Raw genomic sequence first — 57,121 nt, forward strand, 5'->3', positions numbered from 1 at the left:
GCACCGGCGCCCACTCACCCCTGCCCAGGGTGGCTTGTTGTCCTGCTGACGGGCGTCAGGGGACGAGGATGAGGCGGATCGGGTCGCCGATCTTGTTCTCCAGTCGGTGGACGGCGTCGGCGGCCTCGATGAGCGGGATGTGGTCGGTGATGGAGGGGGCCAGGTCGAGGCGTCCGGCTGCGGTCAGCTGCACCAGCTCGGAGACGGACTCGGGGAAGCCGCCGTAGTGGCCGCGGACCTGCTTCTGCAGGTAGTTGAAGGTCAGGCCCTCGGTGATGGTCAGTGGCCGGGGTGTGATGCCCACCAGGATGAGGGAGCCGCCGAGGCCGAGCACGGAGGCGGCCTGGTCGCGGACGGCGGGGACGCCGGCGCAGTCGAAGGCGAAGTCGAGGCCGCGTCCGCCGGTGGCTGCGCGGACCTGGTCGGCGAAGTCGGGGGCTGCCGGGTCGAGCGCGAGGTCCGCGCCGAAGGCCAGGGCGCGCTCGCGTGCGCTGGGCAGCGGGTCGACGGCGATGATCGGGGCGGCGCCGACCAGGCGGGCGAGGCGTACGTTGTGCGCGCCGACTCCGCCCACGCCCCAGACGCCGACGGACTGGGCGGGACGGACGCCCGCGGTGGCGACGACGGCGGCGTAGGGGGTGGAGACCGCGTCGGGGATGATCGCGGCCTGGTCGAAGGGGAGGCTGTCGGGGATGGGGATGAGGGTGTCCTCGCGGGCGATCACGTACTCGGCCCAGCCGCCGTCGTAGTCGATGCCGGCGGTGAGCATCTGGGTGCAGGGGCGGCGGCGCACGCAGCCGGCGCACCGGCCGCAGGTCTTGCCGGCCTCCAGGGTGACGCGGGTGCCGGGGGTCAGGCCGCGCTTGAGGTCGGGGCCGAGGGTGTGGATCACACCGGAGACCTCGTGGCCGACGGTGACCGTGTCGGAGGTGGCGAAGAGGGGGACGAGGGAGCCGTCGAGCAGGTGGACGTCGGAGAGGCAGACGCCTGCGGCCTTGACCTCGATGAGGATCTCGCCCGGGCCCGGCACGGGGATCGGGACCTCTTCCACGGCGAACTTCTTGCTGTCCAGGTGGAAGCGTCCGGCGAGCATGGTGTCCATGAAGATCTGCTTTCTGTGAGCGGCACGGTCCGGTGGTTGGGCCATGGGTGCCATGGGGTGTCTGGATGGCTGGTGGGGCCGGGAGGCGTGCGGGGGAGGCAGGACATCCGCACGCCTCCCGGCGGCTGGGGGTCAGCGCGCCTTGACGGCGTGCGACGGTCAGGCGAAGACGTCCTGCTGGTAGCGCTCGTCCGCTTCGAGCTGGGCGAGCCACTGCTGGGCGGTCTCGTCGTCGCTGCCGGTCTTCTGGCGGTGGATGGCGGCGAGTGCCTCGCGGACGGCGGGGGCCATGCGGCGGCCGTCACCGCAGACGTAGATGTACGCGCCGTCCTCGATGGCCTGCCACACCGTGTCGGCGGCATGGGCGATGGCGTTCTGCACGAACCGGGCGGGATGGCCGGTCACCGCGGAATAGGCGGTGTGGATCTGTGCGATCCCGGCCTGCTCCCAGTCCTGCATCTCCTGCTTGTAGAAGTAGTCGTGTTCCGGGTGGCGGCAGCCGACGAAGACCTGCGACGCGCCCACCTGGGTGCCGTTCGCGTGCTGTGTCGCCCGCTCCTCCAGGAAGCCTCGCAGCGGCGCGATGCCGGTGCCGGGGCCGATGAGGATCAGCGGCGTGGCGGGGTCGGCGGGCGGGGCGAACGTCGGGGAGGGCACGCGGACGTAGCCGTAGACGACGTCTCCGGGCTCGAGGCCCGCGATGTAGGCCGAGCAGGTGCCGCGGTACTGGCCGTCGCCGGACAGGGCCGGGCCTTCCAGCAGGCCGACGGTCAGGCGCACGTGGCGCGGGTTGGCGGACGGGGCGGAGGAGATGGAGTAGAAGCGCGGGCGGATGGGGCCCGTCATCTCCAGGAACACGGCCAGCGGCAGCTCGACGGCCGGGAAGCGCTCCAGCAGGCCCAGCACCGAGATGCGCTTGCCGAGGATCTCCTTCTGGTAGCGCTCCTCGGCCTCCTGGGTGTCGGCGGTGTACGCCTGCAGCTGCGGCCGGGTCCACGGGCACTCGGTGTACTCGGCGAGCGTCTGGATTTGGGAGCGGGTGGCCACGTCCTGCAGCTCCAGGAACTCGGTGAGCAGGATGCCGGCCGTGACCGGGGTGCCCACCGGCAGGTGGGTGCGGCCACCGGCCGGCTGGTCGAGCCGGAGCACCTGGTCGTACTCGACGCCGAGCCGCCTCAGCGCGCGCTCCACCAGGGCGAGTTCGTTCTTGGCGAAGACGGCCAGGTGGTTGCCGGTGTCGTAGGTGACGCCCTCGGGCAGCTCGACGGTGATGGACTTCGCGGACGGGCGCGGCGGCTCGATGCTGAAGTCCCACAGGCCGGTCGCGTCGGCCACGAGCTCGTCGTTGGCCACCACCGTGAGCGGGTACGCCTGCTCGGAGACGATGGCGGGACGCACGTCGGACTCGGTGAGCAGCTGGACCTGGTAGCGCGGGCCGCTCGCCTGGGAGGTGTCGGCGGCGTACTCCTCGGCCAGAGTGGCCCACAGGTTGTCCATCCACCGCGTGGCCATGCCGTCGAAGTCCCCGGCGGCGTCCGCGATGCCGCGCTCGACGACCGGGGTGGCGCCGGCGGCCAGCAGACCTTCCTCGATCCGCTTGGGGAACGCCTGGTAGGTGGCCACCCACTGGGTGTTGCCGGCGCCCAGCAGCGCGTACCGCACATTCGCCAGCGAGCCCTCGGGCAGCCCGGCGGCGAGCAGGTCGTCGAAGCGCTGGGCGTTGTCGGGAGCCTTGCCGTTGTAGCTGGCCGCCACCACGGCGAGCAGGCCCTCGGTGGGCAGGTTTTCACCCAGCTCGTCCAGGCTCACCAGCGTGGTGCCGAACCCGGAGCGCTCACCGCGGTCGGCGATCGTGCGCGCAAGGTCCTCGCACGAACCCAGGCTGGAGCCGTAGGCGACGGTCAGGTTCACACCGACGCCGCTGACCGCTGCCTGCGCCTGCGTGTCGCCGGTCTGCAGGTCCGCGGCGCCGAAGACGGTCCGCTCGTGCTCCTGACGGCGACGGACGATGAGTTCGAAGTTGCCGGGCTTGCGCGTCAACGCCTCCCGCACGTCCATCTTGTAGTCGCTGGTGTCCGAGAGCTTGAACTTCTGCAGCACCAGCGCCAGGGCCAGGCGGGCCTCGGTGAGCGCGAACTGCCGGCCGATGCAGGCACGCACACCGTTGCCGAACGGCTTGTAGGCGTGCGGGTGCTGCTGGGCCCGGTTCTCCGGCAGCCACCGGTCGATGTCGAACTCGTCGGGACGGTCCCACGCCTTGGGGTGGGTGTGCAGGGGACCCTCGAGGATGTTGACCCGCGTGCCCTTCTTGAGAAGGTAGCGGCCACCGATGACGGTGTCCTCCAGCGGGGCCTTGCCGAACGCCGGGATCGGAGCCCACAGGCGCAGGGTCTCGTCCAGGATCCGTGGGATGACGTCCAGCTGCATGATCGTGTCGTAGTCCGGGACGGTGTCGCCGGGCATCAAGCGGTCCACCTCGGCATACGCCTGGGCCAGGACGTGCGGGTTGCGCATCAGCGAGTACGTGGCGAACGACAGCAGACCACTGGTGGTCTCGTGACCGGCGATCAGGAACGTCAGCACCTGGTCGCGGACGTTGTCGTCGGCCAGCAGCTTGCCGGTCTCCGGGTCCGTGGCCTCCAGCATCAGACCCAGCAGGTCCTCCTCACCGGTACCCTTCCCATCGCGGCGCTCCTTGATCACGCTCTCGACCAGGTCCTGCATCAACCGGATGTTGTCGCGGTACTTCCGGTCGTCCGCCTTGCGCAGCTTGGTCATCATCGGCAGCTCCTGCGAGCGCCGAAGCGACTCCACCAGGGCGCCCAGCAGCGCGTTGAGGAAGGGGTGCAGCTCCTCCTTGTCGAAGGACTTGAATCGGTAGCCGAACCCCGACAGGGCGATGGTGTCCAGCGTCAGGCGGGTGTAGTCGTCGGTGATGTTGACCGGCTGGCCCTCCCTGCGCTCCCACTTGCCCGCCAGGTTCTGGGCGATCTCCAGCATCTGCCCGTAGTAAGCCTTCATGGCCCGCTGGCTGAACGCCGGCAGCAGGACACGGTGTGCCATGCCCCATTCCTCTTCGTACTGGTGGGCCGTGAACAGGCCCGCGCCGGCGAAGTCCCGGACGTGGTGCAGCGGCGTCTTGTCGATCTGCTTGAAGAACCGCGTCTCGTCGCAGACCTCGGCCACCAGGTCCGGGTCGTAGACGAAGACCTGCTCGATGCCGGCGATGTCCATGCCGTAGATGCCCTCGGGGAACTGCTTGGACAGCTCACCGAAGTACTCCACCGGATTGGTGTCGGGGATCTGCGGTGTATTGCCGAGGAGGGGGATCCCGCGCGGGGACCGGATGGGGCGAAGGTCGTTCGCGGAGTGCGTAGTCATGTCTTGCTCCTCTGCGCGGAGGGGTGGAGGGGGATGGGCAAGGGCGCGCTGCGCAGGTCGATGCCTTGGCGCCGTACGGAAACATACGCCGTATGGAATTGGAACCATACGCGGTACGGAAAGTGGAGTGCAACCCCGGGAGCCCAGGCGGGGCTGTGGTGAAGCTCATTTCCATACCATGTACGGAACTGGTACCGTACGGGGTATGGAAAAGAAGGTGAGACGTCCCCCGCGGGGAACGAGGAAGAGAGACGTGCCTCTGACCGAGGCCGGGATCTATGCCGCCGCCCTGCGGCTCATCGACGAGGACGGGGTCGAGGCGCTCACCATGCGCAAACTCGCCACCACGCTCGACGCGAACCCGATGTCGCTGTACCACCACGTGCCGAACAAGGAAGCCGTGCTGCGCGGCGTGACGAGAATGGTCGGAGCGCAGTTCCGCACCGTGACACTGGAGGACGCGCCCTGGCAGGAGCGGATCCGTCTGCTCGCCACGGACTTCCGGACCCTGGCGCACCGTCACCCCAAGCTGCTGGCGTACTCGTTCAGCCACCAGCCGGACTTCATCCAGCCCGACGACCCGTTCTGGACCGCCCTCACCGCCATCGTGGCGGCTGCCGGTGTGCCGCAGTCAGAGGTCTCGGAGATCGCCGCGCTGATGGTCGCCGTCGTCATCGGTGTCCTCACCGCAGAACTAAACGGCGCTCTCCACCAGTGGTCGACCCTCAAGTCCCACGGCCCTGAAGCCGACGAAGACGGGGCCGCGGACGCAGACCCTGGCTCTACGAGTGCGGCCCCTGAGGGCCCTGACCAGGACCACATGTTCCGTCTCGTGATGGACACGCTGATCACGGGCCTGGAAGGCCGCCTCACCGCCGGTCGTGACGGCCGGCACGCTGGCCATTGAGCCAGTCAGCCTGAGACGCTGCGCCCCAAGCGCTGGCGCCTGGGGCGCGCCCGCAGTCGGGCGATCTCAGGCTGCGACACAGGGGAGCCACCCCCTCACATCGGGTGAGACCGTCCGGCGGGGTGGTTCCACATCCAGCCTCTTCACGGCAGCCGTATGCCGACGCTGAACCGTGAAATGACCATGGTCGTTGGCTTGTTCCTGGTCTCCCTCCTGGAAGGGAGACCGTCGGCCTCGTCGAGCTGAATCAACCGCGTTCACCGAGGCGGCTACGCCGCCGAGTGCTCCCGCCCGTGAGCAGGAAGTGGCGCCCCGTACCGGATGAGACCTACCCGATCTCTTGATCCGTTCTTTTCCCTCTTCCTCCATCCCCCCATCCGCTGTCCGGAGGGCTGCCCCCATGTCCCAGAACGCCACCGTCGCTGCTTGCGGCGCCGAGACCACACCTGAGAATGTGCCCGACCTGTCGCACCGGCGTCGCTGGTGGATTGTGTTGGTCATTTCCCTGTCGATGCTGATGGGTGTCCTCGACGGCACCATCGTGAACATCGCCCTGCCAGCCGCCCAGCACGACCTGGGCTTCTCGGACGCCGGCCGGCAGTGGGTGGTCACCGCCTATGCGCTGACCTTCGGCAGTCTGCTGCTGCTCGGCGGCAGGGTCGCGGACCTGGTCGGGCAGAGGGTGACGTTCCTGGTGGGTCTGGCCGGCTTCGCGGCCGCTTCCATGGTGGCGGGCGCGGCGAACGGTTTCGCCATGCTCGTCATCGCGCGCGCAGTTCAGGGCCTGTTCACCGCCCTGCTGGCCCCGTCGGCCCTGTCGGTCCTGATGACCACCTTCACCGATCCGCGCGAGCGGGCGAAAGCTTTCACTGTCGCGGGATCGGTCGCCGGTGCTGGACTGGCGCTGGACCATGTACGTCAATGTGATCTTCGCGGTGGTGGCGTTCGTCGGTGGGGCAGCCCTGCTGCACCGCGCCCTGCGTGACACGTCCTCCAAGCTCGACGTACCCGGCACCCTGCTGGCCTCCAACGGCCTGTTCTGCCTGGTCTACGGGTTCTCGAACGCCGAAACACACGGCTGGGGTTCGCCGGCGACCCTGGGCATGCTGGCGGCCGGTGCCGTAGTGGTGGCCCTTTTCGTGTGGTGGCAGAGCAGGGCGGCGTATCCGCTGCTGCCCCTGCGGGTCCTGCTGGATCGCAACCGCGGCGCCTCCTTCGCCGCCCTCTTCGTCACCGGCGCGGGCATGTTCGGCGTGTTCCTCTTCCTGACCTACTACCTGCAGCAGAGCCTCGGCTATAGCGCTCTGAACACCGGCTTCGCCTTCCTGCCCCTGATCGTGGCCTCGTCGTCCGCCTCCGCCGTGGCCAACAACGTCCTGGTGGCGCGCATAGGACCAAAGCCAGTGGTCCCGCTGGGCATGGCCATTGCGGCCGCCGGGCTGATCTGGATGACCGGACTGGACCTGAACAGCGGATACGTGACGCAGGTACTGCCCCAGCTGGTACTCGTCGGCATCGGGTTGGGCACGGTCATCGCGCCCGCCATGAGCCTGGCGACCTCCGGGGTGGCGGCCGCCGATGCTGGCGTTGCGTCGGCCGCTGTCAACACGCTTCAGCAGGTGGGCGGCTCCATTGGCATCGCCTTGCTCAGCACGATGGCCTCCGACGCCGCGACCGGCTATCTCTCCGGCCGCAACCCCAAGGACCCCGGCGTGCTGGCTCAGGCCGGCCTCGAGGGCTATTCCACGGCCTACTGGTGGTCGGCGGCCGTCTTCGTCACCGGCCGGGTCGTCACCGCCCTGCTCTACCGCCGGGGTGTGCCCCAGCAGAACGAGAACGCTGCATCCGTCGTGCACATGTAATGGGACAAGCAGTGCTTTGAGGGCCCACCTTCGAGGGGGGCGAACAGGGTCTTTGTGGCTCCCCTCCCCTGCTCGATGGATGCCCCATAGTCGCTGCGGCTCGGGTTCTATCAGCGGAAGGTGTACCAGGTGGAAGATCGAACAGATCCGCGTCTATTGCGCAGTCGTGAGGCCATGGTCGCGGCGGCCACCGCGTTGCTCACGGAAGGTGGGCTGGAGGCCGTGACACATCAAACGGTTGCGACTCGTGCCGGCGTGGGCAGGGCAACCGTCTACCGGCACTGGCCGAGCCTTCTCGACCTCCGCCTGGCCGCGCTGGAGGCCGGCATGCCCCCTCTCCCTCCGGTACCCGAGGAGCTTCGGGCCGCTTCGGGCAACGATCCGCGAGCGGAGCTCATTTACCGTCTGAACGTGCTCGCCGAGCGTTGGGACGACGAGCAATCGGGGGCCGTCCTTGCCGCGGTCCTCGGGGGCTCACGGCACGACGAAGGTATGCGCCGCCTCCGGGAGGCACTGCTGAACCAGATCGCCGACGCCCTGCGTCCCGCGGTCACCACAGCCGTCGAGCGCGGTCAGCTCCGGCCCGACGTCACACCCGAGACATTCGCCATGGCCACCGCCGGGCCGCTGTTCTTCGAGCGTTTCTTCGCCGGGATCCACCTGGGGCGCGACACCGGGAACGCCGTCGTGGACGCCGCTTTGCGAGGTTGGTGTTAGGCGTATCGGCTTGCGGCCGCGAAGCAAGCCAGGCCATCCGTCCTACAAGGTCTCCGGCCTTCAATTATTCGGAGCCGGTAACGCCCTCCTTCCGCAGCGGCTTCGCCGACCACGTTCGCCGACTTCTGGTCTGCGAGGTCACCGACTCCAGCAACACCCAGCCTCACCGCTCGCTGGAGCTGCCGCAACAGCCAGAGCCGCAAGACGATCTGGTTCGAGCAGCCCATCGAACGCCGTTCCTACTGAGCCCCCGAGCTCGTGGTCGACGCATCCGCTCACCGCAGATCTCCGTCCGTCGTCGCACCTACAGGGAATCCCATGCCGGGAATCCAACGGACTCCTTCTCGCTCAGCTCGGCCCAGACCGTCTTGCCTTGTCGGGCGTGCCGCGTTCCCCAGCGCTCGGCGAACTGAGCGACCAGGAACAGGCCCCGTCCCCCCTCGTCGTAGGTGCGGGCCCGACGCAGGTGAGGGGTGGTGCTACTCGTGTCGGATACCTCGCAAACGAGGGCACGGTCGTGGATCAGGCGCAGCCGTATGGGAGGACGACCGTAGCGGATGGCGTTGGTGACCAGTTCGCTGACGATGAGCCCGGTGGAGAACTCGACCTCCTCCAGGCCCCAGTTGCTCAGCTGTTGAGCGACGTTCGACCGGGCACGGGACACGCAGACGGGGTCAGCGTCCAAGTCCCAGCTGACGACTTGGCGAGCGCCCAGGACGAGGGTGCGTGCGAGGAGCAGCGCGACGTCGTCATGTGGTCGATCAGCCGGCAGCAGGGCTTCGAGCACGGTGTCGCACATTGCTTGCAGGGAGGAAGCGGGCTGAGCAAGTGCTTGGTGGAGCAGGGCGATACCCGCTTCGATGTCGTGGTCACGGCCTTCGATCAGGCCATCGGTGTAGAGGGCAAGGACGCTGCCTTCGGGGAGGTTGAACTCCGCCGCTTCGAACGGAAGGCCACCCAGGCCCAGCGGTGGTCCGGGTGGCAGTTCGATGAGGTCGGCGGTTCCGTCAGGGCCCACCACGGCGGGCAGCACATGCCCCGCGCGGGCGAGGACGCACTGGCGGGAGACGGGGTCGTAGACGGCGTACAGGCAGGTGGCGCCGATGTCCCCGGCCTCTTCGATGGTCGGGTCTGTGGAGGATTCGGCGGACAGGCGGATGACGACGTCGTCCAGGTGGGTGAGGAGTTCGTCGGGCGGCAGGTCGATGTCGGCGAGGGTGCGGACGGCGGTCCGCAGCCGCCCCATGGTGGCGGCGGCGTGGATGCCGTGTCCGACCACGTCGCCCACCACCAGGGCGACGCGTGCTCCGGACAGTGGGATGACGTCGTACCAGTCGCCGCCGACGCCGGCCTGGGCCCCTGCGGGCAGGTAGCGGCAAGCGATCTCCACGGCCGACTGCTCTGCGGTGTGCTGCGGGAGCAGGCTGCGCTGCAGGGTGAGGGCAGTCGCGCGCGCATGTGTGTAGCGGCGGGCATTGTCGACGGCCACCGCCGCCCTGGCGGCGATCTCCTGCGCGAGGAGCAGGTCCTCGTCGTCGAAGGGGTCGGGGTTGCGGTGCCGGATGAACTGCGCGACGCCCAGGGCGGAGTCTCGGGCCCGCAGCGGCACCACCAGCGTCGAGTGGGTCTTGTGGTCGTCGGCGCCGTCGGCGTTACGGGGCGCCGGTGGGCCGGTGTGCCGGCAGGGCTGACCGGTGTCGAGAGCGCGAGCCGACGGTGAACCGCGCGGGCTGACGTGAAGCTGCTCCGGTCGGATCGTCAATTCCTGGTCGCCCTCCACCACTGATCGTTGAGCGACCCGCCGGAGCGTCGGAAGGCCGCTCACAGGGCTGTCATTTCCGCGCAGCACGGAGTCGAGCAGGTCGACGGTGACGAGGTCGGCAAAATTCTCGGTGGCGAGGTCCGCCAGCTCTTGGGCGGTGCGGGCGATGTCCAGCGTGGTGCCGATGCGCCTGCCCGCCTCGTTCACAACCGAGAGCCGCCACTGCAGCCGCCGGTCCCGTTCCCGCTGGTAGACCGCCACGCCCTGCTCCGACATGCGATCGACGTACCCGGCCATCGTTGCGATCAGTTTCCGCGTCGCCGCACTGATCAATTCGGCGTCGTCGGTCAGCCGGGGCATCTCTTCGAGCAGCCGGTCGAGCATGACACCTTGCCCCAGCCGGAAGGACCGCAGTATCACGCTGACGGGTGTCCCGTGCCGAGCAAGTCGGCGCGCGCGGTCCGGGTCTGTGGCCGGCGTTTCGATCCGGTCCGGCTCGATGCCGTGTACCAGGCCGGCCAACGCCGCGAGAACATGTTCGGTGACGTTCTCTGCCGTCATGCGGGCGACGTCGGGGTCTGCCCAGACCTCGGGGACTTCACGCTGCAGGCACCGCTCGATGTCATGGATCAGCTGGTCTGCCCGCCGGCTGGCCTCACGCGCGGCGCGGGACACGAGACTGTCCGCAGTGAAGTCCACAAGACGACGTTACGCTGCACCGGCGTGTACAACCCGGCAGGGTTCGGGGAGCGGGGCCCAGCGTGCGCACGGTCGGCGTTGAAGCCGCTCACTCAAGCGAGGGTCGGCCGCGGAGTCGCGGCGAACAATCGCGACCTAGGCCGGCATCGACCCGGCCGCCCTCCTCGCCACGACTGCGGACATTTACTCACCATGGCGGTGAACACGAGGCGCAGACGTCCGTGTGCCTGCCTCAGGTCGCACCCTGACAGGACTCACCTTTCGGCGAGGAAGTGCGCCAGCAAACGGTCGAAGTTGCTGTGGCCGAGCTCGGCCCCCCGGGGCACCACTGCCTCCGTTTCTTGCAGGAACGCCTTGATTTCCTGCGCTGGGGCCTTGAGCAGGGCCGTACCGGATGGCGGGTTGAGAAGGATGTACAAGTCGCGGCAGCCCTCCTCGCCGGTGGGCCATACGCGAACGTCTCCCTCGCCGGCGGGGCCCTCCAGGCCGTCGATCAGCAAATCGCGCCCGATGATCCATTCCACCGACTCGTCGCTGTCGGCATCGGTGGTGAAGGCGGCATGGACCACATAGGGATCACTCGGCTCATACCGCAGATTCATGATCATGGGCAAGGACGTCGCATGCACGCCGACAAGCTTCACAGGTAGCCCCTGGATCACAGTTCTCAATGACTTCATTGGGTCTTACTCCTGGTGCCTCGAGTCATCTGGGGAGGGCCATCGGAAGGGCTGTCGTCGGATTCCCCGACGGGAGCAGGCGAGGCCACCACTGCCGGCCGGGGCCATCACGGAGATGTGGCCGACGGCGGTTGCCGGCAAAGGGCGCCCTTGGTCTCAGCGATCGACGCTGTACCGGTCGTGGTTGTGGTGTACCGACTCGTCACGGTCCCCACCTCGACGTCGGCCGTGGTTGCCGGGGCCCGGCCACGCAGGGCAGAGCCGTGCTTGGACCGGAACGGCACGCGCTCCGAGTCCGAGGAGACGCACATGACACACAGGTGCCCTGCTTATGGGTCGGTATCGATGCCAGCGAGGGCCACCACTGGTGGGTCGCCATCGACGACACCGGAACCACTATCGCAGGGCCGCGGGATACCGGCCCTTCTGGCCGCCTCACTCGTCGCATGCCGACCGTCAGCGCAAGTGTGAGTCCACGGTGGGCGTCAGCGGGATCTCGTCTAGGCCGACGATCTGGCTGATGTCGAAGCCCTCCATGTCCGCGCGGAATTCAGGACTCGACAGGTATGCCTCCAGTCGTTCCCGCACGTCGTCGGTGTCCCTGTAGGAGACGAGGGCGTAGAGCCGGGGGTTCTCGTTTCCGGGCGCCGCGGGCCCCGTCCAGACGCCGTGGGTGGTGATCCTGTGCTTGGCCATACCGGGAATGTGCTTGGCCCAGATCTTCTCGTAGGCGGAGAGCGCGTCGGAGCTGCGCAGGGTGTAGACGCGAAGCTGGTACTGGGACATGACACTGGTTCCTTTGCTTCTGAGCATGGATGGTAGGCGGTCAGCCTTGGGGGAGGAGGTGTGCCAGTTCGGCATCCCAGTCGATGAGTCCGGACTCGGTACCCCGTGGCACCAGAGCCTGGGTGTCCTGAAGGAAGGACGAGATGTCCTGCACGGGGACCTCGAGCAAGGCGGTTCCTGCGGAAGACCCGAGGGCGATGTAGATCGACTCGTCACCCCGCCCTGCGGCCGACCAGATCCGGACGTCCGCGTGGCCTGCGGAGCCCTGCAGGCCGTCTGCCAGAAGATCCCGCCCCAGGACCCATTCGACCGGGTCGTCACAGTCGACGAAGAAGGCGGCACGGACGACATAGGGGTCCGCGGGCGCGTAGCGCAGACGTACGAAGAGGGGCAATGAATAGGCGTGCGAGACGACCAGTTGCACGGCCACCCGTCGTTCTACGGCCTTCAGGGACTTCTTCATCGGCTTCCGCTCCTGGGTAGGGCTCGGCGGTGCCTCCCACCGGCCTGTGGCGAAGAGGCAGGTCGGGCGGAGGCGGTACGGCGGGGCGCGGGCGCCGGACGGCACCGGCGCACCGCATGAGAAGTGGCGCTGCACTCACTCGGCCGGCGGTCGGGGACGCCGCCCCCCGACCGTCGGACGGATCCCCGCCGCCGGCAGGGACAGGGCCGAGGGGAACTGCTTGCGCACATGGCCGATACCCGTCTCACCGGCCGTCGCGGCTCAGGTCATGGTGGTGCCTGCCCCCGCCGTCGTGCTCGCAGCGGTTCCCGTCGTGGCGGTAGGACCTGTCGGACGTCCAGCCGTGGCCCTCGCCGTCCCAGCGGTAGAAGTGACCATCGCGGTAGTAGAGACCGTCGCAGTCGTGTCGGGTCGCATCGGTGCCGTGGCGGTCCTGGTGCCAGCCGCGGGTCTCGTCGCAGGAGTAGCCCCGCTCGAGCAGGTAGCCGACACCGTTGTCCCAGCTGTAGTCAGCGGTCACGGCTCCGTCGGTCGGGTGCTGGGCGTGCGCGGACGCGAGGGGCGCGGCTGAAGCAGTGCCACCGGCACCGAGGACGGCGGCGCCGGCGACCGCGACTGAGGAGACAGTGAGGGCGATGCGCTTCGCGAGGTTGTTCATGATCTTTCCTTCCCGAGGGGGGGGTGATCTGCGCCAACGGCGGTTCTGTCAGGCGATGTATGAGACCCGGTGTGGTCCGAGCGAGCAGTTCCATACGTCGTATGGAAGTGCGCTTCCATTGTTACCATACGTCGTATGGAAATGTCGAAGTGACGAAGGCGACCGTTGACCGGCTGGCAGGAGCGCCAAGATCTCGCTCTTCATGGCGAGCTGCCCGTCGCCGGTCCCCCGGCGCACGCGCCAGGACGCGGTCGGGCTGGCCGGACGGCGGGACGGCGGGACGGCGGCTGGAGCGGGACCTGGCGATCGGTGGTGACCGGCCCGGAGATCGCCTCAGCCCGGGGAGTGAGGGCCCGAAGTCACGGATGCATCCAGTTCGCCGCAGTGGCGGGTTTGCGATCGCCGGAAGGCGGGACGACCATTTCTATTAGGGCCGTACCGACCAGGGCGCACCCTGATGCCGACGTCGAGGATGTATCGCCCTCTGCCGGCTGTGCCGCTCACAGCCGAGCGAGCGCCACCGCAAAGGCTGCGGCGCAGAACAGGACCGAACGGCCTGCCGGCGGCGACGGGTGGGACATCCAGCCCCGCCGCCAGACGGGGGGCTTGAGGAGCACCCCCCAGCTTCTTGACCCGGGTCGATGGTCGCCGTGGGGCGGTAGGCAGAACGGAAGGAGCCTGCCCATGCGGATCGTCGTGGACCTGAATCGCTGCCAGGGATACGCGCAATGTGTGTACCTGGCGCACGAGGTCTTCAGGTTGAACGGTCAGGAGGCGCTCACCTATGAGCCGAACCCCGATGACGAGCGGCGCCTGCAGGTCGAGCGAGCCGCTGCGGCGTGTCCGGTGCAGGCGATCGTCATCGACCGCGTGGACGGCGCGGAGCGGGGCGAGACGTCATGACCTTGAGGGCAACGGTCGCGGAGCTGGTGCGCGAGTTCCGGGCGAGCGGCCGGATCGTCATCGTGGGTGCCTCCCTGGCCGGGTTGCGGGCCGCGGAGACCCTGCGTGAGGAGGGCTTCACCGGTTCTCTGACCATCATCGGGGACGAGCCGTATGAGCCCTACGACCGTCCGCCGCTGTCCAAGCAGGTGCTCAAGGGGTGGGTGCCGGCCGACCACACGAAGCTGCCCCGCATGCGAGAAGTGGATGCGGACTGGCGGCTCGGGGTGGCCGCCGTCGGACTGGACCGCGTGACCAAGCAGGTGTCCCTGGCCGACGGGGAGCAGGTTCCGTACGACCGGTTGCTGATCGCCACGGGCACCCGCGCGCGGCAGTGGCCGAACCCGGCCGAGGCCGCCCTGCACGGTGTCCACACGATTCGTTCGCGTGATGATGCGGAGCGGTTGCAAAAGGCGCTGGCCGAGCCGCCGTCGCGGGTCCTGGTCATCGGCGCCGGGTTCATCGGCTCGGAAGTGGCCTCCGTCTGCCGGGAGCTCGACATCCCGGTGACCGTCGTCGAGCGGGGTTCGGCGCCGCTGGTCGGCGCGCTCGGCGGGGTGATCGGCGAGATCGCTGCGCAGATGCAGCGCGAGCACGGCGTGGACCTGCGCTGCGGGCTGGGCGTGTCGTCACTGGAGGGCGACTCCGGCGGGCACGTGCGGCGTGCGCATCTGTCCGACGGATCCACCGTCGACGCCGACGTGGTGGTGGCCTCGCTGGGATCGATCCGCAACGTGGAGTGGCTGGAGGGCTCGGGGCTGGCGGCCGGCTTCTGGGGCGTCGGGTGCGATGCCGGTGGTCGTGCCTTCGACATCAACGGCGTGGTCACCGACAGCGTCTACGTGGCAGGTGACGTGGCGCGTGCGCCGCATGTGCTGTACGAGTACCAGTTCCTGGCAATGGAGCACTGGGACAACGCCGTTCTCGGCGCCGAGGTCGCGGCGCACAACATGGTGAACCTCGAGCCCCACTATCGCCCGCATCTGCTGCTGCCCGGCTTCTGGTCCGGTCAGTTCGGCGTGAACATCAAGTCCGTCGGTGTGCCGCCCTTCGGCGACGAGATCGCCTTCACCCAAGGGTCCGTGTCGGACCGGCATTTCGCCGCCGCCTACGGCCGCCGGGGCCGCATCGTCGCGGCCGTCACCTTCGATCACGGCAAGTGGCTGGAGTACTACGGGAAGCTGATCGAGCGATCCGGTCCGTTCCCGCCCCCGCCGCCGGGCTGGGACCAGCCGGACGACATGAAGCCGGTGCCGGCCGAGTTCCCGGACCCAAGGGTCCCGACGGCGATCCCCGACGTCGTTTTGACCGGACACGCCCCGAGCGAGCGGACGGCCGAGTTCCGGCCGCGCCGCCACTGACGCGCTCGTCGGGGCAAGGCGGACAGCATCGACTAGAGAAGAGGGAGTGGAGCCTCGTGGTCGAGGAAACCCCCTGGCAGCAGGCCCTCCGCTACGCCAACCGCGCCAACCCGTACCCGTTCTACGAGGAACTGCGCAAGACACCGGTGGCGCGACAGCCGGACGGTACCTATGTCGTCAGTACCTACCGGGAGATCGTCGCGCTGCTGCACGACCCCCGGGTCAGCTCGGATCCACGCAAGTGCCCCCGCCCGGTCGCGGCCCCGGCCGAGGGATCGGCGGAGGCGGAGGCCGAGCCGATCACGGAGGCGGTCATCTCTTTGGAGCCGAACATCATCACCCAGGATCCACCCGAGCACGATCGAGACCGCCGGATGATGATGCCGCATTTCGCCGGCCCTCCCCATTCCCCTCACCTGATCTCCGACCTTGAACCCGACATCCGCCGCATCGTGACCAGGCTCCTGGACGACATGCGGGGCAAGACCCGGATCGACGCCGTCGACGACTTCGCCTACCCCCTGCCGGTGACCGTGATCTGCAAGGTTCTGGGCGTGCCGCTGGAGGACGAGCCACGCTTCCACCAGTGGATCGAAACGGCCCTGGACGCTTTGGACTTCGGCCCCGAGGCCGCCTCCGAAGAGATGCAGAGCCGACTGGCCGGGGGCCGCCAGGCCGTGCAGCAGTTCGGGCAGTTCGCAGCCGAGCTGCTCCACCGGTACGCCCGGCAGCCCGGCCCGGGCATGCTCTCCGCGCTGGTGAACGAGGACGGCTCGGAGGGGCGGATGTCCAAGGGCGTGCTCGCGAGCAACGCCCTGCTCCTGATCTTCGCGGGACACGAAACGACGGTCAACCTCATCGCCCACAGCGTGCTCACCCTGCTGCGCCACCCCGACGCGCTCGAAAAGTTGCGCCGCCGACTGGAGTTGATCGTGCCCGCGGTGGAGGAGCTGTTGCGCTTCGAGTCGTCGGTGCAGTTCTGGCACACCCGCTCGGCCGTGGAGGACATCGACATCGCGGGTACCACCATCCCGATGGGGGCGCCGATCTTCCTGGCGTACGGCTCGGCGAACCGCGATCCGGAACGGTTCACCGACCCCGACGAACTCGACCTCGAACGCCGCGACAACCAGCACCTCGGATTCAGCCAGGGCATCCACTTCTGCTTCGGCGCCCCGCTCGCGCGGCTCGAGGTCCAGATCGCGGTCGGCGAGTTCGTCCGCCGGGTGCAGAATCCCCGGCTGGTCGAGGACCCGCCGCCGTATCGGCACAACCAGATCTTCCGCGGCCCGCGACACGTCCTCGTCGACATCGACGGCATCCGCGACTGACCAGCGTTTGCGTAAAGGATCGCCATGCGGGCCTTTCAACTCGTCGGTTGGCGGCAACCGCCCGAGCTGCGCGAGGTGCCAGTACCCGAGCCCGGCCCGGGGCAGGTCCTGGTGAAGGTCGCCGGTGCCGGTGCCTGTCACTCCGATCTGCACATCATGCAGGCACCCGAACCGCTCCACGGCTTCACGGCCCCGCCCTTCACGCTCGGCCATGAGAACGCGGGATGGGTGGAACGGCTGGGACCGGGCGTCACCGGTTTCGAGCCTGGAGACGCTGTAATCGTCTACGGCTCCTGGGGCTGCGGCATCTGCACCAACTGCCGTCAGGGCCAGGAGAACTACTGCCAGAACCTCGGTGGTCAGGGCCCGGGCCTCGGCGGTGGTCACGACGGCGGCATGGCCGAGTACCTGCTGGTCCCGGCGGCGCGCTACCTGATTCCGCTCGGCGCCCTCGACCCGCGCCAGGCCGCCCCCCTCAGTGATGCCGGGCTGACCAGCTATCACGCCGTGAAGCGGTCGCTGCACCTGCTGGGACCGGGCTCGACCGCGGTCGTGATCGGGGCCGGCGGACTGGGCCAGATGACCATCCAGATCCTGCGCGCGCTCAGCGCTGCGACCACCGTCGTCGCCGTGGACACCGACGCCGGCAAACTGGAGACCGCCAAGCGCATGGGCGCCGACGAGGCCCTGCTCTCGGGTGACGAGGCGGTGACCCGCATCATGGACATGACGGGGAAACAGGGCGCCCAGCTCGTGCTGGACATGGTCGGCATCGACCCGACGCTGCGGATGGCCGCTCAGGTGGCCAGGATCCTCGGCCACCTGACCATCGTCGGACTCGGCGGCGGAGCCCTGCCCGTCAACTTCTCCAGCCCGCCGCACGAGTGCTCGGTCGCCTCCCCCTACTGGGGCTCCCTCACCGAACTGATGGATGTGATCACGCTCGCCCAGCAGGAGAGGATCAATGTGCTGGTCGAGCACTTCCCCCTGCAACGCGCCGACGAGGCTTACCAGCTCCTGCACGACGGCAGGATCCGAGGACGCGCCGTCATCACTCCCCACGCGTGAATGCGGTCGTCAACGCGAACGGACACCACGACTGTGCCTGGCCGCCGGCATCCGGGAGATCCAGCGAAAACGCCCCCGGCTCCCGCAGGTGAGGAGCTTGCTCGGACCACCTCATGCGCCACGGACCCTCGCCCTCCCCACCGAGCGGCATGAGGCCGACCGGGTGACGATGGACATGTAGTGACGTGACCACGCTGCTCACAGAAGGAGGTAGGTGCCATGACATCTCCTTCCGATTCCCCCGGTTCCGTTCCACCACGTGGCACCGAACCACGAGAGGGCCCTGCGGCCGAAGGTATGGCCGCCCTGGCGAACATGGGCTGGCAGATCCTGCTCCGCCAGGATCCGCAGGCGGGCGCGCCGATCACCAGGTGCTCGGCGCCGAAGTCGCGCACCAGCCCCCCGAGCAGGTGGTCTGCGGCCAGCCACAGGCCCCGGTCGGTGTCCGCGGGCGGCGCCAGCATGCTCCGCTGCGTCCAGGTGCCCGGCTCGGTGGCGATGCGTTGCCGGAAGTCCTCGCTGAGCCAGATCCGTTCCATGCCGTGCCCGGCTCGGTGGGCGAACTCCACCGCCCGCAGCTCTCCGGTGATCTGCCCGCCGTCGTTGCGCTCCACGACGGCGAGGGCGGGCCACGACGGTGACGCGCTGGTGACGTGCGCCAGCAGTTTGCCGCCGGGCGCGAGCTGCTCGACGAGCGCCGCCGGCACACGCCCCACCGCGTACGACACGAAAACGCGGTCGAACTTCCGCCCCCGTAGACCCTGTTCGCCGGACCCGCACGCCACCTCCGGTCGGAAGTCCAGGTCGGCCAGCCGGACCCTGGCCGCGTCGGTGAGGTGTCGGTCCCGGTCGAGGGTGACCACCTCTTGGTCGCCGCAGACCTGGCAGGCCACCGCGGCGGTCACCCCCGCGCCCGTCCCGACATCCAACACCCGCTGACCCGGGCGCAGATCCAGCTCCTCCAGCAGCGAGGCGGTCAGACCCATCACCGTCGACATCGACGTGATCGACGCCCCCGACCGCGTCCCGCGCACCCGGCCCATCAGGGGCTCACCGTCGTGCTGGACGAGCACACTGGCCCCGCCATACAGCAGCCCGAGCAGCTCGGGACGGTCCTGCGGCGCCGACCAGTCCAGCAGGTCCCACCGCGGCGGCTCCTCACCCGGGGCGCTGCGCCGCACGTACGCCTGTGGCATCAGCACCTCGCGGGGCAGCGCGAGCAGAGCGTCGCGCACCGGCCCGGGCCGTAGCCCATGCTTCTTCTCCAGCTCGGCGACCATCGCTGCCCGCGCGTCGACCGGATTCACTTCGGCAGCCGAAGGTGGGGTGTTGTCGGCCGGCCGTCCTGCTCGCCCTGGTGTCCGGCCGGCCGTGGCTGGGCTCGCGTCCAGGGCCGTCATCGCCCGTCCCACCCCATCTGCGAGTACAAGCGCCCGGCGAGCACTCCGTCGATCGCCTGGCGGGTGTAGGGCACGACGGCGGCCGGGAGATCCTTGGGGTTCCACCACCGCCACTCCACGCACCGGTCGGGCTCCAGGACGGCCGGGGTGCCGGACCAGGTGCGGGCCCGGAAAACGAGGCCGATACGCGGGCGGGCGGACGGCGAGTCCACGAGGTGGACGAGGTGCACGAGTTCGATGTCGCCCGGCTCGATGATCAGCCCCGCCTCCTCCTGGGCCTCCCGGATCAGGCAGCTGATCGCTTCTTCCCGCTCGCAGTGCCCGGCCAGGAAGTGCCATGTGTTGCCCGCGTATGCAGAGTCGGGGTGGCGCAGGCCGAGGAGGATCCGGCCGTGGTTGTCCTCCAGGTAGAGGTGGACACCGACGATGTGGAGCTCGGTCCCCTCCGGCGCCTCGTCGCGCAGCAGCCGGGCCGTGGCCGGCGGACTGCTGGCGGGGGGATGCTCTGCCGCGTGCCGGCGGATCAGGTCATCGAGCCCGGGGCTCAGGCGCAGCTGCTCCAGCGTGTCCGGGGTGAACCACCGCAGCAACACGCCTTCTTGCAGATCCACCATCTCCGGATCACCGCTCCAGCGGCCCACGAACACCTGGATTGGCACCGCGAAGCCGTCGACGCTCGTCGCCTCCTCCAGGGCATACGGCGTCAGGCCATTCACCTCCAGGCCCGGGACCTCTTCGGAGAGCTCCCGCCGCAAGGTCGCCTCCAGGTTGACGTCCTCCACCGTACGGCCGCCGCCGAGGAGAGCGAACGTGCCCGGGGCCCAGATGCCTTCACGCTGGTCCCGCAGGTGAAGCAGGTATCTGCCGTGGCCGTCGTGGATCAGCGCGGAGGCGTTGACGGGCTCTGGCCGCCCGTCGAGGCCCTGGGCCTGGGCGTCCAGGAGCTTGTCACGCAAGGTCGGGGACCGGACGTCGGCGAACTCGAGCCACCGGGCGCCGGCAACCTCATCGTCCTGCAAGGTGAGCTGGGGGTGCTGCTCGGGCACGAGATAGAAGACGAATCGGAAGTCGAAGTGCTGGTGGGAGCCTTCGCCCCTGGCGGGGTCGGCGTCGATGTCGTGGACGTCGATGTCGATCGGAGCCCCGATGAACTGCGGAGTCAGGCACAGGTCGCCCGGCCGGATGCCGGTCTCCTCGCACGCCTCCCGCAGCGCCGCGGCCAGGAGCGTCCGGTCGTCCTCGACATGGCCACCCGGACCGAGGAACATCCCCGTGACCTTGTGGCCGATGTGCAGAACGCCTTGTTCCCGGTCGATGACCGCCGCGCTGCAGGTGACGTGACCGGGGAGCGTGGCACGGCTGGCCGGGGCGTCGGCTCCGTCCAGGAGGGACAACAGCCCGGTCAGGGATTCCCGCTCGTGCGGATGCCGGGCCAGGTACGCCTCGGCGGTCGCGCGGATGTGGGAACGGGTGAGCGGCACGTCATCACCTCGGGACGGCATGGGAAGGGGGGCGTCCGCGGCCGTGGGTGCGGCCGCTTCGGCGGGGCGTACTGAGGTGGCGCCGGGGCCGCTCATGCGGGGGTCTCGCGCTTCGCGCCGTCCGGCTCGGACGTGATCTGGTAGGACAGCAACTGCTGAAAGGGTCCGGGCTGTTGGGAGAGTTCGGGGTAGGTGCCCTCCTGGACGATTTTGCCGTCGTTGAGGACCACGATGCGGTCGGCGATGGCGACATTGGTGATGCGGTGGGTCACCAACAGCACCGCCCGATCCCGGGCGAGGTCCCGAAGCCGCTGGAAGATGCGGTACTCGGCGCGGGGATCCAGGTTCGCCGTCGGCTCGTCGAGGACCAGCAGACCGGCCTGGCGGAAGAACGCTCTCGCCAGGGCGATGCGCTGCCACTGGCCGCCGCTCAGTTCCTCCCCGTTGAGCCACTCGCGGGCTAGGAGGGTGTCCAGGCCGGCACCGAGCTTGTCGACGACTTCGTCGGCGTCGGCCGCCTCGCACGCCTCGCGGACCGCCGCGTCGCCGCGCGCCGTGGGCTGACCCTGGGTCACGTTCTCGCGCACGGTCAGCGGCCAGTGCGCGTAGTCCTGCGGCACGAGGGCGACCTGCTGCCACAGAGCCTGCGGGTCGCAGTCGCCGGTGGGGATGCCGTCCCACAGCACCTGCCCGCCTGTGGGCAGGTAGAGACCGCTGACCAGCTTCGACAGCGTCGACTTGCCCGAGCCGTTGAAGCCCACCAGCGCGGTGACCTCGCCCCGACGCAAGGTGAGGGAGACGTCGGACAGCGCGTCGTGCTCCTTGCCGGAGTACCGGTGGGTGACCGACTTGACCTCGATCGTCCTTGGCGGCACAGGGCGGTGCGGACCCCGGCACATGCGGAAGCCGCCGGCCTTGTCGAGGAAGCCGCTCCAGTCGTCCATGTACAGCCCGGTCCGCACGGCGCGCGCACCGACAGCCACAAGACCCCGGACCGACATGCCTACCGTCTGCAGGGCGAAGACGGCCGTCCCGGCATGCCCGACGGTGATATGGCCGGTCGCGAGCAGCCACACGACCGCCGCCCACACCACCGCCGACCCCAGCCCTCCGCACACCGCGCCGACCAGGGACATCCGGGCGCCCTTGTCGGCCGCGGCCCGGTCCTCGCGGTTGATCCGGGCGACCGTGTGCCGGTACCGGCCGGACAGGAAGTCGGCCATGGTGCCCGCGCGGATCTGGTCGGCGGCGTCCTTGGTGTAGATGTGCCAGCGCAGCACCGACAGCATCCGGTTGTCGCCGTTGCTGCGGAGGTTCGCCAGGTACCGGACGCGCGCAGCGCTCACCTGGGCCAGGGCCTGCGGCAGGCTGGCTGCGACGAGGAGCGGGAGAAGGACCCAGTGCACGCCGGTCAGCACGATCGCCCCGGCGAGGAAGCTGGCGCCCGACGCGATCAGGTCCTGGCCCTCGTTGATCAGGTCGCCGGTGACCTGGGCGCCGCGGTCGGCGGCTTCCCGGTCACGGTTGAAGTCGGGGTCGTCGTACGCGCACAGCTCGACCTCGGCGCAGCCGGTCAGCAGCATCTGCTCGGCCTCGCGTGACATCAGCGGACCCAGCCGGGAGGACAGCCAGTTGACGGTGATTCCGAGGAGCGCGCGCACGCCGCCGGCACCGGCGAGCAGGGCGACGGAGGGCCACGCCTGAAGGAGCCGGTGGTAGACGTCTCCGCTGCGCAGCAGGGCGGTCAGGGTACCGGCGATGGCGACCAGGCCCAGGGCCTGCATCACGCCGGTGACGGTCTGGCACAACAGGAGGCCGACGGTCGCTCGTCGGTCGACGCGCCAGGCGAGAGCCAGCGAACGGCGCACCAGTTGCGGCAGGCGTCGTGCCATGTCGCGCATCCGGATTGAGCGGCCGGCTGCCTCGCGGCTGCCGGTCAGGTCGACGTACCGCATCTGCGGCTCGGGAGCGGGCGCGGGCGAAGTGCCTGCAGGTGAGGGTGCGGACGGTCCGGCGGACGGAACGAAGGGGGACGCTGCGGGGGTGGTGCGCGGTCCCGGAACACTGTCGGCTGATGCATCGGTGGGCTCACTCATGCCGCCCACCCCGTATCCGGACGTGCTGAACTGAGCCTGCCGTCAACGCTGTGCGTGATCACGCCGGGCCGCCGTTCGATTCCGGGAGGCTGCTGCAGGGGGGGCAGGGGTGGGATGCATGGCGTGTCCTCCGTCTGAGAGTCGGTGTGGCACTGATGCTCTAAAAACGCACTGGACCTGGTCCCGTCACGGCCCGATGGGAGGGCATTTGGTGAACGGGAGTTCTAATGGCGGGGGCGGGGCGTGCGGGCTCTGGGCGGTCGCGGCTCAAACTCGTTCGATCAGGGCGGTTCACTCCTTCAGGGGGTTGCGGACAGCACGGACCGGGCCGCAGCGGAAGTCCGCGGCGGCCGTGCGGCGGGTGTTAAGAGCAGGACGAGCGGGGAGGGCGTCAGGTGTTGAGGACGGTGAAGACGACGGAGGGGAAGCGGCGGCCGTTGACCTGGAGGGCGAGGGAGTAGGAGCCCGGTGAGACCTTCCACCGTGCGGTCGAGCGCAGCGGGTGCGCCTTGGCGAGCCGCAGTTCCTGGCCGGCTTCGGCTGTGGCACGGCGCAGGAAGGAGACCTTCTCCCGCGGCTGGCCGTTCTGCCCCGTGGTGGCGATCACGATCATCACGTGGACTGGTGCGGTGGCGGTGGCGGTGGCGGTGAGAGCGGCGGAGAAGTTCAGGGTGTCGCCGTCGCGGAGTTCGGTGCGCTCCAGGGTGAGGGGGGTGAGCGCGATGGGCGCGTCGTGGGCGTAGCCGAGGATGGCGTAGGCGGGCGGCCAGCCCTCCTTCAGCCGGTTGCGCAGGGCACCCCGGGCGATGAAGGCGAAGTGCTCGTCTGCGAGTCGGCCCGACTGCTTCCACCGCTGAAGGGTGGTCAGCACGAGGTCGGGCCGGCTGGCGGCGATGTCGCTGAGGTGGTTGGCGACGGAGGTGCGGACATAGAGGTGAGCGTCGTCGTAGAGCTGATCGAGGACGGGCAGTGCCGCGTCGACGGGCAGCTGGATCCGCGGAGCCCAGGGCAGCAGGGGCCGAGTGGCCTCGCTCGCCAGCCTGCGCACCCGGAAGTCCTCGTCGCGGGTCCACCCGCCGACGGCCTTCATTGTCTCGTCGGGGAAGTCGGCGAGAAAGTGCCGCACCGGGAGCTCGGCGGAAAAGTACCCGGTCATGCGGGCCAGAACGGCGAGCGCCTGGTCCAGGTGCTCAGCGGTACGCAGGTAGCGGGAGACGTAGTCGGAGTGGGGCGAGTAGATGTGCAGGCCGAAGTCATTGGTCACCCCGGCGGCCTCGGGCGTCGGCGGGAGGGAGCGCAGCAGGATGTCAAGCGCGTCGGGGCCGGTGACCGGAAGGTGGGCGTGCAGGCCCTCGCTGGTGCGGGCGATCCGGCCGCTGAGCTCCAGCCGGGGAAGGTCGGCCGTCACCGACTTCACGAAGCTTTCGGCGTCGAACTCGGGGCAGGCCGAATGGACTTCGCGGCCGATGCGGGCGATGCGCTCGGCGTTGAGGGCGGTCTCTTTCAGGGGAACCTTCACGGTCATGGGCAAACCCTAGGGCTGACTACAGGGCCGCCCTCGTGTTCTCGCCGCAGGTCATCCGGCGGTGTGAACACGAGGCTTTCGGCTATCGGACGGCGGCGCGGTACAGCAGCCGGCGCTGGCGGGAGCTGTCGCAGGGGGAGGCGGTGTGGAGGGTGGCGAGGTTGTCCCACACGACCAGGTCGCCCTGGCTCCAGCGGTGGCTGTAGACGTACGGCGTGCTGGTCGTGTGCTCCAGCAGTTCGCTGATCAGGGCGCGGCTCTCCTTCTCGGGGAGTCCGGTGATGCCGCCGATCACCATGGAGCCGAGCAGCAGCGAGCGGGCACCGGTGACCGGGTGGGTCAGGACGAGCGAGTGCTCAACCCCCGGGTGACCAGCGAGACTTCCGGCCGCGACCGACGATTGGCCGCCGCTGGCCTGGCTCTGCAGGACACGGAGCCGCTCGATGGAGTGCACCGCGCGCATCCCCTCGATCCGCTGCCGCATCGCCGGGGGAAGGGCGGCGTAGGCGCGGGTCGCGTCGGCGAAGCGGGTCTCACCGCCCTGCTCGGGGGTGATGACCGAGTACAGCAGGGTCGCGGAGGTCAGCTTCGGCTTGAAGCTGTTGTCGGCATGCCACTCCTCCTCGTTGTCCCCGTCGTAGATGCCGACGTGCTCGCCGTCCTCAACGATGTTGCTGATGACGGTCAGCCCGGGGAAGCCGCCGACGGCGTACCGGCGGTCGACGCTCGTGTCCACCGTCCCGAAACAGGAGGCGACGATCAGGAGATCGGCGTGGGTCAGGTGCTGTCGGGGCGCGATCAGCAACCGGTGCCGATGAAGGGCTCGCGCCAGCTGGGGCAGGAGGTCTTCGGCGTCGGTCGCGAGGTTGCAGTCGACGATGGCGCCGAAGCCGCTCTCGTCGAGCGGGCGCAGCGGCAAGGACATCCCGGCTCCTTTCCGGACGGTCGTGTCGGTGATCAGAACTGGGACGACTGCTGGAAGAAGGTGACGTCCTTGATGCCAGAGGAGGCCATGCAAAGCCGCTCGATGCCGATGCCGAGCCCAACGCTGCTGGCCGGCACGCGCCCGGCGTCGATCGCCTTCCACACCAGGGCCTGCTCGTCGTCGTACAAGTCCACCGCAAGGGCCCGTTCGACGAACTCGGCACGGTCGGGCTCGTCCTCGTAGCCGTGGATGACCTCGATGCCGTCGACCAGGAGCTCGAAGCGGTTGAGGACGGCAGCCGTGCCGGGTGTGAGACGGGCGCACGGCTCGTCCCCTCCGACCGGGTACTCGGTGAGGAACAGTGCGGCGCCGGTGCTCCGGGTTTCCAACTCGCGCTCCACGAACTGCCCGAGCACCGTCTTGAACGGCACGTCGCCGCCCATGCCCAGGTGCGCGGCCATCTGCGTGGGCAGGTCACCGAGGGGTTCACGGCGCAGGTCGATGCCGAAGTGGTCGCGGACGTGGCCGGCGACGGAGACCCGCTGGGGGGTGTAGGGGATGTGCGGGCCGATCAACTTCTCGGCGAGCGCCATGAGGAAGTCAAAGTCCTCGTCGGCGGCGTAGAGGTCGAGCATCTGGAATTCGGGCGCGTGGAGCTCGTCCGGCTTCTCGGGCCGGAAGCACGGGCCGATCTCGAAGCCCCGCCGGTGGTGCTCCAAGTTCACCCGCAGTGCCGGGCCGATCATCGCCCGCAGGAACCGCCCGCCGTCATGGTCCACCGGTAGACGACGCCCCGGGCCGAGTTCGGCCCTCCGCAGTGTCGGGGTGACCACCTCGACGAAGGCATCCGCGTGGAGCGTGTCCCGCAGGCTGAACAGCAGGTCCGACTTCATGACGACGGGGTTGAGCACGGGTGCTCCTCAAGGTCGGTTATTCCGACGGCAGTTGAAGGGAAGCCGGGCCCACGGCGATCTCGTGCGTGGCTTCTCGGCGGGGCCACAAACTAGCCGCGCCGACGCGAGCAGTAGAAGCCCTTCCACCGGCCCTGCCGGGCCCAAGGGGGCTGATCTGCCGCCCATTCAGGACCAGACTTCGGCGATTTCGCAGCTCAAGCAGGATGTGCGCGCAACGGGCACGCAACGGTCCCGTGCAACCGGCGCAACGCCCAGAGCCGTTGCGGCTCTCTTCGGCGCAGCCCTAGCGTGACTGGCCAAGCGCCCAGCGCGACCGCGCCACGCAACGCTCATCCGCAGATGGACAAGACGTGCTCCGGCGCGACCTTCTCCACCGGCATGCGCCTGCGCCAATGGCGTGCCGAGCCGATGGTTCAGCACCTCAGCGGACCCGCGGCCCGGCAGTTCCACAGCCCGATCACCCGGATTCGCGGATCACCCGCGACCGAAGAGGGAGAACTAGATGACCGCTACCGCCGGAATGACCCCGGACACCGGCCTGAAGGCCGGCATGCGCCCGGACGCCTCCGAGCTGAAGCTCGGGATGCGTCCCGACGCCCCCGTGCTGAAGGCCGGGATGCGCCCCGACGCGGCCGAGCTGAAGCTCGGGATGCGTCCCGATGCCCAGAGTTGCGGGCGGCGTTGTCCAGGAGTTCGGCCACGGCCAGGACGACCGGCTCGACGACGGTGCTGCCGACGTACTCAGTGGGCTCCCCGGTGATCCGCACCCGGCGGTAATCCTTGATGCGCGACTCGGCCCCGCGCACGACGTCCAGCAACGGGGTGTCGTCCCGCTGTCGTCCCGGCCACGCGCCGGCCAGGAGACCGACGATCTGGGCCTTGCGGGCGAGCTGACTGCAGGCGTGGTCGATCTCGTAGGCGTCGGCCAGGACCTTCTCGTCGTCGTGATGGTCGATCATCGAGCTGATCGCCCGCTGCTGCTCGTACACCAGCGCCTGGAGCGCTCGTGTCACGGACTGCACGGCAGCCTGGGCAGCCCGCTCCGCGCGAGTGGACGCCTGCTCCGCAAGGGTGCAGAAGTATTGAAGGATCTCTTTCTCGGCCTGGGCGAACACGGTGCCAGCCAGCTCAGGGTGGAGCGGCTGCCCAGCGTCGCCACCGGAGCCGCCCCATAGCTCCCCGGCCAGCGCGGGAAGCCTGTGCGTGGCCAGGTGCTGTATCTCCTGGTCCCGCAGAGCGGAAAGGCTCTGCGCTCGTTGGAGGACCTCCTCCAGTCCTGTCTTGTCGGTGCGTGGCTGTGTGCTGTCCGGCGGTAGCGGACGGCGGCAACGGTCGCGCAGACGAAGCCCGGCGCGAGCAGGGCAAGCGCGGCGTCCTGTATCGGGGCGGTCATCAGGTCAGGTCCTCATACGAGTTCGGGTGTCGGAACGCGGGGCGGCACCGTCGCCGGACCGCTGTCGTTTTCCTCGTGCGCGCTGATCGCGGCCAGTGCCAGACTCAGAAGGAGCGGGGCCGTGAATGCGCGTCCGGCCGCGTTGCCGAACCTCGCCCACCGCGGCGAGCCGTTCTGGGTTCCGATCACCGGCGGCACCACCAACAAGCCCGTGTTCTAGTATTTCGCTCCGGGCGGCCACACCTCCCAGCGGGAGCCGGGCGGGAGCAGCAGGCTCCACCCGCCGTCGGCGGCGATGGCCGCGCCGACCGGATGTGGCTCGTTGTGGGCCAGCACTCCGATCACCGCCCGGACAGCGCCCTCGGGCAGTGTGAGGACCTCGAAGCGGGCACCCACGGGGAACAGCCTTGGTTCCGGGCCGACGCAGGCGCGGAACAGATCGAAAACCCTCGGATTTTGCGGGTTCATGCCGCCTCCGCAAGAGAACGGGCGCGCTGGAGCCGCAGCGCCGTGTCGATCAACGGCACGTGACTGAACGCCTGAGGGAAGTTCCCAACCTGGCGCTTGAGCCGCGGGTCCCACTCCTCGGCGAGCAATCCCAGGTCGTTGCGCAGGGCCAAGAGCTTCTCGAACAGCTGTTGCGCCTTGTCGACGCGGCCGATCATGGCGAGGTCGTCGGCCATCCAGAAGGAGCAGGCCAGGAAGGCGCCCTCGTCACCGGACAGCCCGTCCAGACCCGCCTTCGGGCCGGCGGTGCGGTACCGCAGGATGAACCCGTCCTTGGTCGACAGTTCCCGCTGGATCGCCTCGACCGTGCCGATGACGCGTTTGTCCTCGGGCGGCAGGAAGCCGACCTGGGGGATCAGCAACAACGAGGCGTCCAGCTCGCGGGAGCCGTACGCCTGGGTGAACGTGTTCCGCTCCTGGTCGAAGCCCTTCTCGCAGACGTCCCGGTGGATGTCATCCCGCAGCTCGCGCCACTGCTGGAGCGGCCCGACCGCGCGCCCGGCCTCGATCAGCTTGATGGTGCGGTCGACGGCGACCCAGGCCATCACCTTGGAGTGGACGAAGTGCCGACGCGGGCCGCGGATCTCCCAGATGCCCTCGTCCGGCTCCCTCCAGTGGTCCTGCAGGTAGGCGATCATCTTGAGTTGCAGGGCAGCCGTGTGGTCGTTCGGCGCCAGCCCTGCCTCCTCGGCCAGGTGCAGCGCCTCGACGGTCTCGCCGTAGACGTCCAACTGGAGTTGGCCGGCAGCTCCGTTGCCGATACGGACCGGGGTAGAGCCCTCGTACCCGTCCAGCCAATCCAGCTCCGCCTCGGCGAGCTCGCGCTCGCCGGCGATGCCGTACATGATCTGTAGGTTCTCCGGGTCCCCGGCCACCGCCCGCAGGAGCCAGTCCCGCCAAGCGCGCGCCTCCTCGCGGTAGCCGGTGCGCAACATCGAGGAGAGCGTGATGGCCGCATCCCGCAGCCAGGTGTACCGGTAGTCCCAGTTCCGCACCCCGCCGATCTCCTCCGGCAGGGAGGTGGTCGGGGCGGCAACGATCCCGCCGGTCGGGGCGTAGGTGAGCGCCTTCAGTGTGATCAGCGAGCGGACCACCGCATCGCGGTACGGACCGCTGTACGTGCACTGGCCGACCCACTCGCGCCAGAATTCGGCGGTCGTCTCCAGCGCCGAATGCGGCTCCGGGAGCGGGGGCTCGCCCTTGTGGGAGGGCTGCCAGCTGATGGTGAAGGCGATCCGCTCGCCAGCCCGAACGGTGAAGTCGGAATATTTCGTGCGGTCTTCACCCCGCGAGGCCACTGAGGCGTCGAGCCAGACCGAGTCGGGCCCGGCCACGGCCGCGGTGCGGGCACCGACTTGGTTCACCCACGGCGTCACGCGGCCGTAGGAGAACCGCATCCGCAGCGCGGAGCGCATCTTCACCTGGCCGCTCAGGCCCTCGACGATCCGGACCAGCTGAGGGGCGCCGTCCCGTGGCGGCATGAAATCCGTGACGCGTACGGTGCCTTGGAGGGTGTCCCACTCTGAGCGGAGGATCAGCGAGTCCCCGTCGTAGTCCCGCCGGTCGGCGGTCGGCGGTTTCACCCCGTCGGCGCAGGCCGGTCCCAGACGCCAGAAGCCGTTTTCCTTGGTGCCGAGCAGCCCGGCGAAGACCGACGGGGAGTCGAAGCGGGGCAGGCACAACCAGTCCACGCTGCCGTCCCGGCATACCAGGGCGGCGGTCTGCATGTCCCCGATGAGTGCGTAGTCCTCGATACGCCCAGCCATGGAATATCCGTCTCAGTAGGTGCGGGCGCCCCGATGCCTGCGGGGGGCAGGGAGCGCGGGTGGGTAGCAGGGGGTGATGTGCGGCTCGTCCGACGCCACGGCGGTGCAAGGGGCGGACGGGCCCGAAGTCCCGGCGAGCGCGGGACACCGGGGGACGGGCACGTCGACACCTCGGTCATCGGGCACCGGCTGTAGCGCTCAGGTCGCTCAGGTCCACGGCGGTACAGCCTTCGAGCGACAGCACCTGACGTGTGGCCACGAGCCAGCGGATCGCGGGGTCGTCGTAGGCGACCATGGCGAGGTCGTCGCCGGGAACGGGCAGCAGAGTGCGCCGGTCGTACGGAATGCCCGTGACTCCCCAGTTCACCGGCCGCTCGACCCAGGCCGCGACGTGCTTGCGCAGATGCGGGCAGTGCCTGACCGCGATGAGCGCGCACGGCGGGCAGACCGGTGCGGCGGTGGTCAGCTCTCCCTTGCCCACCGGCCGGCCGACGTCCTTGAGGAGGAACAATTGCCGCTCCGGGTCCTGCTCCAGGGTGTCGGCGCCGCACACCTGACACAGCATTCGACTGATCGCCCGCCGCTGGCGCAGAGCGTGGACGCTCGGGAACAACGCCCTGCCGGATCCCGGGGCGATGGCCTGCCGGATCCACAGCACGCCTTCCATGTCGCGGTCGTACGGCACCTCGTCCGCGTAGCCGATCCCTTGCCTGGTGCGGTGCAGGACCACGGGGGGCACCGTGTGCGTCTCCGCGGTCCACGCGGTCACGTACGGCACCGGAAGGCCACCCTGCATGTACCGATGGCTGGTCATGCGGCGGCACACGCCACGACGCCGGTCACTCGACGAGGGGCGACGATCTTCCCGTCGGGAAGGATCTCGCCGGTGTCATCGAAGAGCACCACGCCGTTGCACAGAAGCGACCAGCCCTGGTCCGGGTGCGCCGAGACCACGGTGGCGGCCTCGCGGTCCGTGGCCTGGGCGGAGGGGCAGGCGGGCTTGTGCTGGCACATGGCGAATCCTTGGGGGAAGCGGTGCTGCGGGGGGATGGCACGGGTGGGTTGCGAAGGGAAGGGATCGGCTGCCGCGGGGGAAGCCCTCGCCGCGGCAGACAACGGGCGGGCAGGTGGTGCTGTCCAGCCGAATTACGTGTGCCTGGCGTTGCGTGAACCTGTGAATAGCGTTGCCCCTTGGGGGCGTTGTCGGTAGCGAAAACGGACCCCCACTTCTCCCCACTTCGACATCGGCGAGCACAGTCGGGATTTCGCCCACGCGTCACTGGCCCCGCAGGCAAAAGGGGTGAATTCGGTCATTAATCAGTGTGTCGAGGCTTGTGTGAGGGCCCACCGCTGGAGGCCGGCCGCGCCGCCCCCACTTCACCCCACTTCGCTGGAAGTGCTTGACTGAAATGCGTGAACGGTGATACGCGCGCTCGCGGGTGGGGTAGGGGGCTGAAGGGTCCCCCATTTGCGTTCTGCCAGCTAAAAGCCGCTCTCGGCACTCCTGTCGGCGTCAGCACGCGGTCAGAATCGGGGCGCAAAGGACGCCTTGTTCGTGGTCGCAGTGCCGGGGGAGCTGCGTAAATCCCGATCCTTTGTGCGGATCCTTTCCTCTGTGACTGTCGTCCCGCCTCGGTAAGTTCGCGAGCCCGGCGACGAAGTGGGGAGAAGTGGGGGGCCGTTTTCGCTGTCGCCAGCGCTGCGTGATGGGCCACGGTATTCGCCAGGACTTGCCAGTCCGTTCCCCCCGGGCATCGCGAACGCAGCGAGGAGTGATCCCGTGCTTGGTCCCACCAGTACGGCCTTGGCACGCGGCCAAGGCCGCGCCGCCGGCGGCGCCGTGAAGCATGCCGCGCTCGACCTCCGCGGCCTCGACGCGCCGCAGAGCGCCGCCCGCCGCATAGTCCGCAGCGCGCTCACGGAGACCCCCGACGAGGAGTACAAGGACGACGTGGTGCTGGTCGCCGACGAACTGGTGGGCAACGCCCTCGAGCACGCCGGAGAGGCTCTCGGCATCTCTCTCGATCTGTACCCGTGGGGGACGGTTGTCCAGGTCCGCGACGGCGGCCGGGACACGGCCGCGGTGCCACGGAATCCGGTACGGGCCGACGATGACGATGTGAACGGGAGAGGCTTGTTTCTGGTGAACGCACTGGCAAGTGCCTGGCGGGTTCAGTACGACGACGCGGGGAAACGAGTCGTCGCGCTCTTTCTGCATCGAGCGGGTGACACATACTGATGCTGCCGAATGATCTCACCCACCGCTCCGTGGCCCGGGACTTGCTCCTGGGCCCTCTGGGCATCGGCACAGGCACCTCCCGGTGGGCCCCGACCGCCGTTCAGCCGGACGACGCGCAACTGCTCGACGGGCTGCGCCGCGCCGTGGAGTCCGGTGTGGAACTCATCGACACGGCAGACAGCCACCGGTACGGCCACGCCGAGCGGCTCATCGGCAAGATCCTCAAGGAGAACCCGGGCCACAGCGTGCGGGTGTCCAGCACGGTCGGCCGAGTCCGGGGCTCTGCTCCCCACCCGTACGCCGGTCCTCGCCTGCGGCACCAGCTCGAACAGACTCTAGAGAACCTCTACCTCGACGAACTCGCCGTCTACACCCTTGAGTCGTACGACTTCGGCAACGGCGACCGCTACCTCGGCCCCGTCATCGAGCAGATGCGCGTGCTACGGGATCTGGGCCAGATACGAGCGATCGGTCTGCGCGGCCCGGATGGCCGCTCCTCGGCCCCTTTTATCGGCCGCTTCCTGGACCTCTTCGACCAGATCCGCCCCGACGTGGTCTGGACGCAGGCGAGCGGCTTGCTCCCGCTGGCCGACCTCGGAGACGGCGAGGACCTCGGCGCCTTCACCGCCCGACGCGGCGTCGGCCTGCTGATCGCCTCTCCGCTGGCCAACGGCGTCCTCGCCGGCCGCCGCCCGCGGACGGAGAGCCTGGCGGACGACCGAACGGAGGTGCAGACATCGGCTATCACGCACGGCCTCGCCGTACTGTCCGAGCGGTTTGGCTCGTCCGCTGATGCCCTGCTGCGGGTGGCCTTACGGTTCATCCTTCACCAGGTGCAGAACGCAGTGGTGATCGTCGGCGTGGGCGATCGGCAACAAGTCGGCCAGTACTTTGACTCTCTCGGCCAGCCCCTGTGCACCAAGGACCTGACGGTGATCGAGGAGGTCTTCCGCCGCATCCGAAGCACGGTGAGCCCTACCGAGGACCGCAGCCTCTCCGTGGAGGTGACCAGCCGAGACGGGCGCGCATCCGTCCCCGTTCAGCAGGGCACCCCGTTGCGGAGGTAGCGCGGTATCCCGTCGTCCAGCACCTTCAGGGCTTGTTGCGCTCGGGCCCGCTGCCGGTCCGGCAACAGACGCAGCGCCTCGGTGACGTCGAAGAAGCCGTGCTCGGAGATCTCCTCGTCGCAAGGCTTCAGCTTGGCGGCCTGTTCGGGTGACAGAACGCCGGCGTCGAAGACGAAGCCGAGGTAGTCGTCCCATGGGCCATGCGGTTCGACCCAGTCGACGCACAGGAACCGCAGGCTGGTGATGTCGAGGCCGAGCTCCTCGCGGAGCTCCCGGCGAAGAGCGGCATCGGGGGGCTCGTTGGCCTCCGCCATGCCCCCGGGAAGATCCCACCCGTCCTTGTAGGTCGGGTTCACCAGAAGCAGTCGGCCGTCCCCGTCTCGAACCAGGGCATCGGCAGCCGCCCGCTTCCGGGCCTGCTTGGCGTTGCCTTCGGCCAGGTAGGCGTTGCGGCCAGGGTCTCCCGGCCTGGGGGCATCGTTCACTGCGGACCTTCCGGTAGCGCGAGACTGCCGAGCAGCAATCTACGGTGCTGAGCAGCCGCGGCCATACGCGAGAGCAGGTCGCGGACCTCGGGCACCTGGCGGTACCGATCGAATTCGGCCTGCAGCGAGTCGAGTTGACTGCTCAGCCGCAGAGAGGTGACCGACTGGCCAGCGGTCAGCAGCTCCACGCCGACCTGACAGGCCGCGTCGACCTGCTCTTGCGCCAGCAAGACCCGCGCCAGCGTGACCTGTCCGAACGCCATGCTTCGGACCCGGCTCGCGTCGCGCAGCGCCAGGGCGCGTTCCGCTTCCTGGGCCGCGGCGTCGAGCGCGCCGAGATCCAGCAGCGCGGAGGCAGCCTCGCTGGCCAGCGCCGCTTCGTCGAAGGGCGCCACCCAGTGCGAAGCCGGAACGGAACGCGCAAGAGCCAAGGCATTGCGTGCCGAGTCGAGAGCCCGCTGGGCGTCGCGTCCCTCGTTGAGCTGGGCGAGCGCCCGGGCCTCCATGGCGTGGAGGCGGGCCGAGAGGGCCGGGACCCGGGGGCCGGCGGCAAGTCGTGCCAGTCCGCTGCGGGCGAGGTCAGCGGCGGCGTTCACCTGCTCGGTCTGCAAGGCCAGGTGGCTCATGCCCGCCAGCACGTTCGTGCCCGCGGTCACGTCTACAAGACTCTGCGCCAGACGCAGCGCGCGATCGAAGTGCCCGGAGGCCAGGTCGTCCCGTCCGACATCGTGAGCCATCCACGCCGCCATCTCCGTGAGCACGACCGCCGCCCCGAACGCGACCTCGCCATTCTCACGTTGGTCCGTCGCACTGAAGAGGCCCGGGGCGACGACGGTGTTGAGGTAGTGCACCACAGACCGGTAGACGTGGCCTCCACCGAGTTGGCGGTCCGCGAGCCGGAACGACTCCATAGCGGCGACGTGCGGTGACAACCCGAGATTTCCCAGCGAGCGTTCGCCGCTTGCCGCTGCCCCGGTCTCGGCCCGCTGGTGGGCGTCCGGCTCGGCCGGCCCGAACAGCCGCTCAGCCGTCTCGACGAGAAGGTGCTCCAGGATCCGGCAAGTTGGGCGCCGCGGCAGCCCCTTGATGTCCCCGACCATCCACCGGTCCCAGGTGGACCGGGAGACGTACACGGAGGCGAGAGTGGGGTCACCGTCCAGCCGGGCTACCTCCTTGGCAGCCCGCTCGAACTGCACAGTGAACGTCTCGTAGACGCGCATGCGCCGAGCCTCGACCACCTTCGGGAAGAGGATCGCCCTGCGCATCGCGGTCTCCCCCTCAGCTGGCCGTGCCGAAGCCGAGGAGAGGGACGTCGTACAGGTTCGGATCGCGGCGCCGCGTCAGCGCCGGGCCCGCCACGTCGCCGACGACTTCGACGATGGGGATCTCGCAGATGAACTGCACCTTCGCGCCGAGCAGGTGAGACACCCGCCCGTCGGCCGACGCGCCCTTGATGCCGGCCGCGACGTGAATATGAGGTGCCAGGCAGTCATTCTCCAGGTCCCACGCGAGCGTCCCGCCACCGAGCGCCTCGAGCGTCTCGACGGTGATCTCCTCCCACAGGGGGGCCTCGGGGTCAGCGAGGGGCTCGCAGGAGCCCACCAGGCGCGCAGAGCGGAACCCGCCGACGAACGTCGGGATGTATCCGGAGCGAATGCCCTGGTCTTCACAGAACCGCGTGAGTCCGTCGAGGAGGTCCTCCCCGTGGTCGAGGGCGAGAACGAACTGCCGGCCGGACCGGACCTGGGCGAAGCGCATGGTCGGGGGCGTCCTTCGTGCTGGTTGGGGCGGGATCAGGAGTAGTCGAGGAAGACCTTGGCGATCTCCGAGCGCGGTGTGCCTGCGGCCAGGTGGGCGACCAGGAGCAGGCGGGCCTTGTACGGGTCGAGCGTGCCCGCGGCGACCAGGCCCCGGGCCAACAGGTCGCTCTCGGAGCCCGGGAAGGCGTAGGTCGAGGTTAGGACGGGCCCGGTGCCGATGCGCGACGCGAGGACGACGGGCATCGCAGCCGCCAGTGCTTCCAGCCGGGGAACCCACGTCTGGGGGACGTGGCCGGCACCGAAGGCGGCCACGACCAGCCCGGAGACCTTGCCCTCCAGCCCCTCCAGCAGGATTCCGCTGCTGCCCAGGGACGCGGTGACGACCTCCACCTCGGACGGGGCGCCCGGGGCGCCGAGCGGCAGCGGGACGGCTCCGGTCCTCTTCAGGGCGCGCTGGAGCCGCGCTGTTCCCTCCACCAGACGGCCGAGGGGGCCGGTCGCCGGGGAACCGAAGGCGGCCGGACTGGTCGTGTGCATCTTCCGGACGTGCCGGGCGGCATGGATCTCGTCACCCAGGACGACAAGGACCCCTTGTTCCCGTGCCGTTGCGCACGTGGCGGTCTGCACGGCGGCCAGGAGGTTCGCCGGACCGTCGGCCCCCGCTGACGCGGCGCTGCGCATGGCCCCGGTGAAGACCACCGCCGCGCTGCCCCGGTAGTAGAGGTCGGTCAGGAACGCGGTCTCCTCCAGGGTGTCCGTGCCCTGGGTGACCACGATCCCGTCGACGCCTTCACGATCGGCTTGCTCCAGCCGGCCCACCAGGTCGACGATGTCGCTGGTCGTCAGGGACGCACCGGGCAGTTTCCGGAAGTCCTCCGCCGTGACCGCGGTGTCCTGGAGGCCAGGCACGGCGGCAATGAGATCGGAGCCGGTCAGAGTGGGCGCGACCCCGGACGCCGATGCGGTGGGCGTCATGGCGATGGTGCCGCCGAGGGCCAGGACGAGAACGGAGCGGTGCGGATCACGGTCAGCAGAGGACACGAAGGGCCTTTCATGCCTGGGGGGGCGGCGTGGACAGGTCTCATTGGTCGGACGTGAGCTTGCCGAGGAAGAGCAGGGTCTCATCCAGCGCGTTCACCGTCAGCAGGCGGCTACGCGGTCGAACGAGTCCGGCGACACCGTACTCACCCAGGGAGCGGCAACGGGAGGTCAACCAGTCCCAGTCCAGGCCCAAGTAGCCGCAGGGCGCCTGCAGTCGGCTCGCCGAGTCCGCAGCGCCCGATAGGACGTCGTTGCCCTGTGCGTCGGCGAACGCTGCCGCGTACGTGCGCAGGTCACCCCGGGTCGACGTGCTGCCGGCGGCCCAGAGCGCCCCGCCGGGAACCCGCACCCAGTTGGCGACAACGGCTTGCTGACCGGGGACCAGGGCCACGCCGTCCACCTCTGAGTATTCCGGCTTCGGTATTACCCGCACCCGGATACCGACGCGCTCCATGAGCGCGATCGCCAACAGCAGCAGGACTCTCTCGTACCGCTCGGACTGGGCGACTTCACCTTCAGGCAGGCAGAAGACCCGGACGGTCTGCGTAGAGGCACTGTGGAAGCGCGTGAGCGCCTGGAGGTAGTCGAGCTTGTGTTTGAAGAACAGCCAGGGGGCCGCTTCCTCCCCGCTCTGCTCGCGTGTCCAGAAGGTAGGCACCTCGGTGGCGTTGGCCAGCTCCTGCTGGATGTGCTGGGCGCAGAATGCCGACCCCATCCAGCTACTGCCTGCGGCGCTGAGGTCTACGAGCAACTGGCTGGGCGCTGATCTCGGTAAGGACAGGTAGGTGCTGATGAGGTGCCGCTCCCTGTCGAGGACTTGGTCGTCGGCCAGGAGGCCGTCGTCGAGTTGAGTGAGCCCCCAGACGATGCCGTACGTGAGGTCGTCCAGGAGGTAGGCCGAGGGAATCGACAGGGTTCTGGCGGACTGCGGTCCCGGTCGGCCCGACCTGCGGACGGACGCGGCTTCGCGGACGTACAGGTCCAGGTCGCCGCGTCGCTCCTCGACACCGACGATGAATCCGCGGCGCGCCGGCCGTAAGAACCCCTCCACGTCGCGCTGTCCATCTTGGCTAAGGTCGTCGGGGTTCACTTCCTCGCCCCGCCTGATGACCGGGAGAAGGTGCACTGCGGCACTCGTCCCGTCCAGGCGGTGGCGCCCGGTGATCTCCCAGGTCCCAGCGGGGCCGCCTGCGGGGATCAGCATGCTGGAACTGGGCCAGCGGGATCCGATTTGCGTTGCCACCGACCCCACGGCGACCGGGGACTCGCTCGCATCCGGTGCCGGGCTGAACAGAACCTCAACGGGGTGCCCGAACATGCGCTCCAAGATCTGCGCCGATTCACCGCGGGGCCGGCCGTACCAGCTGCCGGAGGACCATCGGTCGAACGTGGTACGCCCCAGGCTGACCGTGGCGAGACGGCGGTTGCCGGTCTCGCGGGCGAGCTCCCGGCCGGTGGCCGTGTAGGGCACGCAGAACACTTCCCAGGTGGTGAGGTTCTGCTTCTTCAACAGGAGGCTGAACAGCGTCCGACGCATCGCGGCGGCCCCTCCCTGGGCGTGTGCGGACAGCGGAGCAGCGGAGCGACCTCCACGCGTGGCGACGGGCGCGGCACACTTCGTGACCCTGGCTAGGATGCTCCCAAAGGCAAGCCGTTAGCAATATGGTCGAGCAAATTGCGCGACCATATTGCTTGTAGGGAGGGCGACGAGCCGTCAGACTGGCCACCATGCCAGAAGCGAAGACGCCGTGGTCGCTGACGCTCAGTGAAGTCGGCCTGCGCCTGGAGGACTTGCGAGAACGCCGGGACCTCACGCAGGGCGATGTCGCAGGCCACGAAGTGCTGCGCCGGCGCGGAGTCAAGATCGACAAGAGCGGGCTGAGCCGACTCGAACGAGGGCAGCGCCGACGTGTGGCCCGGGATCTCATCGAAGCGCTGCTTGAGGTCTACCAGGCCAACGACTCCGAGAGTTCAGAAATCCTGGCACTACTGGGGGCGGACACCACTCCGGCCGGTCGACCACGTCCTGCCCTGTGGCGACGCAACGCACACTTGCTGGGACCGATGCAGTTCGAGGGCTTCCTGAAGATGGAGCGCCGGGCCGCTGCGCTGTCCAACTATGAACGGGACATCTGGCCGGGCCTCTGTCAGGTCGAGGAATACGCCTACACGGTTATCGCCCAGATGCGGCCCGATCTGCGTCCCTCCGAGGTCAAGGCGCTCGTCGACGTCCGCATGGACCGCCAGCAGCAGGTGCGAGAGGGTGCACTCGCCGAGTTTCGCGCCCTGGTGGACGAGCATGCGCTCCATATCGCCGGCGGCGACCTCAGCGTGGCGAGGCGGCAACTGGAACGAGTTCTGGAGGAGTCCGAAGATCCTCGCAACATGATCCGAATCCTTCCAGACGCCGTCGGATTGCACCCGGGGTCTGCGGGCCCGTTCGTCCTAATGGCCTTTCCGGAGGCCGCCCGCCAGGTTGTGTGGGTCGAGACGATGGTCAGCTCGTTGTACTTCGACGGGGAAGATGATGTGCACCGCTACACCGCGGCTTTCACCAACCTGTGGGAGCGGGCGCTGGACCCCGACGAGACGCGCACGCGCCTCAAGAAAAGGATCAAGGAGCTAGAACAGTGACAGCGAAGCCGGACCCGTCCTCGTTCGACCTCACGTCGGTCGAGTGGACGGTATCCAAGTACAGCGGCGGCGGCGGGAACTGCGTGCAGGTCGCCGTCAAGGACGGGTACGTCCTGATCGGTGACTCGCAGAACCCTGGTCGTCCGCCGCAGGTCTTCACCCCGGCCGAGGCCAAGGCGTGGCTGCTCGGCGCGAAGGACACGGACTTCGACTTCCTGCTCGATCTGTGATCCCGTCCTAAAGCACCGCACGCACGACAACGGGCCGGCCCCACGGCAGATGGGGGCGGCCCGAACGTTTCTGCCCGCTGCCGGGGCCAGCCACACGGGAATCTCGTCCGACGGCCTGGGCGCAGCCCGTTACACCGGAGGCTCGGGCTCCACCTCTATTCGGGACAGCGCACCCGAACGCAAGGAGTGGTCTCCCGATGACCGAGCACATCGTATCTCCGGCGGAGGCAGCCGCCGTTCCAATTGAACCGCACTTCACCGTCCTGCTCTTGAGGGACGGGATCGTGCACGTCGAGGGCCTGCTGCACCAAGTCGCCGACGCCCAACACCTGCTGGTCCTGGCGATCGCCAAGCGCAGCGATGCATGCGCCGCTGCGTGGTGCTGCTCAAGCGGTGGATCGGCGAGCGCCTCTTCGCCCACCTGATGCGCACCGCCGCCTGGCGCGCGACTCTGAACGCCGCACCCTGGTCGATGACCGTGCTCATGACGCGCCGCCCGGCCCGCGCACCGCGCGGGCAGGCATGAACCGTGCCCGGCTTCGGCGCGGCCAGCCAGCCGCGCGCGACCTCGCTGACGCCGTGCATGCCGGCATCACGGTGCGACCGAGCCAGGCGAACGCGGAGCATGCCCGGCTGCTCCTCTCCCAAGGAAGCATCGCCTGACGTTTTCCCGTTGGTCTTTCCTCGGGCTGGCATTCGCCCACGGCAGACGAGAAAGAACCTGGAAAGACTGGAACCTGCTCCGGGATCATGTCAACGTACAACGTCCCGAAAAAAATCCAGGTCAGTGAGGGTATCCAGGCTTCCGAGTCGACCTATGGACAGGTCGGCCGTGACGGCGGACGGTACCTCATGCTGCCCGATCTCATCGCAGAGACCCCTACCCAAGGAGCACTTCTGTCGAATGCTGCTCCCTAGCCTCGAACTTTCGTGATGGGCCGTCGACGAAGTCGGCGGCCCATTTCGTTGTCGGTGGTGGAGGGCGGGCAGGCTGAGGGCCCGGGTGTCGTCTCGGGTGGACGCCGGGTTCCACTGCTCCGGGCTGGATCCACTTCTCGCGGGGACGGGTGAGTCCGCTGGTCATCCGGGGTTCGGCAGGAGTGCGAGCCGTTCGAGGGCGTCGGTGATGTCACGGGCCCAGGGCCAGTGGTGGGCGAGGCGGAGGATGCGGCGCCGGCCGGTGGTGACGAGTTGTCCGGCCGCGGAGAACAGGCGGAGCCGCAGGCGACGGGGTTCCCAGAGCCGGGCTTTGCCGGTCAGAGCGAGCATGGGCATCCAGGCCAGCAGGTCGAGTGCGATCTGGACGATCTCCATCCAGATCTTGTTCTGCGCGGTGTGGTGGAGGGGCAGGTTGCGCAGGCCGGTGGACCGGGCGGCCCGGATCCGATCCTCCGCCCGGGCCCGCAGACGGTGACGGAGCTCGAGCTCGGCGATCGGTCGACCGGTCGTATTGGTAGCGAAGCAGGTGATCCGCATGCCGTCCGCGTCCGTGATTCTCAACTGGGCGCCGGGGTGGGGTCGCTCCTTGCGGACGATCAGCCGCATGCCGCTGGGCCAGCCGTCCAGCAGCTTGCCCGTGAGCTCGGCGACCCAGGCTCCGTCGCGGACCTGGCCGTCGGCCTCGACGGCCGGCGTCCATGCCGGGCCGGGGATCTTCAGCACGTGCTGGTGGATCGCCTCGGTGATCACCATGCCGACCGAGTAGGACAGCCATCGGCCTCGCTTCGCGAGCCAGGACACGAAGTCGTGGGTGCCGCCGGCGGAGTCCGTGCGGATCAGCGTCCGCCGTCCTCGCCGGTACTTCTTCGGCAGTTGAGCCAGGGCCAGTTGGGCGGTGGTGATGTGGTCGGCGGCCGTGTTCGAGCCCGCGTTACCCGGTCTGAGGAGAGCGGCGACCGGCTCTCCGGTTCCGCCCGGGCCGTGGTCGACGAAGGCCGTCAGGGGGTGATGGCCGTAGGTCTTCTTCCAGGTCGCGGCCGCATCCTCCTTGTCGGAGTGCGCGATCACGAGGACGCCGTCGATGTCGACCGTGACCCGTCCATCAGCGTCCGGGGCGTTCTTGCCCGCCAACGACCAGACCTGGCTGCGGACTTCGGCCCGTGCGGACCGGATGGCCTGCAGGGCTTTCTCGTCGGAGCCGGCGAGGGCGTCGATCAGGCGAGAGACCGTCGGGTCGGAAGCGACCGGCCCGAAGACGGCCGGCTCACACCTCAGCATCGCGACGTCCGCGAGGCAGTCCCCGCCCAGCGCGACCGCCAGAGCAAGGTCCAGAAGGATCTTCCCAGGATCGTGGACGGCCCGCGGCTTGCGCCAGGACGCCAGGGCTGTGGATATCGCCTGGTCAAGGCCGATCTTGCGGACCGTCTCCAGCAGCAGGACCGCACCGGCCTGCGAGGCCACCCGCCGACCGTCTCCCTGGACACGGACACGCGGGTACGACGATATAGGCTCTCTCACCTGGAAAGTGCTCTTTTCCTTGCAGCCGACAGGACCCTCAGCGAGTCCCTATCGTTGCAGGTCAAGGGCACTTTCATGTTTCCGCTCATGATCTGGCCGCCGCCATCTTTCGACCCATGGGGCGTGATCGTCTTGCCGACGCCCTGCAGGACGACAAAGCTGGCTGTGGAGGTAGTCAGGAAGGCGCTCAGAACGGAGGAGAGCCCACAGACCAGCCGATAGACGATCAAAAGGAGAGGGAGTCATGACAACACAGAGCTCTGCGCAGTCGGCGACTCCGGGGGGCGCGACTCCGACGGTGGCCAGGCAGCCCGACGGTCTTGGCAAGCGCGTCGGGGAGGTAGCGGAAATCACCGTTCTCCTCGATGCCAAGCCGGGCGGGGCGGAGAGGTTCCACCAGAAGGCCGCCAAGATCCAGGAGGACGCCTGGCACTACGAAAAGCTCGTCGGCACTGTCCACGACTTCCGCGTCACGTTCATCAACAATGACACTCAGGTCATAGGCGCGGTCACCTATGACGGTGACTTCAAGCCGTACATGGCTGACATCTTCGCCAACGCCGGAGCGTGGTTCGACGAGATGTTCGAAGATACCGTTGAGGGCTGGCCCGGGGCGAGCGATCCGCACATGGTCGACTGGCTGGCGACGAAGATCGTTGAGGCGGACATGTGGTACGCCTCCAATCCGACCATGACGGTCGATGACACCACCAAGGCGCAAAAGGTCACGCAGGCGTTCAACACCCTGCTGGATACTGCGTCCGCCTAGCAGTTGTCTTGCGGCCAGGTGCTGTAGCCGTGGCCATGGCGCCTGGGCACCACCAGGCGGTCCGGCAACGCTGCGAGTTCGTCGACCGGGCCCCGTCAGTGGAGGTCGCAGCATCATGTCCGACCATCTTTCCGGCACCCGTGCCTTGGCCGATCCGGCCATAGACCTGACCGACCTTTTTGCCTTTCCCAGCCCCTCCCAGGCGGGTCGGCTCGTCCTTGTCATGAATGTCTTTCCCAATGCGAGGCCGGGAGCCCTTTTCTCCGACGCTGCCAGCTATCGCTTCCGCGTCCGTCCGGCATCCGTTCCGATGGGGGATTCCGGTTCACTCTTCGATGTCGGCACCGAGGAATTCGCGCTTACCTGCACCTTCTCGGCTCCGGCCGGACCGGATGACGTCGGGGAGCCGGCGCAGCAGGGAACGTGCGTACTGCCGAGCGGGGAATCGGTTTCGTTTCTGGTGAATGACGAGCGGGGCGGAGAGGGGCATGGCGTACGCTGCTATGCCGGGCTGCGGCTGGATCCCTTCTTCATGGACGTGGCCAAGGAAGTAGAGACGCGGGCGAGCCGACGGCTCGCCTTCGTGCCGAAGGGCACCAACACTCTGGAGGGAGCCGACGTCCTGGCCCTCGTGGCAGAGGTTGACGTCCCCAGGTTGTTCGGGGCGGCCTCGGGCAGCGTCTTCGCCGTCGCGGCGGAAACCGTCACGGCCGGCCCGTATCCCGTGCGCCTCGAACGTCTCGGCCGCCCCGAGGTCAAGAACATCCTCATGTCGGACAACGGGGTCGACACCGCCAACAAGGTCGTGGACCTGCGCGATCTCTACAACGAGGAAGACCCGTTCCGGCTGGGTCCGAGCTACATGGACGCCTATCGCGCGCGGCTCAATGCCAACCTGGTCTTCTTCGACGATCTCGACGGCAAGGCGGACTGGACGACACAGCCGGACGGGACGCATCCGCTGACAGAACTGCTCCTCGCGGACTTCCTGGTCGTGGACGTTGCCAAGCCGTACGCCGAAGACAGCTACTTCGAGATCGAGCAGGCTCTGCTAGAGGGACGGGAGCATGCGAGCTGCGGCGGCCGATCGCTCAACGACGATGTCATCGACACGCTCTACACGCTGATCGTCAATGCGGGCCATGGCCCGCGCGTGAGCGACGGCGTCGACGGGACCGTCCCGGCTTCACGTGAATTCCCGTACCTGGCACCGGCCAACCCGAATCCGCCTGAGCAGGCGGCCACCATCCCGGCGGTCGCCGCGAGCCGATGAGCAGTTCCACGGCGGGCACTCGTGTCGGCGGTGTGAGAGGGCCCGACCTTGCGGGCGGGCCGCCCACGACAGCCGGCGTCATCGCCATGGGCAACCTCGACGCGCGCATCGAAGGTCTGACGTCGCAGGCTGCACGGGAAAGACTCACCGCCGACGGCTGGGGCGAGTTGGTGGAGCTGACCGCCCTGCGCGGGCACGTACGGGGCCGCATCGACGAGGCCGAGCGCGCTGCGTCGCTGGCCGAGGCGTTCGTCGAGCAGGCGCCGCGCGATCCTCGCCCGCTGGTGGCGCGCGCCAGGCTGTCGGGCCTCTTCCACCGGTTCGCGGCGGCGCTGGACGATCTGGACGGGGCGGCTGCGCTGGGGCTCGATCGGCGAACCGTGGACGAGGAGCGAGCAGCCGTCTGGCAGGCGGTCGGGCAGTACGACGAGGCGCTTGCGCTGCTTCGACAGGGGCTGTTGAGGCGGCAGGACTTCAGGACGCTCGGCGCCATGGCCCGCTGTCGTGCCGAGAGCGGCGAGGCGGACGAGGCCGAGACGTGGTTTTTGGCGGCGAGAAGCGCCTACCGCGGGGTCAGTCCGTTTCCACTGGCGGTCCTCGAGTTTCAGTGCGGGCAGATGCGACTGGCCCAGGGCGGCCTGGTGAGCGCGCGCACCTGGCTGGAGTCGGCCGCTTCCCGACTGCCGTCCTACGTGCCGGCCGAAGGCCACCTTGCTGAGACCGACGCCGCCGAGGGCAGGACGGCCGTGGCGATCGAGCGCCTGCGCCGGCTAGCCATGGCCAGCGACGATCCCGACTATGCGACCCGGCTCGCCCATCTCCTGGGCAGGTCTGAAGCGTCGGCGGAGGCTCGGTTCTGGCGTGCCCACGCTGGCGCGCGCTACGAGGAGCTGATGGCGCGCCACCCCGAGGCGTACGCCGAGCACGCGGCGGAGTTCTGGCTAACCGTCGGCGGCGATCCCCAACGAGCACTTCGGCTCGCGCGGCACAACCTCGTGCTTCGGGCGACCCCGCGCGCCCATGCACTCGTCGATCGTGCGATGCGTCGTGTCGGAGAGTGCCGATGATAGGGGTAATTGGTACAAATCACCCGGCACTCTTCCGGAGGGACGACATGACAGCAACCGAAGCCCCGCCGCTGCAGCTAGACGAGATTCAGGGCATCGTGCTGCGCAACCGGCCGTCACCGTACGTCGGCACCTACATCCTGCTGCGTGTGGACGATCCCGGCGCCGGGCGTGAGCTGATGGGGCGTCTGGCCGAACTGGTCGACTCCGCCGCCAACTGGTGGCAACCGGACCTGCCCGCGCTCCTCAACGCCGGACTGACGTATCGAGGGCTCGAAGCGCTCCAGGTCCCACCAGCCGCCCTGAACACCTTCCCTGAGGAGTTCCGGCAGGGCATGGCTGCGCGCGCCGAATTCATCGGTGACACCGGGGAGAACGCGCCCGCACGCTGGGAGCCGCCCTTCGGCACCGGCCAGGTACACGTCGTGCTGTCCCTCCTGGCCGCCGACCAGGAGTCGTTGGCGGTCGTCCTCGAACGTGCGCGCATGGCCCACGCGCAGCTTCCCGGTGTTCAGGTCGTCCATCGGCAGGACTTCTACCAGCTGTCCACCGGGCGCACCAGCTTCGGCTACAAGGACGGCATCGGCAACCCCACGATCGAAGGCAGTGGTGCCGAGACTCCTCCCGGTGACGGTTCCGTGGTCAAGGCAGGCGAATTCGTGCTCGGCTATCCCGACGAGACCGGAAACCTGCCGCCGATGCCGCAGCCAGCCGAACTGGGGCGCAACGGCACCTTCGTGGCCTGGCGGAAGCTGCACACATGCGTCGCGGCGTTCCGCCGGTATCTGCACGACAACTCCGACAGCCCGGAGGAAGAGTCGCTGCTCGCAGCCAAGATCGTGGGCCGCTGGCAGAGCGGCGCCCCGTTGATCCTGGCGCCCGAACACGACGACCCGGCCCTGGGAGCGGACGACCAGCGCAACAACGACTTCCGCTACGCGTCCGATCCGGGTGGCACGAGTTGCCCCCACGGCGCCCACGCCAGACGGGCCAACCCGCGCGACTCGGAGATCATCGGCGACGTTCGCCTGCACCACATGATCCGGCGGGGTACCAACTACGGTCCTCCGCTGCCGGCCGGTGTCCTGGACGACGACGGCGCCGACCGTGGCATCGTCTTCGTCTTCATCGGCTCGCACCTCGACCGCCAGTTTGAGTTCGTGAAGTCGCAATGGTTGAACGACGGCCATTTCACCGGCCTCGACCAGGAGAAGGATCTACTCACGGGCGACAACGACGGCACGGGCATCTTCACGATCCCGCAGCACCCCCTTCGGCGCCGTCTGCACGGCGTGGAGCGTTTTGTCATCACCCGTGGCGGAGAGTACTTCTTCCTGCCGAGCCTCAGCGCGCTGCGCTGGCTGGCCGACGTCAAGTGAACTGAGCGCCGCTCATGTCGGTGGAGACAATCGTCCGCTCCAGGATCGGGCGATTGTCTTCGAACCTGACTGAGGGGACGTCAGCTTACTGACCGGCTGGTTATGTTGAGAGTTGGTGGAGTTTGCAGAGCCGAGGCAGATTGAGGACTCGGCTGTCGCGCCGGGTGGACGCCGAGTTCCACGGCTCCGGCGGGCCGGTGGTGTTCGCAGGGATGGGAAAAAGCTGGTCAGCCGGTGCGGGAGGGCGTGGAGTCAGCGCAGGGCATCGATGATCACGTCGGTTCGCCTGGGAAGTGAGTCTTTCCTCGCAATCAACAGGACCCTCAGCAAGTCCTATCGCTGCAGGTCGGGTCCACTCCCCGCGTTCTTGATCAAGCCTCGGGCGGCCTGCTTCGTGAAAGCGCGAGGCTAGTCCGCCCGATTCATCGCCCCATCCGCTTGGCACTTGGAGCCCCGAACGTATGGACCACATCGGCGCGAGAGAACGACGGCGCTCCTCCCCGGCGCTGTGCCTCTGTGTCTGTGCGGCCGTGTTGGTCAGCGAGGACTTGCTGCAATGTAGCTACCGCCGGGACCGAGCTGTCCTCGCGCACATCGCGACACACCTGCGGCCCCACACAGACATGTAGCCCGAGCCGTCGATGCTCCCGAGCACGTTGTTGCACGCGATCTTGGCCGGCTCATTGACGACGGGCTGGGGGTGCTCATGACGGACGGCGCGCCCCCGTCCTCCGATCGTACCGGCGAGCCCCCTGAGTTTTGCCCGCCAGTAATCGTCCGTGAATTTCCCTGCAGGGACGCACAACATAGACCACGATCGCCGGTTAGCCAAACCGGCGATCGTGACGACCATTGAGGGTGTTCGCAGCGGCTGTGCTTGGCGGTGGAGCCCTTCGGACACTACAGCCCTTCATGTCGGGTCCCTGCACCCGCAATTGACAGCGCCTGCCCATCAGCCGTGACGGAATGGGTGCAAGTTGCGCGCTGCCGCTTGGGCGGCCGACAAATCCGGAATCCCCGAGGAAACATCAATGGCTCGTCCACCTGCGCTCAAGCTCGCCGAGGTTCTAGCGGAAATCCGGATGAGTCAATCGGCCTTCTACCGCCTACGCGCTCGCGGTCAGGCACCCCGAATGGTCAAGCTACCCAATGGTGAACTGCGCTGTCGCCGCGCTGACTTGGATGCGTGGTGGGAGGCATGCGAAAGGGATACGCCTGAATGGCGATGAGTTACAAGGTCCGGTTCTGGGACATTCGCGAGCGGCCCGACCGCCGCAAGGGATTTGAGGTCCGTTGGACGGTCAACGGGCGTGAAAAATCCGAGTCCTTCCTCACCAAGGGGCTGGCGGAGAGCCGTCGCGCCAAGCTCATGACCGCCGCTCGCGACGGCGAACCCTTCGACGCCCGGACGGGTCTGCCAGCCTCCGAACTTCGGGCCCTGAAGCAGCGGACCACTTGGTACGTCCTGGCCCGGGAGCACATCGAGCAACGGTGGGACCGAACACCAGGGAACACGCGACGCACGCTGGCAGATGCCTTGGCGACCATCACGCCAGCCTTCGTTGAACCAGGAGCCAGCTACCGGGCGCCCCGCGTGCTGCGGCGAGCGCTCTACTCCTGGGCCTTCAACAAGAACGCCTGGAAGATCGATGCGTCAGAAGAGTGGCAGGCGGCATTGGACTGGCTGCAGCGCCACTCGCTGCCTGTAGGTGAGTTGGATGATCCCGATGTGCTGCGGCGTGGCCTCGACGCACTCTGTCGGAAGGTCGATGGAACGGCCGCTGCCGCGAAGACCGTGAAGCGAAAGAAGGCTGCGGTCAACGAGGTGTTTGGTGTAGCCGTTGAACGCGGATACTTCGCGCAGAACCCGCTGATCGGTCTTCGCTGGACGGCGCCGGAAGTCGCCGATGAAGTCGATCCCGACTGCGTGCCGAACCCGGCTCAGGTTGCCCGACTGCTAGCCGCAGTCAGAGCCCTACCCGGCCGTGGCCCTCATCTGTACGCCTTCTTCGGCTGCATGTACTACGCCGCCATGCGCCCAGCCGAGGTGATCCATCTACAGAAGTCCCAGTGCCGTCTGCCGGCGAGCGGCTGGGGCCTTCTGAACCTGAAGGGCGGCGTCGTGACTGCCGGTAAGGAGTGGACGGATGACGGCGCCGTCCACGAGATCCACTCCCTGAAGCGGCGGGCAGTCAAGGCGACACGCCCGGTGCCAATTCCTCCAGTGCTCGTCCGCATGTTGCGCGAACACATAGGAAGCTTCGGCGTTGCATCCGACGGACGCCTGTTCCACAACGCAGAGGGGAACTACATCGACGCCTCGGCGTACGGCATCACCTGGGGGCGAGCGCGTGAGGCTGTTCTTACGCTTGACGAGCACGCCCTTGACCTGGCGAAGCGTCCCTACGACCTGCGCCACGCCGGCATCTCCTTCTGGTTGGCCTCCGGCGTCGACCCCGCAGAGTGTGCGCGCCGGGCTGGGCAGAGCATCCAGGTCCTCTTCCGCTACTACGCCAAGTTCCTGGCTGATGCGCGGAACCACGCCAACACCCTGATCGAAGACTCCATGCGGCGATGGGAGGAGGCGACGGACGATGACGATGCGGAGAGCGCCTTAGCGGGACCTTGGCCCGGAAATGCCCCGGAACTGCTGGTCAGAGCTGGGATATGGGTGGGAGATACCGGGAGTAAGGGCGTGTTTCGACTCGCTGCTTAGATGTGCGCCGAGAAGGGCGCCTGCCGGGCATCTTCCCTGGTCAGGCGCCCTTTTTCTGCGTCTAGAAGAAGCCGAGCTTCTTCGGCGAGTAGGACACCAGGAGGTTCTTCGTCTGCTGGTAGTGCTCCAGCATCATCTTGTGCGTCTCGCGGCCGATACCGGACTGCTTGTAGCCGCCGAACGCGGCGTGCGCGGGGTACGCGTGGTAGCAGTTGGTCCACACGCGGCCCGCCTGGATCGCGCGGCCCGCGCGGTAGGCGGTGTTCATGTCCCGGGTCCACACGCCCGCGCCGAGGCCGTACAGGGTGTCATTGGCGATCTTGATGGCGTCGTCGAAGTCGTCGAAGGACGCCACCGAGACGACGGGGCCGAAGATCTCCTCCTGGAAGATCCGCATGCGGTTGTCGCCTTCGAAGATGGTGGGCTGGACGTAGTAGCCGCCCTTCAGCTCGCCGTCCTGCTCGAGGCGCTCACCACCCGTGAGGACCTTCGCACCCTCCTGCCGCCCGATGTCGAAGTAGGAGAGGATCTTCTCCAACTGGTCGTTGGAGGCCTGGGCGCCGATCATCGTGTCGGTGTCGAGCGGGTGCCCCGGCTTGATCTGCCGGGTGCGCTCGACCGCCGCCTGCAGGAACTCCGCGTAGTTGCCGCGCTGGACCAGCGCCCGGGACGGGCAGGTGCACACCTCGCCCTGGTTGAGCGCGAACATCGTGAAGCCCTCGAGCGCCTTGTCCCGGAAGTCGTCGTCCTGCGCCCACACGTCGTCGAAGAAGATGTTCGGCGACTTGCCGCCGAGTTCGAGGGTGACCGGCTTGATGTTCTCGGAGGCGTACTGCATGATCAGCCGCCCGGTCGTGGTCTCGCCGGTGAACGCCACCTTCGCCACCCGGGGGCTGGACGCCAGCGGCTTGCCGGCCTCCACCCCGAAGCCGTTGACGATGTTCACCACGCCCGGCGGGAGCAGGTCCGCGATCAGGCTCATCCAGAAGTGGATGGAGGCCGGGGTCTGCTCGGCGGGCTTGAGAATCACCGCGTTGCCCGCGGCGAGCGCTGGCGCGAGCTTCCACGCGGCCATCAGGATCGGGAAGTTCCACGGGATGATCTGCGCGACGACCCCGAGCGGCTCGTGGAAGTGGTACGCCACCGTGTCGTCGTCGATCTCGCCCAGCGACCCCTCCTGTGCCCGGATCGCCCCCGCGAAGTACCGGAAGTGGTCGATCGCGAGCGGGATGTCGGCCGCCAGCGTCTCCCGCACCGGCTTGCCGTTCTCCCAGCTCTCCGCGACCGCGAGCGCTTCGAGGTTGACCGCCATGCGGTCGGCGATCTTCAGCAGGATGTCGGAGCGCTCCGTCACCGAGGTGCGGCCCCACCCGGGAGCCGCCTCGTGCGCCGCGTCCAGCGCCCGCTCCACGTCCTCCGCGGTGCCGCGCGCGATCTCGGTGAAGGGCTGCCCGTTCACCGGCGACGGGTTCTCGAAGTACTGCCCGCGCACCGGCGGCACGTACTCGCCACCGATGAAGTGGTCATAGCGCGCCTGGTAGGAGACGATCGCGCCCTCGGTGCCCGGCGCCGCGTAACGAGTCATGCTGGTCTGCCTCCCGGTGCAGCGCTGCCCGTCGTTGGGCAGCTCTCGGCGCGAGGCTAGACGGGCGGACGTTGCAACCACGTTGCGCCCCGGGTCCGCCGCGCGGCCCGGCCGGGCGGCGCCGCCAGCTCGGCCTCCAGCGCGGCGAGCCGGGCCCGCACCGGTGCCGACGGACGCATCGCGGCGAGCGCCCGCCACACCTCGATGTCGTCCTCACCCCACGGCGCATGTGCCCAGTCCGCCAGCAGGTCGGGGTCGCGGTGCGCGATCAGCGCCGTCCGCAGCCCGTCGGCGATACGGTCCCGCAGCCGGACGATCGCCGGCGCCTGCGAACCGGGCAGCAGCGGACCGGTGTACGCCTCCGCCGCCTTGGTGAGGCCGCCCGACTCCAGTCGTCGCTCCACCACCGTCGCATCCGACTCGACCGCGGCCGTCAGCCTGTACGGCCGAGAGGCGAGCACACCCGGGCCCAGCAGCCGGCGCAGCCGGGCCAGTTCCGCCCGCAGCGTCACCGGGGTCACCGACTCGTCGGCGTACAGCGCGCACAGCAACTCGTCCCCGGTCAGTCCCTCGGGATGCCGGGACAGCAGCAGGACGATCTCGCTGTGCCGACGGCTGAGCCTGATCCGCCCTCCCGCCAGGGCGAGCCCGGCCTCGTCCCGGCCCAGCACACTCAGGAACGGCGTGTCCGCGGCGGGCCTCGGCGGGGCGAGCAGCGCGAGTTGGGCCTCGGCGGCCCGCGCCACCGCCTGCACGAACCCCAGGCTGTGCGGGTGGGCCAGCCCGTCGCCACCCGTGATGTCCACGGCGCCCAGAACCCGGCCGGTGCGCGGATCGTGCACGGGGGCGGCCGCGCACGTCCACGGCTGCACGCGCCGTATGAAGTGCTCGGCCGCGAACACCTGCACCGGCCGGTCCACGGCGACCGCCGTCCCGGGCGCGTTGGTGCCCACGGCGGTCTCCGACCAGCGCGCCCCCGGCACGAAGTTCATCCCGTCCGCCCGGCGCCGGGTCGCCGGGTGCCCCTCGACCCACAGCAGCCTGCCGTGCGCGTCGCACACGGCGAGCAGATGCTCGCCGTCGGCGGCGAACGTGCCCATCAGCTCCCGGAACAGCGGCATCACCCGGGCGAGCGGATGCTCCGCCCGGTAGGCGCCGAGGTCCCCGTCGGTCAGTTCCACGCTCGCGGCGCCGTCAGGCCCGACCCCGGCCCGCGCGCTGCGCCGCCACGAGTCCGCCACCACCGACCGCACCGGGCGCGGCACCGTGCCCACGGTGGTGAATGTCTCGTGCGCCCGGCGCAACGCCCGGACGTGCTCGGCGGGGTCGGCCCCGGGCTCCAGGGCCACCCACGGTTCGGTCAACTCGGCCTCCTCCGAGGTCTTACGGCGGTGTTGCGCGCCGATACGGCGGTGATACTCCGGCGACTGGCGGAGACACGGCCGGGACCATCGTCACGCGGAGTGTCCGCGCGGACAACCGGTTCGACGTCGTAGGTCCTCCGCTAGGCGAAATTGACCAGTCTGATGTAGCGGACCCAGTCCCAGCCCGGTCCGGGGTCGGTGTGGTTGGTGCCGGGCACCTGGTAGTGGCCGATGATGTGCTCCCTGTCCTTGGCGATGCCGTACCTGTCGCAGATCGCGGCCGTGAGCTTCGCCGACTTCTCATAGAGGGCGTCGGTGAAGTAGGCGGGCTCGTCCACCCAGCCCTCGTGCTCGATGCCGATACTGCGAGTGTTGTAGTCCCAGTTGCCCGCGTGCCAGGCGATGTCGGCCTCGTGTACGCACTGGGCGATGTGCCCGTCCGCCGAACGGACCAGATAGTGCGCAGACACCTGCTTCTGGGGGTTCCCGAAGATGGCCAGCGTGTTGGTGTACGTCTCCTGCGTCACATGGATGATCACGCGGTCGACGGTGTAGTCGGCGGGCCGGTCGGACGACGTGCAGTTGGAGGTGCTCGCCGGCTGCCATTCAGCGGGCGGGTAGTCCACGGACGCGGTCTGCGCACGGGCACTCGGGCCGGTGAGCAGCGTGTACGGGACGGCGGCGAGTGCCGCGCCCTTCAGGAGCCGCCGTCTGCTCAGGCGCGGCTTTGCCTGGTCCATGTCCATGGGCGGGTGCCTTTCTCAAGTGTGGGGGAGTCCCGTGGGGGGAGTGGGGGAGGGGAGCGAGAGAGAAGGAGCCGGGAGTGCTTCGGGCGGGTGCGGCTGACGTGTCAGCTGCGCAGGGCCCGCGCGGTCTCCCGCAACCGCGCGTGCACCCCGCGGTAGGTCTCACGGGCGGGCAGCCACTGCTTACGGAGCTTGGCCACGCACGTGTAGTTCGTGTCGCACACGTTGGCCAACGGCGATTCGACCGTCTGGGTTGCGAATTGGTACGCGTCCAGCTCACTGAACCCGTAGTCGCGCACCAGCCACTGCACGAGGTCCAGCTGCGATATCCGGAACGCGTCCTCCAACGGGCGGGCCGAGCCGGTCGAGATGATGTGCGTGTCCGACTCCAGCCGGGGCCACGGGGTGGCGACGTCCTTGAGGAGGTCCACGATCACCACGGTGTTCATCGCGCACTCCACGGCGACCCCGCAGGTCTCGCCCTCGCCCTGCCGGGCGTGCCCGTCGCCGAGGCTGAGCAGGGCCCCCACGACGTTGACGCCCAGGTAGCAGGTGACCCCCGCCCGCATCTCCGGAGTGTCCATGTTCCCGCCGTGCGCGTCCGGGACCAGCGCCGAGCGCACCTCGAGGTTGGCGGGTGCGACGCCCACCGTGCCGTGCATCGGGTCCAGGGGCAGTTCCACCTCGATGTCGCTGTCCCGTGCCTGGAAGAGTGCGGTGCGCCGCGCACGGTCCAGCTGCCAGATCCACACCCGCTCCGGCAGCGGCGGCTGAAGCGTCGCGGTGGCATGCGTGGAGGTGAGCGCCCCGAACAGGGGAACCGTCGTGGACGCCGCCCAGTCGCGGGCCGGTTCGACCGACACGAAGTGCACGGCCACGGTGTCGCCGGGCTCGGCCCCCTCGATGTGGAAGGGGCCGGTCTGGGGGTTGAGGAACGGGAACTCGCACACCTCGGACACCAGGTCCTTCTCGGAGCGGACCCGGCCGGCGAAGCAGTCCTCCGTGTACAGGTCCAGCATCGTGCCGGGTGCGATCCGCGCCAGGGGCGCCGCCCCGCCGAACGTCCAGGCGTACTGGTCCGGCTCCGGGCGCACGGTGAGGATCCGGGGGTCGGTCATCGTGACAGGGGTCCCTTCTGGCGGGGCGGTCGTCGAGGGCGGTGATCCGGCGGATTGGACTGCCGGGATTCGTCGGGCGGGCGTGCGGCACAGGTGGGCGTGCGGCTCGGTGGTGCGGGCAGGGCGTGCGGCTGGGTGGTGGTGAGGGGAGGGCGTGCGGCTGGGCGCCGGGCGGTGGTGTGGGGAGGGCGGTCGGGTGAGCGGTCGGTGGGCGGGTGGGCCTTCCGGGTCCACCGGGGTCGCGCTCTTCCGGTGCGGACGCCGGTCAGCGGGGCACCGCCCCGTCCTGGCGGTGGCCGGCCGGGTCGTACTCGTCGAAGTGCACCCGCGCGGTCTCGGCTATTCGCTCCGGGTGACGGCGCATCAGCACGGCCAGGACCACCACGCCGGCCGCCATCCAGACGCCGACGACCGGACCCGCGTAGGAGACCGGAGGGGTCAGTTCGGTCACGAAGTCGAACACCGGTAGTCCGGCGGCCGTCAGCAGCGCGGGGACGAAGGCGGCGATGCCCAGCACCGGGACCAGCAGATCCCGCACCGGCTTGAAGGCGTCCCGTCCGGCCCGCAGGAAGTGGCCCGCGCAGGCCAGGTTCACCACGATGTAGACACCGATGACGACCGTGACGATCACCGTGGCGAGGAGCAGGAAGCCGGTCTGCGGGTCGTAGCCGAAGCCCAGCCCCAGCGCTGCGGCGACCGCCACGGCGGTCTGCACCGCGATGCCCGCCACGGGGGAGCGGCGCCGGGGATGGAGCGTGGCCAGCAGCCGGGGCAGCATCCGGATCCGGGCCAGGGCGAAGGCCGTACGGGTCGACACGTTCGCGCACGCGTTGGCGTTGGCGATCGCGGAATTGACCACCGCGAGGAAGACCAGCACCCAGAAGAGTCCGAACGAGGCCCGGGCGACCCCCTCCCAGGACGCCTTGCCCGACGTGCCGAACCCGGCGAAGCGGTCGGGGCCGAAGTAGACGGTCATCGCATAGGTCGTGATCACGTAGAACAGGCCGATGCCGAGGGCGGCGCCGAGGACCGCGCGATGCATCGTCCGACGGGGTTCACGTGTCTCCTCGGCGAGCGGTGCCGCCGCCTCGAAGCCGGCGAACGCCAGCACGGTGTACACGGACCCCGCGAACACGCCACCGACTCCGGCGTAACCGGCGGCGGTGTGGGAAGTGCCGAAGACCGACAGGGTGTTGGCGCTGCCGGCCTTGCCGATGAGCAGGACGGCGAACACCAGGAAGACAAGGACCTCGAAGGCGCCGAGCACCGTGCCGAAGCGGGCCGAGGCACGTACGCCCAGGTATCCGGCGACGGCGATCACGACGGCACCCGCCAGGGACCACGGCCACCACAGATCCGCCGGGTACGAGGACCACTCGTCGTGCAGGGCGCCCGCCACCGTGAAGCCCAGCTGCAGAAGCAGCAGCGGGGGGACCAGCATCTCCACGAAGACGTAGCCCCAGCCGACGAGAAAGCCGACGGCCGGGTGCAGTCCCCGCGCCGCGTAGGTGGCGACCGAGCCGGCCGCGGGCAGTTCACGCGCGAGTTCGGCGACGCAGGAGGCGGTGAACAGGCAGGCCGCCAGGGCGACCAGCACCGCCAGCGGCAGGCTGCCGCCCGCGAAGGCGGCGCCGGACGGAATCGACGCGGCCACCGCGGCGGCGGGAGCCATCGCCGTGATGCTCTGGAACAGGACCTCGCGCAATCCGATGGCGTCGCGCCGCAACACCTCGGTCGTCTCCCCGTACATGTGTCCCCCGATACGTGTCAGTCCGCTGCCGTCCGACGTGGGTGCATTCCCTTCATGACGCAGGCGTTTCCGCTGACCTGACGGTTCGGCAGCTGCGCCTCGTGCGAATCACGGTACGGCGCGGGCGGGTTGGGCATAAGGGCGCGCCGCGGTTCCGTGGACAAACGGCGGCCTGTGGACAACTCGGCCACCCGTTCGGGCGAAGGGCGGCCTCCGACGGGGCGTCAGTGACCAGTGCCCCACCCGTTTCCTGTGCGCCGTCACGTGCCGGCCTGCACAGCGCCCCGCCCGCGTCACACAGCGCGCAGTCTGGGTTCCGGGCCTGCCAAGGCTTCCGCCGCGGCACACCGGCGCTCAGCCGGGCGCCGGCGTGCCGGGACTTCCGCCCGTCACAGCGGTGCGCTCTCCTGCGGGTACACCGCGCTCCCGCTCCTGACCGCCGCATGCAGCGCGGTCAGGGGGCCCGCTTCGCGACGAGGGGCGGCCGTCCGGTCTTGCGGGCGAGAACCGACCGTGACGGTCGGGTTTCGCGCTGAGCCGCACGGGGGCGTCGCGGGGCACGGCGCCGTCGTGGGAGGAGCGGACGCGCCCGTCAGGATCGTTCCGCCACCGCCGCCGGATCGTCCAGTACCACCCGGACGACCGAGTGTGCCGCACCCAGCAGGGGCCCCTCGGAGCCCAGCCGGGACACCGTCACCGGACAGGCGGGCCCGGCCGTGCGGCCCGCCAACTCCGCTTCCAGCGCGGGCAGCAGCCAGGGCGAGAGTCCTGCCAGGGCACCGCCCAGGACCACCGTCTCGGGGTCGAGAAGGTTCACCGCCCCGGTCAGGGCTATGCCGAGCGCCGTACCGGCGTCCCGCAGCGCCGCTCGTACGGCCTCGTCGCCGCCCTCGGCGCGTTCGGCGAGCAGGCCGACCAGGTCCTCACGCGGTTCGAGTCCCGCCGCGCGCAGCACCGCCTCCTCGCCCGCGTACTGCTCCAGGCAGCCACGTCCGCCGCACGGGCAGGCGGGCCCGTCCGGCCGCACGGGCACATGGCCCAGCTCACCCGCGAACCCACGGGTCCCGCGCAGCAGCTGTCCGTCCACGACGACCGCGGCGCCGATGCCGATCTCGGCCGACACGTGCAGGAAGTCGGGCGGGGTGCCGCCGCCGAGCCACAGCTCCGCGAGGGCACCGAAGTTGGCCTCGTTGTCCACGGTCAGCGGCCATCCGCCGGGCAGCAGGGCGCCGAGGTCCGTGTCGCGCCAGTCGAGGTTGGGGGCGTGTACGACCGTACGTCCGTCCCTCGCCACCAGTCCGGGCACGGCGACCGCGAGCCCAGCGGGCCACAGTTCCTCCCGCTCGGCCTCCGCCACGACCCGCCGCACCAGTGACGTCAGCTCCTCGATCACCGGCTCGGGCGCCCGGCCCCGGTTGGCCCCGTGCCGCACGGCACGCGCGCGGACCGCACCGCGCAGGTCGACCGCGCACACGGCGAGGTGGTCGACGCCGATCTCCGCGCCGATCCCCGCCGGGCCACGGCCGCTCACCGCCAGTGCCGACCCGGGCCGGCCCACCCGGCCCGGCCGTTCGGGACCCAGTTCCTCCAGCAGCCCCGAGCGGATCAGCCCGTCCACCAGGGTCGACACCCCGGTGGAGCGGTAGGCGCCGACGAGCCCGGGCGCGCTCTCCTCCACCTTGCGCAGGCTGATCGCGGCCATGGTCTCCCCCTCC

General features: G+C 69.1%; 47 protein-coding genes and 1 pseudogene. 19 read left to right on the plus strand and 29 right to left on the minus strand.

The window, feature by feature from the left end:
• Positions 1-55: 55 nt before the first annotated feature.
• Both ACWEN3_RS01225 and ACWEN3_RS01230 read right to left on the minus strand, forming a co-directional pair.
• Positions 56-1,102: a zinc-binding dehydrogenase gene (locus ACWEN3_RS01225; protein WP_452964091.1), complete on the minus strand. Its 1,047-nt coding sequence runs from the start codon at positions 1,100-1,102 to the stop codon at positions 56-58.
• Between the two features lie 159 nt (positions 1,103-1,261).
• A complete protein-coding gene (locus ACWEN3_RS01230) occupies positions 1,262-4,483 on the minus strand; it encodes a bifunctional cytochrome P450/NADPH--P450 reductase (RefSeq protein WP_452964094.1) in 3,222 nt (1,073 codons plus the stop codon).
• Positions 4,484-4,736: 253 nt separating this feature from the next.
• Here ACWEN3_RS01230 and ACWEN3_RS01235 point away from each other — a divergent pair, with 253 nt between their 5' ends.
• From ACWEN3_RS01235 to ACWEN3_RS01245, 3 genes and pseudogenes are all read left to right on the plus strand, one after another.
• A complete protein-coding gene (locus ACWEN3_RS01235; protein WP_452964096.1) occupies positions 4,737-5,390 on the plus strand; it encodes a TetR/AcrR family transcriptional regulator in 654 nt (217 codons plus the stop codon).
• A gap of 400 nt (positions 5,391-5,790) precedes the next feature.
• Positions 5,791-7,252 (plus strand): annotated as a pseudogene (locus ACWEN3_RS01240) (MFS transporter).
• 120 nt (positions 7,253-7,372) lie between these two features.
• Complete coding sequence (locus ACWEN3_RS01245; protein WP_452964097.1) at positions 7,373-7,969, plus strand: TetR/AcrR family transcriptional regulator; 597 nt, start codon at positions 7,373-7,375, stop codon at positions 7,967-7,969.
• Between the two features lie 304 nt (positions 7,970-8,273).
• Here ACWEN3_RS01245 and ACWEN3_RS01250 read toward each other — a convergent pair whose 3' ends face one another.
• The 5 genes from ACWEN3_RS01250 to ACWEN3_RS01270 all read right to left on the minus strand — a co-directional run bounded on the left by ACWEN3_RS01250 (position 8,274) and on the right by ACWEN3_RS01270 (position 13,017).
• Positions 8,274-10,430 carry an ATP-binding SpoIIE family protein phosphatase gene (locus ACWEN3_RS01250; protein ID WP_452964099.1) on the minus strand — a complete coding sequence of 719 codons (2,157 nt, stop codon included), beginning with the start codon at positions 10,428-10,430 and terminating at the stop codon, positions 8,274-8,276.
• A 254-nt stretch (positions 10,431-10,684) separates the two neighbouring features.
• Entirely contained in the window at positions 10,685-11,038 is a 354-nt protein-coding gene (locus ACWEN3_RS01255; RefSeq protein WP_452964102.1) for an SsgA family sporulation/cell division regulator, read from the minus strand.
• 528 nt (positions 11,039-11,566) lie between these two features.
• Complete coding sequence (locus tag ACWEN3_RS01260; protein ID WP_452964104.1) at positions 11,567-11,896, minus strand: NIPSNAP family protein; 330 nt, start codon at positions 11,894-11,896, stop codon at positions 11,567-11,569.
• A gap of 40 nt (positions 11,897-11,936) precedes the next feature.
• Positions 11,937-12,359: an SsgA family sporulation/cell division regulator gene (locus tag ACWEN3_RS01265; RefSeq protein WP_452964106.1), complete on the minus strand. Its 423-nt coding sequence runs from the start codon at positions 12,357-12,359 to the stop codon at positions 11,937-11,939.
• A gap of 244 nt (positions 12,360-12,603) precedes the next feature.
• Positions 12,604-13,017 carry a hypothetical protein gene (locus ACWEN3_RS01270; RefSeq protein WP_452964109.1) on the minus strand — a complete coding sequence of 138 codons (414 nt, stop codon included), beginning with the start codon at positions 13,015-13,017 and terminating at the stop codon, positions 12,604-12,606.
• Positions 13,018-13,701: 684 nt separating this feature from the next.
• Here ACWEN3_RS01270 and ACWEN3_RS01275 point away from each other — a divergent pair.
• Genes ACWEN3_RS01275 through ACWEN3_RS01290 form a run of 4 tightly spaced genes read left to right on the plus strand, consistent with a single transcriptional unit; the run spans position 13,702 to position 17,719 of the window.
• Positions 13,702-13,920: a ferredoxin gene (locus ACWEN3_RS01275; RefSeq protein ID WP_345047821.1), complete on the plus strand. Its 219-nt coding sequence runs from the start codon at positions 13,702-13,704 to the stop codon at positions 13,918-13,920.
• The gene (locus ACWEN3_RS01280; protein WP_452964111.1) at positions 13,917-15,320 is read left to right on the plus strand and encodes an NAD(P)/FAD-dependent oxidoreductase; all 1,404 of its coding nucleotides are present in this window, start codon (positions 13,917-13,919) and stop codon (positions 15,318-15,320) included. The genes ACWEN3_RS01275 and ACWEN3_RS01280 overlap by 4 nt, the downstream gene beginning before the upstream one ends.
• A gap of 56 nt (positions 15,321-15,376) precedes the next feature.
• Positions 15,377-16,651, plus strand: a complete 1,275-nt coding sequence (locus tag ACWEN3_RS01285; protein WP_452964114.1) for a cytochrome P450 — start codon at positions 15,377-15,379, stop codon at positions 16,649-16,651.
• A gap of 24 nt (positions 16,652-16,675) precedes the next feature.
• Entirely contained in the window at positions 16,676-17,719 is a 1,044-nt protein-coding gene (locus ACWEN3_RS01290; protein WP_452964116.1) for an NAD(P)-dependent alcohol dehydrogenase, read from the plus strand.
• Here ACWEN3_RS01290 and ACWEN3_RS01295 read toward each other — a convergent pair.
• The 6 genes from ACWEN3_RS01295 to ACWEN3_RS01320 form a co-directional block, all read right to left on the minus strand.
• Positions 17,659-19,026: a protein-L-isoaspartate O-methyltransferase family protein gene (locus tag ACWEN3_RS01295; RefSeq protein ID WP_452964119.1), complete on the minus strand. Its 1,368-nt coding sequence runs from the start codon at positions 19,024-19,026 to the stop codon at positions 17,659-17,661. The two genes, ACWEN3_RS01290 and ACWEN3_RS01295, sit on opposite strands and share 61 nt — an antisense overlap.
• 89 nt (positions 19,027-19,115) lie before the next feature.
• A complete protein-coding gene (locus ACWEN3_RS01300) occupies positions 19,116-20,600 on the minus strand; it encodes an NUDIX domain-containing protein (protein ID WP_452964122.1) in 1,485 nt (494 codons plus the stop codon).
• Between the two features lie 92 nt (positions 20,601-20,692).
• On the minus strand, positions 20,693-22,555 hold the full coding sequence (locus ACWEN3_RS01305) for an ABC transporter ATP-binding protein (RefSeq protein ID WP_452964125.1): 1,863 nt from the start codon (positions 22,553-22,555) through the stop codon (positions 20,693-20,695).
• A 532-nt stretch (positions 22,556-23,087) separates the two neighbouring features.
• The gene (locus tag ACWEN3_RS01310) at positions 23,088-24,221 is read right to left on the minus strand and encodes a hypothetical protein (protein ID WP_452964127.1); all 1,134 of its coding nucleotides are present in this window, start codon (positions 24,219-24,221) and stop codon (positions 23,088-23,090) included.
• An 82-nt stretch (positions 24,222-24,303) separates the two neighbouring features.
• Positions 24,304-25,146, minus strand: coding sequence for a TauD/TfdA dioxygenase family protein (locus ACWEN3_RS01315; RefSeq protein ID WP_452964129.1), 843 nt, complete (start codon positions 25,144-25,146; stop codon positions 24,304-24,306).
• A gap of 32 nt (positions 25,147-25,178) precedes the next feature.
• Complete coding sequence (locus tag ACWEN3_RS01320) at positions 25,179-26,057, minus strand: amino acid--tRNA ligase-related protein (RefSeq protein WP_452964131.1); 879 nt, start codon at positions 26,055-26,057, stop codon at positions 25,179-25,181.
• A 662-nt stretch (positions 26,058-26,719) separates the two neighbouring features.
• On the opposite strand from ACWEN3_RS01320, the gene ACWEN3_RS01325 reads away from it, so the two are divergent.
• Positions 26,720-27,235: a hypothetical protein gene (locus ACWEN3_RS01325; protein WP_452964133.1), complete on the plus strand. Its 516-nt coding sequence runs from the start codon at positions 26,720-26,722 to the stop codon at positions 27,233-27,235.
• A 434-nt stretch (positions 27,236-27,669) separates the two neighbouring features.
• Here the strand turns inward: ACWEN3_RS01325 and ACWEN3_RS01330 are convergent, their stop codons facing one another.
• The 4 genes from ACWEN3_RS01330 to ACWEN3_RS01345 all read right to left on the minus strand — a co-directional run bounded on the left by ACWEN3_RS01330 (position 27,670) and on the right by ACWEN3_RS01345 (position 30,740).
• Positions 27,670-27,849 (minus strand): hypothetical protein, encoded by a 180-nt coding sequence (locus tag ACWEN3_RS01330; RefSeq protein ID WP_452964135.1) that lies wholly within the window; start codon positions 27,847-27,849, stop codon positions 27,670-27,672.
• 68 nt (positions 27,850-27,917) lie between these two features.
• Positions 27,918-29,726, minus strand: a complete 1,809-nt coding sequence (locus ACWEN3_RS01335; protein WP_452964137.1) for a glycoside hydrolase family 15 protein — start codon at positions 29,724-29,726, stop codon at positions 27,918-27,920.
• Positions 29,727-29,901: 175 nt separating this feature from the next.
• The gene (locus ACWEN3_RS01340; RefSeq protein WP_452964139.1) at positions 29,902-30,504 is read right to left on the minus strand and encodes a hypothetical protein; all 603 of its coding nucleotides are present in this window, start codon (positions 30,502-30,504) and stop codon (positions 29,902-29,904) included.
• A gap of 32 nt (positions 30,505-30,536) precedes the next feature.
• A complete protein-coding gene (locus ACWEN3_RS01345) occupies positions 30,537-30,740 on the minus strand; it encodes a DUF5999 family protein (RefSeq protein ID WP_148013095.1) in 204 nt (67 codons plus the stop codon).
• A gap of 766 nt (positions 30,741-31,506) precedes the next feature.
• On the opposite strand from ACWEN3_RS01345, the gene ACWEN3_RS01350 reads away from it, so the two are divergent.
• On the plus strand, positions 31,507-31,965 hold the full coding sequence (locus ACWEN3_RS01350; RefSeq protein WP_452964141.1) for an ATP-binding protein: 459 nt from the start codon (positions 31,507-31,509) through the stop codon (positions 31,963-31,965).
• Positions 31,965-33,032 carry an aldo/keto reductase gene (locus tag ACWEN3_RS01355; RefSeq protein WP_452964144.1) on the plus strand — a complete coding sequence of 356 codons (1,068 nt, stop codon included), beginning with the start codon at positions 31,965-31,967 and terminating at the stop codon, positions 33,030-33,032. Before ACWEN3_RS01350 ends, ACWEN3_RS01355 begins: the two co-directional genes overlap by 1 nt.
• Here the strand turns inward: ACWEN3_RS01355 and ACWEN3_RS01360 are convergent.
• Genes ACWEN3_RS01360 through ACWEN3_RS01380 form a run of 5 tightly spaced genes read right to left on the minus strand, consistent with a single transcriptional unit; the run spans position 33,005 to position 37,855 of the window.
• Positions 33,005-33,517: an NUDIX domain-containing protein gene (locus tag ACWEN3_RS01360; RefSeq protein WP_250400400.1), complete on the minus strand. Its 513-nt coding sequence runs from the start codon at positions 33,515-33,517 to the stop codon at positions 33,005-33,007. The genes ACWEN3_RS01355 and ACWEN3_RS01360 overlap by 28 nt on opposite strands.
• Entirely contained in the window at positions 33,514-34,782 is a 1,269-nt protein-coding gene (locus ACWEN3_RS01365; RefSeq protein WP_452964146.1) for a hypothetical protein, read from the minus strand. The genes ACWEN3_RS01360 and ACWEN3_RS01365 overlap by 4 nt, the downstream gene beginning before the upstream one ends.
• Positions 34,783-34,795: 13 nt before the next feature.
• Positions 34,796-35,275, minus strand: coding sequence for a PPC domain-containing DNA-binding protein (locus ACWEN3_RS01370; RefSeq protein WP_250400398.1), 480 nt, complete (start codon positions 35,273-35,275; stop codon positions 34,796-34,798).
• A 35-nt stretch (positions 35,276-35,310) separates the two neighbouring features.
• Entirely contained in the window at positions 35,311-36,318 is a 1,008-nt protein-coding gene (locus tag ACWEN3_RS01375) for an asparaginase (protein WP_452964148.1), read from the minus strand.
• Between the two features lie 40 nt (positions 36,319-36,358).
• Positions 36,359-37,855 (minus strand): hypothetical protein, encoded by a 1,497-nt coding sequence (locus ACWEN3_RS01380; protein ID WP_452964150.1) that lies wholly within the window; start codon positions 37,853-37,855, stop codon positions 36,359-36,361.
• Between the two features lie 191 nt (positions 37,856-38,046).
• On the opposite strand from ACWEN3_RS01380, the gene ACWEN3_RS01385 reads away from it, so the two are divergent.
• The 3 genes from ACWEN3_RS01385 to ACWEN3_RS01395 all read left to right on the plus strand — a co-directional run bounded on the left by ACWEN3_RS01385 (position 38,047) and on the right by ACWEN3_RS01395 (position 39,607).
• On the plus strand, positions 38,047-38,952 hold the full coding sequence (locus ACWEN3_RS01385; RefSeq protein ID WP_452964152.1) for a helix-turn-helix domain-containing protein: 906 nt from the start codon (positions 38,047-38,049) through the stop codon (positions 38,950-38,952).
• Positions 38,949-39,182: a DUF397 domain-containing protein gene (locus tag ACWEN3_RS01390; RefSeq protein ID WP_355910715.1), complete on the plus strand. Its 234-nt coding sequence runs from the start codon at positions 38,949-38,951 to the stop codon at positions 39,180-39,182. Before ACWEN3_RS01385 ends, ACWEN3_RS01390 begins: the two co-directional genes overlap by 4 nt.
• Positions 39,183-39,379: 197 nt before the next feature.
• Positions 39,380-39,607 carry a hypothetical protein gene (locus ACWEN3_RS01395; RefSeq protein WP_355910718.1) on the plus strand — a complete coding sequence of 76 codons (228 nt, stop codon included), beginning with the start codon at positions 39,380-39,382 and terminating at the stop codon, positions 39,605-39,607.
• 655 nt (positions 39,608-40,262) lie between these two features.
• Here ACWEN3_RS01395 and ACWEN3_RS01400 read toward each other — a convergent pair.
• Positions 40,263-41,639: an IS1380 family transposase gene (locus tag ACWEN3_RS01400; RefSeq protein WP_452964155.1), complete on the minus strand. Its 1,377-nt coding sequence runs from the start codon at positions 41,637-41,639 to the stop codon at positions 40,263-40,265.
• A gap of 244 nt (positions 41,640-41,883) precedes the next feature.
• Here ACWEN3_RS01400 and ACWEN3_RS01405 point away from each other — a divergent pair, with 244 nt between their 5' ends.
• The 6 genes from ACWEN3_RS01405 (at position 41,884) to ACWEN3_RS01430 (ending at position 48,843) form a co-directional block, all read left to right on the plus strand.
• Entirely contained in the window at positions 41,884-42,408 is a 525-nt protein-coding gene (locus ACWEN3_RS01405; RefSeq protein ID WP_452964157.1) for a hypothetical protein, read from the plus strand.
• Between the two features lie 115 nt (positions 42,409-42,523).
• Positions 42,524-43,681: a DUF4331 family protein gene (locus ACWEN3_RS01410; RefSeq protein ID WP_452964159.1), complete on the plus strand. Its 1,158-nt coding sequence runs from the start codon at positions 42,524-42,526 to the stop codon at positions 43,679-43,681.
• 86 nt (positions 43,682-43,767) lie between these two features.
• Positions 43,768-44,748, plus strand: coding sequence for a tetratricopeptide repeat protein (locus tag ACWEN3_RS01415; RefSeq protein WP_067045108.1), 981 nt, complete (start codon positions 43,768-43,770; stop codon positions 44,746-44,748).
• Positions 44,745-46,127, plus strand: coding sequence for a Dyp-type peroxidase (locus ACWEN3_RS01420; RefSeq protein ID WP_452964175.1), 1,383 nt, complete (start codon positions 44,745-44,747; stop codon positions 46,125-46,127). Before ACWEN3_RS01415 ends, ACWEN3_RS01420 begins: the two co-directional genes overlap by 4 nt.
• A gap of 1,031 nt (positions 46,128-47,158) precedes the next feature.
• Positions 47,159-47,356 carry a helix-turn-helix transcriptional regulator gene (locus tag ACWEN3_RS01425; protein ID WP_452964161.1) on the plus strand — a complete coding sequence of 66 codons (198 nt, stop codon included), beginning with the start codon at positions 47,159-47,161 and terminating at the stop codon, positions 47,354-47,356.
• A complete protein-coding gene (locus tag ACWEN3_RS01430; RefSeq protein WP_452964163.1) occupies positions 47,347-48,843 on the plus strand; it encodes a site-specific integrase in 1,497 nt (498 codons plus the stop codon). Before ACWEN3_RS01425 ends, ACWEN3_RS01430 begins: the two co-directional genes overlap by 10 nt.
• A gap of 61 nt (positions 48,844-48,904) precedes the next feature.
• Here ACWEN3_RS01430 and exaC read toward each other — a convergent pair whose 3' ends face one another.
• The 6 genes from exaC to ACWEN3_RS01460 form a co-directional block, all read right to left on the minus strand.
• On the minus strand, positions 48,905-50,428 hold the full coding sequence (gene exaC / locus ACWEN3_RS01435; RefSeq protein ID WP_452964164.1) for an acetaldehyde dehydrogenase ExaC: 1,524 nt from the start codon (positions 50,426-50,428) through the stop codon (positions 48,905-48,907).
• 56 nt (positions 50,429-50,484) lie between these two features.
• The gene (locus ACWEN3_RS01440; RefSeq protein ID WP_452964167.1) at positions 50,485-51,792 is read right to left on the minus strand and encodes a GAF domain-containing protein; all 1,308 of its coding nucleotides are present in this window, start codon (positions 51,790-51,792) and stop codon (positions 50,485-50,487) included.
• Between the two features lie 140 nt (positions 51,793-51,932).
• Positions 51,933-52,532 carry an N-acetylmuramoyl-L-alanine amidase gene (locus tag ACWEN3_RS01445; RefSeq protein WP_452964176.1) on the minus strand — a complete coding sequence of 200 codons (600 nt, stop codon included), beginning with the start codon at positions 52,530-52,532 and terminating at the stop codon, positions 51,933-51,935.
• Positions 52,533-52,642: 110 nt separating this feature from the next.
• Positions 52,643-53,656, minus strand: coding sequence for an acetamidase/formamidase family protein (locus tag ACWEN3_RS01450; protein WP_452964169.1), 1,014 nt, complete (start codon positions 53,654-53,656; stop codon positions 52,643-52,645).
• Between the two features lie 265 nt (positions 53,657-53,921).
• Entirely contained in the window at positions 53,922-55,406 is a 1,485-nt protein-coding gene (locus tag ACWEN3_RS01455) for an APC family permease (RefSeq protein WP_452964172.1), read from the minus strand.
• 592 nt (positions 55,407-55,998) lie between these two features.
• Positions 55,999-57,108 (minus strand): ROK family protein, encoded by a 1,110-nt coding sequence (locus ACWEN3_RS01460; protein WP_452964179.1) that lies wholly within the window; start codon positions 57,106-57,108, stop codon positions 55,999-56,001.
• Between the last annotated feature and the right edge of the window lie 13 nt (positions 57,109-57,121).

The organism is Streptomyces sp. NPDC004561 (assembly GCF_053602155.1).

Excerpts from the sequence above, each read along its gene's own strand:
- ACWEN3_RS01405 (WP_452964157.1), top strand. The coding sequence starts at position 41,884 with ATGACAACACAGAGCTCTGCGCAGTCGGCGACTCCGGGGGGCGCGACT.
- ACWEN3_RS01335 (WP_452964137.1), bottom strand. The coding sequence starts at position 29,726 with ATGGCTGGGCGTATCGAGGACTACGCACTCATCGGGGACATGCAGACC.
- ACWEN3_RS01420 (WP_452964175.1), top strand. The coding sequence starts at position 44,745 with ATGATAGGGGTAATTGGTACAAATCACCCGGCACTCTTCCGGAGGGAC.
- ACWEN3_RS01290 (WP_452964116.1), top strand. The coding sequence starts at position 16,676 with ATGCGGGCCTTTCAACTCGTCGGTTGGCGGCAACCGCCCGAGCTGCGC.
- ACWEN3_RS01445 (WP_452964176.1), bottom strand. The coding sequence starts at position 52,532 with ATGGACCAGGCAAAGCCGCGCCTGAGCAGACGGCGGCTCCTGAAGGGC.
- ACWEN3_RS01430 (WP_452964163.1), top strand. The coding sequence starts at position 47,347 with ATGGCGATGAGTTACAAGGTCCGGTTCTGGGACATTCGCGAGCGGCCC.
- ACWEN3_RS01410 (WP_452964159.1), top strand. The coding sequence starts at position 42,524 with ATGTCCGACCATCTTTCCGGCACCCGTGCCTTGGCCGATCCGGCCATA.
- ACWEN3_RS01230 (WP_452964094.1), bottom strand. The coding sequence starts at position 4,483 with ATGACTACGCACTCCGCGAACGACCTTCGCCCCATCCGGTCCCCGCGC.
- ACWEN3_RS01450 (WP_452964169.1), bottom strand. The coding sequence starts at position 53,656 with ATGACCGACCCCCGGATCCTCACCGTGCGCCCGGAGCCGGACCAGTAC.
- ACWEN3_RS01270 (WP_452964109.1), bottom strand. The coding sequence starts at position 13,017 with ATGAACAACCTCGCGAAGCGCATCGCCCTCACTGTCTCCTCAGTCGCG.
- ACWEN3_RS01260 (WP_452964104.1), bottom strand. The coding sequence starts at position 11,896 with ATGTCCCAGTACCAGCTTCGCGTCTACACCCTGCGCAGCTCCGACGCG.
- ACWEN3_RS01305 (WP_452964125.1), bottom strand. The coding sequence starts at position 22,555 with ATGCGGTACGTCGACCTGACCGGCAGCCGCGAGGCAGCCGGCCGCTCA.
- ACWEN3_RS01455 (WP_452964172.1), bottom strand. The coding sequence starts at position 55,406 with ATGTACGGGGAGACGACCGAGGTGTTGCGGCGCGACGCCATCGGATTG.
- ACWEN3_RS01325 (WP_452964133.1), top strand. The coding sequence starts at position 26,720 with ATGCCCAGAGTTGCGGGCGGCGTTGTCCAGGAGTTCGGCCACGGCCAG.
- ACWEN3_RS01345 (WP_148013095.1), bottom strand. The coding sequence starts at position 30,740 with ATGTGCCAGCACAAGCCCGCCTGCCCCTCCGCCCAGGCCACGGACCGC.
- ACWEN3_RS01380 (WP_452964150.1), bottom strand. The coding sequence starts at position 37,855 with ATGCGTCGGACGCTGTTCAGCCTCCTGTTGAAGAAGCAGAACCTCACC.
- ACWEN3_RS01460 (WP_452964179.1), bottom strand. The coding sequence starts at position 57,108 with ATGGCCGCGATCAGCCTGCGCAAGGTGGAGGAGAGCGCGCCCGGGCTC.
- ACWEN3_RS01255 (WP_452964102.1), bottom strand. The coding sequence starts at position 11,038 with ATGATCATGAATCTGCGGTATGAGCCGAGTGATCCCTATGTGGTCCAT.
- ACWEN3_RS01280 (WP_452964111.1), top strand. The coding sequence starts at position 13,917 with ATGACCTTGAGGGCAACGGTCGCGGAGCTGGTGCGCGAGTTCCGGGCG.
- ACWEN3_RS01415 (WP_067045108.1), top strand. The coding sequence starts at position 43,768 with ATGGGCAACCTCGACGCGCGCATCGAAGGTCTGACGTCGCAGGCTGCA.
- ACWEN3_RS01355 (WP_452964144.1), top strand. The coding sequence starts at position 31,965 with ATGCTGCCGAATGATCTCACCCACCGCTCCGTGGCCCGGGACTTGCTC.
- ACWEN3_RS01315 (WP_452964129.1), bottom strand. The coding sequence starts at position 25,146 with ATGTCCTTGCCGCTGCGCCCGCTCGACGAGAGCGGCTTCGGCGCCATC.
- ACWEN3_RS01370 (WP_250400398.1), bottom strand. The coding sequence starts at position 35,275 with ATGCGCTTCGCCCAGGTCCGGTCCGGCCGGCAGTTCGTTCTCGCCCTC.
- ACWEN3_RS01365 (WP_452964146.1), bottom strand. The coding sequence starts at position 34,782 with ATGCGCAGGGCGATCCTCTTCCCGAAGGTGGTCGAGGCTCGGCGCATG.
- ACWEN3_RS01395 (WP_355910718.1), top strand. The coding sequence starts at position 39,380 with ATGACCGAGCACATCGTATCTCCGGCGGAGGCAGCCGCCGTTCCAATT.
- ACWEN3_RS01425 (WP_452964161.1), top strand. The coding sequence starts at position 47,159 with ATGGCTCGTCCACCTGCGCTCAAGCTCGCCGAGGTTCTAGCGGAAATC.
- ACWEN3_RS01225 (WP_452964091.1), bottom strand. The coding sequence starts at position 1,102 with ATGGACACCATGCTCGCCGGACGCTTCCACCTGGACAGCAAGAAGTTC.
- ACWEN3_RS01310 (WP_452964127.1), bottom strand. The coding sequence starts at position 24,221 with ATGACCGTGAAGGTTCCCCTGAAAGAGACCGCCCTCAACGCCGAGCGC.
- exaC (WP_452964164.1), bottom strand. The coding sequence starts at position 50,428 with ATGACTCGTTACGCGGCGCCGGGCACCGAGGGCGCGATCGTCTCCTAC.
- ACWEN3_RS01385 (WP_452964152.1), top strand. The coding sequence starts at position 38,047 with ATGCCAGAAGCGAAGACGCCGTGGTCGCTGACGCTCAGTGAAGTCGGC.
- ACWEN3_RS01265 (WP_452964106.1), bottom strand. The coding sequence starts at position 12,359 with ATGAAGAAGTCCCTGAAGGCCGTAGAACGACGGGTGGCCGTGCAACTG.
- ACWEN3_RS01275 (WP_345047821.1), top strand. The coding sequence starts at position 13,702 with ATGCGGATCGTCGTGGACCTGAATCGCTGCCAGGGATACGCGCAATGT.